Below are 53,768 nucleotides of genomic sequence, written 5' to 3'. Positions count from 1 at the left end.
GCTCACCGAAGACAACATCAAAGAAGCCCTGCGCGAAGTGCGCCTTGCGCTGTTGGAAGCCGATGTAGCGTTGCCGATTGTGAAAGATTTTGTGAACCAAGTGAAAGAACGCGCTTTGGGACACGAGTTCTCCCACGATTTAACCCCCGACCAAGCCTTCTTTGGCATTGTGAACGAAGCCTTAACCGAGCTGATGGGCAAGGAAAACAGCGCGTTAAACCTAGCCGCCGCGCCGCCTGCCACCGTGTTGATGGCGGGCTTGCAAGGCGCGGGCAAAACAACCACCGTGGGCAAATTGTCGCGCTTGCTCAAAGAGCAGGATAAGAAAAAGAAAATCTTGCTGGTGTCGGCAGACGTGTATCGCCCCGCCGCGATTGAGCAGTTGAAGCTGTTGGCAGAGCAAGTGGGCGTGGATTTTTTCTCATCCGATGTGTCGCAAAAGCCTGTGGACATCGCCCTTGCCGCGCAGGATTACGCCAAAAAGCATTTTTATGACGTGCTGATGGTGGACACCGCAGGGCGTTTGGCGATTGACGAAGAAATGATGAACGAAATCAAAGCGATTCACGCGGCGGTGAACCCTGTGGAAACGCTGTTTGTGGTGGACGCGATGCTGGGGCAGGATGCGGTGAACACCGCGCAGGCGTTTAACAAAGCCTTGCCGCTCACGGGCGTGATTTTGACCAAAATGGATGGCGATTCGCGCGGCGGCGCGGCGTTGTCGGTGCGCCAAGTAACGGGCAAGCCGATTAAATTTTTGGGGATAGGCGAGAAAATCAACGGTTTAGAGCCGTTTTACCCCGACCGCGTGGCAGGGCGCATTTTGGGCATGGGCGACGTGGTTACGCTGATTGAAGACGTGCAAAAAGGCATTGATGAAGAAGTTGCCGCCGAAATGGCGAAAAAACTGCATCGCGGCAAAGGCTTTGATTTGAACGATTTTAAAGCGCAAATCCAGCAAATGCGCAATATGGGCGGCTTGGAAAGCCTGCTGTCTAAAATGCCGGGGGAATTGGGGCAGGCTGCCAAGCAAATCCCCGAAGGCACAGCAGAAAAAGCGATGGGGCACGTGGAGGCCATCATCAATTCCATGACCCCGAAAGAACGCGCCAACCCCGCCATTATCAAAGCCAGTCGCAAAAAACGCATCGCCGCAGGCGCGGGTACAACGGTGCAAGAAGTGAACAAAATGCTCAAACAGTTTGAGCAATCGCAGCAGATGATGAAGATGTTTAGCGGCAAGGGCTTGGGCAAATTGATGAAGCTGGCGGGCGGGATGAAGGGGATGTTCCCAAAGATGTAAACTAGCATCAAGGCAGCCTGAAAATGGATGAGTTCTGTTTTCAGGCTGCCTTTTGATATGGTACAAATCTAAACTACATGCTTAGTCTAGGAGAATTTTGTTGATTCTGAGCCATTTGATTATTTCTTTGTTGAGCCAATTCCTGTTCGGTATTTTGAATATTAAGCATACTTTGTTCCGCAGAAACCTTAACGGCATCATGTGCCATCACAGAAGCATAACGCAAATCAGGTTCATGGCTAAAAACAGAAACTTTCCATTTGTCATCAATGGTTAAACTTTCTACCTTAGACATACTGGCTTTAATAGCATTATTAGCAAGTGCCATAGAGATATTTTTGAAGTCGTTAGGTTCTGTTGCCGTAATATTATGCTTATTGCAATATTCTTTAAGTTTATCCTCATATTGTTGGAATAATTTTTCAGCACGCGGGGAGAGCGCAGGAGCGATATTCTCGCTTTTCTCTTGCTGCTGTTGTTGCGAATTAACGATTTCTTCTAATTCGTTTAAATGCAATAAGCTATTTTTTTCTTGGGGTATTCTGTTTTTCTTTATACTTTGTCGTATATCTGGCTTACTGCTACGGAAATCCTGATCAACATGCTTTAACTTGCTATTTTGAACAGCAATTATGATTTCTGCATCGGTTGCTGTATTAAAGTCTAAACCACTTTCTTTTTTTGCACGATCAATAATATTTGGAGTATTTTTCCGATGTTGTACCGCAGTACTCCAAACCATATCCTGAATAGCTTTACCCCGTGTAGAAAAATCATATCCACGTTCTTTGAGCCTTTGAAACTGTGGTGTGTAATGCTTTTCAATAATAAAATCATGCTGTGATTTGGCGAAAGCCACCACTGTATCTGTGGCTGCAAGCTCTTTCCATTTTGCATCAAAGGGAGGTGTTGCGGGTGTTAGTCCATTAAAATGACCATTATAGTTATTGGAATATTGAAGATATTCCTTCATGGTTCCTTTGTTGGTCTCTATTTGATACGTTCCATACGATTTCCCACCATTATCTCCTTTTCCTGGGGAAATGGTTCCAGGTCCGCTATTTCCAGATTCATATTGCTTAGATGTTTGACCTAGCTTCCATTTATCTAATTCAGCTTTTGCTTCTTCGTAAGTGTATTTTTTGCCTGCCATGATAGCCTCCAAAATTGTTTAAAATTAAAAGTAAGAAATAAGTTAAATGAATATCAGAATACTTAGCACCCCCATTCTGGTCGTTTGTATTGATAAAATTCAAATATGGTATAGAGAGGCGACATATAGGGTTCTTCAGTTAAATTTACTTCTACTTCAATATATATATAGGAATATTGTTTTCTTTTTCTGCAAGATAAAAATAGGAATAGCCCGAGCTTTTTTCACAATTTAATTTTGAGATTTTGTATGTTTTAAGATTCTCTCTTAGAATTTTAAAAGTGTCCTTGCTGGGTCGGTTGCTATGTATATTTATATAGGTTATAATATCATTATTACCGATAATACTAATTTCTACATCTTTCAATCTGATTAAGTTTAATGTTCCTGAAAAATCAAACCGAGGAAGTTCACTTTCCTTGCTAATATACTCCCATTTAACTCCTTTTACAGAGAGATATTTGTTTTTGGATAAGTTGAAACTGTTTCCATATTCCTTATTTGAGAATATGGATATAATTTGTTCTAGTGGATAATTGGTTTTGTTTTTAGCTATCGCCATCAAGGGCATGCTCATTAAGACAAGTGCACAGCTTAGTTTATGGAATTTCATAATAGCATCTTTCTTGAATTTTATTTAGAGAATAAGTTTCGCTATCAACTTTATCACGGTGCCTTAATAAAAGCAAATGCCTGATTTCTATCACAAACAATGTAGTAAAATGCAAGTCGTGCGGTCATATCTAGACTGAACTGGAATACAGGTTGCTAGCATTCCCCTTTTCAGGCAGCCTGAAACCTATACCAAGCCCCAAACCCCCAAAGGAAATTCCATGAGCGAAAGCAGCAGAAAAAAAAGCATCATCGCCACCATCGGCGGCATCTGCACCGCCATCGCAGGCACAACGATTTACCAAATTGCCGTGGACCAACTGGTTATCCGCCCTGGCCAGCAAGTGCTGACCAAGTTTTTAGCAGGGCAATATGAGCAACGCCTGCAAAGCGGCATGAGCATGGTGGGCAGCATGATTCAAAACAACCCCAACAGCATCGCCACCGCCGCCAACGAGTTGGCACAAGCCAATTTGCCACCCGCCGCCAGCAACATCCAACTGCAATGCCGCCCGCTGGAAGGCGAAGAAGCGTGCTTGCAGCGCAACACCGCCGAGCTCAAAGCCCAGCTTGGCTGGGAAAAACAGCAAGCGCGTTTAACCGCGCTGGATAACGCCTATTCCGCCTGCCGCGACCAAACCGCGCAAAACCCTGATATAGATTTATCCGCCCGCGAAGTGGTGTACGAAGCCAATATCCGCTGCCTGATGGCGGATGGCTACGGCAAAGAACTCGCCGCACTCGCGCAAAACGATGCCAACCTTGCCGCCATCATCGCGCAAGCCAAACAAGATTTAACCACCCCACCCGCCCAAGACAAGGAATAACCATGAAAACCATTTTGCTACTGGCAACCAGCCTGCTGCTTGCCGCCTGTTCTTCCACCGACAGCACAGCCCAAATTCAACGCGCGCGGCTGGAAAAAATCCGCCAAGATTGCACCAACTATTATTCAGGGCAAGACATGGCAACCGAAGGCAAGATTGCCAACTGCATCAACGCCCGCAAAGCCAGTATTCAGTTGTGATGCTGTTAGCCAATAAACCAAAGGCAGCCTGAAAACCGTTTACCCAGTTTCAGGCTGCCTTAATCCCATCAATCAATCATCCATCCCGCGCCCCGCCCGAAACGGCTTCGTGGTTTTCACTTCGCGCTCTTTCTTTTCCCCCAGCGCATACCAATCCACATGGCGCGTGCAATACATCACCGCAAACAGCGTGGCAAACAGCAAGCAAGAGCCCACCAGCAAGTTATATTCCTGCATCCGCAGCAGTACAAACATCGTGCCATACGCCAAACACAGCAGCCCCACCATCATGTTCACCCCGCGCCGATTTGCCAGCACAAACTGCAAATACCACCACAGCAGCCCAATACACGCCGCCGCGCCCAGCATATAAGCGGGCACAAAACCAATATGCTCCGCAAACGACAACAGCAGCAAATAAAACATCGACAACGCCGAGCCCACCAGCAAATACTGCATCGGATGAATGCGCCAATCCTGCAAAATCTCGCTTAAAAAGAACGCGCTAAACACCATAATCACCAACACCATGCCATATTTCATGCTGCGGATAATCATCTGATAATCCAGCGTATCCAGCAGCGCGCTGGAATGATAATAATCCCGCTGCACCGCCAAAGCATGAATAAACATCAACACAATAGAAAACACCACGCACAAGCCCAAAATGCTCCACAATTTATTCGCCATCATCAAACTCCGATGCAGCCCCGTGATAATCGTTTCAGGCTGCCTAAATTGAACACCCCGCCATCATGCGAAACACACATCAAAATATTGTGAACAAATTGTTAAGAATTTATGAAGATTGTGTTGTGCGATAAAATCCCCGTGTCCATAAACCCGTTAGGCAGCCTGAAAATCATGAACTCCACCTTTATCCCCCAAGACACCCTAGACGACTTCACCACCTATCAAATCAGCCACCCCATCACCATCTTCAACCAACCCATCGCCGACAACGAACCCGCCACGCTCACCATCCGCGCCAGCGAACTCGCCCCAAGGCAGCCTGAAATCCAAGCCTATCTCAACTGGCTTGTCGATTGCCGCGCCCCGCTCATCGCCTACTACAACGCCCAGCTTACCCACCCCAGCCAACCCCGCGCCGATGACGATTGGTACAACAGCCTAGAAATAGACACCGCCAACCAAACCATCATCGCCATGCGCTATTGCGGCTAATCCCATATAGGCAGCCTGAAACCCTTTCCACCGCCCCAAAACCACCATGCCCCACATCCTCATCCTAGAAGACGAAGCCGAAATTGCCGAAATCATCGCCATCAGTCTCGCCCGCGACCACCACACCAGCCACATTGCCCCCACCGCCCAAGCCGCCAGCCAACACCTTGCCCGCCAAGCCTGCGACCTGCTGCTGTTAGATGTAGGACTGCCCGACATCAACGGCTTTGATTACCTAAAAACACTCCGCACCCAGCATCCCCGCCTGCCCGTGATTATGCTCACCGCGCAAGACGAAGAAACCGACCGCATCCTAGGGCTAGAACTCGGCGCAGACGACTACATCGGCAAACCATTCAGCCCCCGCGAACTCAACGCCCGCATCAAAGCCCTGCTGCGCCGCAGCCAAAGGCAGCCTGAAAACGGATGGAACGAATTTCAGCACAGCCAAAACGATCGCAACGAATTTCAGCCCAACCCAAATCAACCCGCCCCCCAATGGCAAGACGACCCCCAAGCCCACTGCATCCGCCACCAAGGGCAAGCCCTACCGCTCACGCTGGGCGAATACCGCCTACTGCGCACACTAATCGCCCGCCCCCAGCGCGTGTACACCCGCGAAGAACTGCTCACCGCCATGTTCGGCAGCAACCACCCATCCGACCCCCACACCATCAACACCCACATCCGCGCCCTGCGCCAAAAACTCCGCGCCGCGCACATAGACCCCGCCTGCATACACACCCACCACGGCATCGGATACAGCTTCCAATGATAAAATACTTCAAAAACATCAGTCTACGCCTATTCTTCATCCTACTCGGCATCAGCACCCTGCTCACCGCCCAAGCATGGCTCAACCAAAGCCCCCGCATCCAATACCACATCGCCGCCACCCTAGTTTTACTCGTCAGCCTAGCCTACTGGCTCGCCCGCAGCATCAACCGCATCCGCCACTACGCCGAAGCCATGGCAGCCAACCGCCCCGCCCCCCAACCCCAATTTGGCGACAGCTATCTCCACCGCCTAGTTCACGCCATCGCCCACCTACGCAGCGAACTCAACCACCGCCAACACATAGAAAACTACATACTCGGGCTCACCCACGAACTCAAAACCCCACTCACCGCCCAAGCCGCCGCCCTAGAACTGCTGCAAGATGGCCCACTCACCCCCGAGCAACACCAACTCATCGCCCGTATCATCCGCAACACCCAAAACCAACACCAACTCATCGCCAAGCTATTAGAACTCGCCCGCCTAGAAAACAGCGACCACCTAACCATCCGCCAAGCCATCCCCCTAGCCACCCTGTGCCAACAAGCCATCCAAGACCACCAACCCACCGCCCAAGCCAAACAACTCACCCTACAACTCAATACCCCCGCCCAACCCATCCTACAAGGCGACCCCATACTCCTGCGCCAAGCCATCCACAACCTACTCGCCAACGCACTAGACTTCGCCACCCCACACACCACCATCCAACTCAACCTAACCCCCGCCGCCCTACACATCACCAACCAAGGCGACCCCATCCCCGACTACGCCCTAACCAAAATCCCACAACGCTTCTACTCCCTACCCCGCGCCAACGGCAGACGCAGCAGCGGGCTCGGGCTCAACTTCGTCGCCGAAATCATGCGCCTGCACGGCGGCCAATTCACACTACAAAACCAAGCCAACGGCGTATGCGCCAGTCTCATCTTCGCCAACGAAAACGCATAAGCCCACACAATAAGGCAGCCTGAAAACGGTTTTACCCCTTTTCAGGCTGCCTATTATCACAGCATTAATGCACGTCTTTCCAATACTCTTTCTTCAAGAAATACGACAACGGCAACAACACCGCCAGCAAGAATATCAACACAATATAGCCAATCTGCTTGCGCTGCACTTGGGCAGGTTCCGCCATATACGCCATAAAGTTGGTTAAATCACGGGCGTAGTTATCGTAGTCCGTGCTGATGAACTTGCCATCTTTGGTCATGCGCGTCAGCTTGCCTGCGCTTTCCCAATGCAAATCAGGCACCAGATTGCCATGCGCGTCTTTTTTCATCACGGGCTTGCCTTCGGCATCCAGTTTCACCGCCTGAATGCCTTGCTCGGCAGCCAAAACGTGCGGCATCGCGGCGTTGGGCAACACCGTGTTGTTCCAGCCTGTTGGGCGCGTTGGGTCTTTGTAGAAGCCGCGCAAATAGGCGTAGATGTAGTCATTGCCGCGCGAACGCGCAATCAGCGTTAAATCAGGCGGCACGGTGCCAAACCATTTTTTCGCATCATTAGGTTTCATGTGCGCCTGCATCACATCGCCCACTTTATCGGTAGTAAACATCAGATTGTTTTTGATTTGCTCTTCGGTTAAGCCGATGTCTTTCAAGCGGTTAAAGCGCATGGCGGCAGCGGAGTGGCAAGACAGGCAGTTGTTCACAAAAATTTGCGCGCCGCGCTGCAAGCTCACTTGGTCGCGTGGGTCAAGCTCAACGTGCGGGTAATGCCCGCCGCCCGATGCGCCAGCCATCATGGGGGCTGCCAACAAAAGGGCAGCAAATGTTTTTTTGAATGTTGATTTCATTTTCTCTACCCTTTAAACGTTGGTTGCAAACAGATACGCGCACAGCAAAGTGATGCCCGCGTAAACGAAGAACATGATTTTTTGCTTCGTTGTGCTCATGGTTACACGTTCTGGCACAGGTTTGTTTTTGTCCAGCTTGGTGTAGAACGGCATACCAATGAAGAATGCAAAGTAAATGATAGAGAAAATACGCGCCAACAGCGTGCGGCTTTCGGTTGCCACTTGTGCGCCCAAAATGCCCAAGCCGATGAATGCGATGATAAACAGCACCAGCGCGGTTTTGAAAATCGGCCCGCGATAGCGCACTGATTTCACTTCGCCACGGTCAAGCCAAGGCAGCAGCGCAATCAAAACCACCGCGCCGCCCATGCCGATTACGCCCCAAACTTGCGTGCCTGCAAACGATGGAATGGCGCGCAAAATCGCATAAAATGGCGTGAAATACCACACAGGCGCAATGTGTGCAGGCGTTACCAAGGGGTTGGCAGGGTCAAAGTTTGGTGCTTCCAAGAAATAGCCACCGCCTTCGGGCGCAAAGAACAACACGGAGCAGAACACGATTAAAAACACGGCAACGCCTAGGATGTCTTTAACGGTGTAGTAAGGATGGAATGGGATGCCATCCAGCGGGATGCCGTTTTCGTCTTTTAGTTTTTTGATTTCCACGCCATCGGGGTTGTTGGAGCCGACTTCGTGCAGCGCGATTAAGTGCGCCACCACCAAGCCAAGCAACACCAAAGGCACGGCAATCACGTGCAGCGCAAAGAAGCGGTTGAGCGTGGCATCGGATACGTTAAAGTCGCCGCGAATCCATGTGGACAAATCAGGACCAATCACAGGAATTGCGCTGAACAAGTTAATAATCACTTGCGCGCCCCAAAACGACATTTGCCCCCAAGGCAGCAAGTAGCCCATAAAGGCTTCTGCCATCAAGGCAAGGAAAATCAGCGAGCCAAATATCCACACCAGCTCGCGCGGTTTTTTGTATGAGCCGTAAATCAAGCCACGGAACATATGCAAATACACCACGATGAAAAAGAATGATGCGCCTGTGGAGTGCATATAGCGGATAATCCAGCCGCCTGACACATCGCGCATGATGTATTCCACCGCCGTGAAAGCTACGGGGAGATTGTAGGCGTTGGTGGTGCCGTCTGGCTTGAAGTTCATGGTTAGGAAGATGCCGCTGACGATTTGAATCACCAAAACGAGCAGGGCGAGTGAGCCGAAGTAGTACCAAAAGTTGAAGTTTTTGGGTGCGTAGTATTGCCCAACGTGGTCGTTCCAAAGTTTGGTTAATGGAAAACGCGCGTCCACCCAGTTGAGTAAGGCTTTGGTTTTGCTTGTTTGTTGGTTTGACATGATGTGCCCCTTTTAACTTTCGCCAATCAAAACGACGGTGTCGCTCATGTATTTATATGGCGGGATAACCAAATTGGTGGGTGCGGGCACGCCTGCATACACGCGCCCTGCAAGGTCAAATTTGGAACCGTGGCAAGGGCAGAAAAAGCCGCCTTTCCAGCTTCCGCCGCCCAAATCGGCTGCGCCCACATCGGGGCGGAATGTGGGCGAGCAGCCTAAATGCGTGCAAATGCCCACGGCAATCCAAAGATTGGGCTTGATGGAGCGCGTGGCGTTTTTGCAGTTTTCAGGCTGCTGTTCCGCATTGGATTTGGGGTCGGCTAATTGGCCATCCAACGATGGCAAATCTTTTACCTGCTGCTCGGTGCGGTTTAACACGAAAATCGGTTTGCCGCGCCATTCGGCGGTAATCATTTGCCCAGATTCAATTTTGCTGATGTCAAGTTCAACAGCAGCGCCTGCGGCTTTTGCCTTTTCAGACGGAAACCAGCTTGCCACAAGTGGTGTTGCCACCCCTGCGGCGGCAACTGCGCCTGCCCCAGCAGTGGCAAGCGATAGAAAGCGGCGGCGTCCTTGATTTATTTCTTTATTATCCATTTTTATTTCCAAGATTTAGGCGCATTGGGCAACGTGTAATGCGATGTTGCTTTTTGCGCTTGGAGTGTTAAAAAAGTGCTTTTAAACGTGGGGATTTTAACCGATTTTATGGCGGAGATTGAAGCGGTTTTTTAAGATAGGTTAAGATTTTGTGTTGATGCGGGTTTCAGGCTGCTTTTTGGGGTTGGCGATGATGAAATGGAATGGAATGTAGTTCAAAAGGAGTAGAGCAGGGCGGTTTAGCGGCGGGAGATGGCGTTTCAGGCTGCCTTGGCTTGTTTTCAAAGGCAGCCTGAAAACCGTTGCCCAATCTAGCTTGCTGCAAACACCATCCATCTCATCCCAAATCAGCGCAAGAACACGGCTTGCAAGCAAGCCGTAGCAGCGCGGGAGCGTTTTCAGGCTGCCTAATATCGCGCCCGCGTTTAGGCAGCCTGAAAATCCATTCAAGGTGATGTCCTAAAAATGATTAGGGTTGATAGCAAGCAGTATGGGTTAAAAATCCTGCAATCTGTTCCTTCTCCCGCTGGCGGGGGAAGGCTAGGATGGGGGTGGTTGATGGATTAGGCAGCCACCCCCACTCTAACAGCAGCGCAGTATGCTTTATTTAAGACACACGCCCATCCAACAAAAAAAACGCTTGGCACAACACCAAACGGTTTTTAACTTCGCCAACGCCATTTCGCTTTGTCAGGCTGCCTAAACCGCTTCGCTGACTTGCGGCTCGCGGCGCAGCAGGGTAATCAAATCGGCAAGGCGTTTTTTCATTTCGCGGCGGTCGATGATTTGGTCAATCGCGCCTTTTTCTAGCAAAAATTCGGCGCGTTGGAAGCCTTCGGGCAGTTTTTCGCGCACGGTTTGTTCAATCACGCGCGGGCCGGCAAAGCCAATCAGGGCTTTGGGTTCGGCAACCACAACGTCGCCCAAAAAGGCGAAGCTGGCGGATACGCCGCCCATGGTGGGATCGGTGAGCACGGAGATAAAGGGCAGCCCTTTTTCGTTGAGCAGGTGCAGCGATGCGCTGGTTTTGGTCATTTGCATCAGCGAGTTTAAGCCTTCTTGCATCCGCGCGCCGCCCGATGCGGCAACGCAAATAAAGGTGCAGTTATCGGCAACGGCGCGGCGCACGCCTTGCACAAACCGCTCGCCGACCACCGACCCCATTGAGCCGCCGATAAAGCGAAATTCAAACGCGGCAATCACCACGGGCAAGCCGTGTATTTGCCCGCGCATCACCACGATGGCATCGTCTTCGCCTGTGGTTTTTTTGGCGGCGGTTAGGCGGTCGGGATATTTTTTGCTGTCTTTGAATTTGAGAATGTCGGTGGGGCGGATGTTTGCGCCGATTTCTTCGCGGTTGGCTTCGTCTAGCAGCAGGTCTAGGCGTTCGCGGGCGGTTAGGGCTTCGTGGTGTCCGCATTTGGGGCAAACTTGGTGGTTTTGGCTCAGCTCGGTGGCGTATTGGGTTGCGCCGCAGGATGAGCATTTGCGCCATAAGCCTTCGGGCACGCCTGCTTTTTTGTCGTCATTTTTTTTGATTTTGGGCGGGAGAATTTTGTCTAGCCAGCTCATAATGTTGTCCTTGTGTTGGGGGTTTCAGGCTGCCTTGGGGGCTTGGGATAAGCGTGTACCTGTTTCAGGCTGCCTAATTCAATGTTGGGGATTTTAGATTGCTTGTACTAATTTGCGGGGCGCAATATAGCGGGTATTTTTGCGCTTGGCAAAGGGCAGCCTGAAAATAGGTTGAAACCGTTGCAAAACATAGAACACAACAAGAAACAGTAACATCCGTCATTTCCGCATAGGTGGGAATCTTGGTTGAACTCACGCAATGGATTATTTTTGCACACATTTTATGAATGTTTGGCAAGATTCCCGCCTGCGCGGGAATGACGGCATTTCTTAATTTTTAGCTTCGCAACTCCGCTTCGCTACGCAGGCTGCCGCTGGGGTTTGCAAGGGTTTCAGGTTGGAACATTTGGACTGCGCGATAAGGTTTCAGGCTGCCTAATTAGGCGGGTAAACAATGATGGCAGCCTGAAACGCTGTTTTGGCGTGTTGCAAAGCGTGCTGGCAAGCGCGGCGCAAGTCGCATCACCCATCACAAATTCTGCGCCAGCCAATTCCATGTGCGGCGCAGCACGCCCGCGTGTCTTTCAGGCTGCATGGTTTGTGCCACAGGCTCGCGCGCCATCGCTTCAAAATATTGCCAATCGCTCTCGTCAATCGTTGGTTTGAGCAGGAAATACACTTCGCCATGAATCGGAAAGCCCGATTCGTGCACCATGCGTGTGAGCATTTGCAATTCGCTTTGCGTCATGTCGCTGGCAAAATGGCTTTGCGGGTGCAACACAATGATGCACGGCTTGTCGTGCTTTGCCATGCCGCTTTTGGCAAGCGCGTTTTGGAAAATATCGGCGGCGACTTGCTCATCATCAATGGCAACGCGCGGATGCGAAAACGGGCAAGGCTTCATCACATCGTCCACCAAGCCGATGCGCAGCGTGGTGGGCATTTTGAAGCTGGCGCGGTTGTTAGACATATTGTGAATTTCAATAATGCCCGCCGACAGCGACACCAGCAGCACAGGAATATGCGTTTGAATAACAGTCATGCGTTGCTCCTAAAACGTGTAGCCCGTTTGCAATTCGTCATCGCCCACCAGTTGCAACAGCAGCGCATACAGCGGGGCAAGCTCTTCATAACGGCGCGATGTGCGGCGCAAATAGTTCAAAAAGCGTGGGATTTCGGGGCGATATTTATCCTTGCCATCGCGGTGATACAGCCGCGCAAAAATGCCCGCCACCTTCAAATGCCGCTGCACGCCCATCCATTCATACCATTTATAAAAGACATCAAACTGCGCGGGCACAGGCAAGCTCGCCGCGCGCGCCTTTTCCCAATAGCGAATGGTTAAATCCAGCGTAAACTCTTCATCCCATTCAATAAACGCATCGCGCAGCAGCGACACCAAGTCGTAAGTGATTGCGCCGTATAAAGCATCCTGAAAATCCAAAACCGCAGGGCGGTTGGGCGTGAGCATCAAATTGCGCACGATAAAATCCCGATGCACATACACCTTGGGCTGCGCTTCAATCGCGGGCAGCAGCGTGTCTATCGTTTGTTGCCATAAATGGCGTTGCGCAAAATTCAGGCTGCTGTTTAATTCTTTTGCCACAAACCATTCGGGAAACAAATTCATCTCGCGCAGCAAAATCTCGCGGCTGTATTCGGGCAACTGATTGGGCTGGCTGGATTTTTGCAGAATAATCAGCTCGTCAATCGCTTCCAGCAGCAAGGCTTTGTGCGCTGCGGGCGTGTTTTCTTGCTGCATCGCTTTCAAATATTGCACATCGCCCAAATCGTTTAACACGATAAAACCCAGCTCCAAATTTTTCGCCAACACAGTCGGTACATTCAGGCTGCTAAATAGCTCGCACACTTTCAGATAATTCGCCACGCTCTCGCGCATTTTTTCGGGCGGCGCGTCCATGCAAATCACCGTGCTGCCATCGGCAAAGGTGGCGCGAAAATAACGGCGAAAATCCGCATCGGCGGCAGCAAAGCTCAATTGAAAGGGCTGATGGGGATACACGCTGGCAAGCCAGTCTTTGAGCAGGGTTTCTCGTTGCATACTGTGAATTATTGGGTTTTCGGTTAAAATAGCCCATCATTTTAACTTTAAAACCGTTGCAAGGTGTGATTTTGTCTCGTTCATTTGTAAGCAAACCATTAGTCGCCATGCTGGGCATTGCCTTTTCGGGCAGCGCGTGGGCGGTGTCGGATACATGGCAGCCTGAAAAGCTAGGCTGGGTGTGCCGTGCGCCCAATACGCAAGCCAAAGGCGTTGCGCCCGCCCGTAAAACAGGGCTGCCCAAGCTGCCGCAAGATGTAACCCGCATTGAAGCAGATAAAGCCGCAGGGCAAACCAATGTGCGCCACCGCGCGCAAGGCGATGTGATTATTGAGCGCAACGATGAAACGCTGAATGCCGGTTGGGTGGACTACGACCAGCCCAACGAACACGTTTACGCGGGCGACCAATTCACGCTCACCCGCGCCGATGGGCAAACCGTGCAAGGCGATAAGCTGGACTACGACCTTGCCAAGCATTCGGGCAACGCCAACAACACCGAATTTGTTGCCGAGCAAAACAACAAACGGCTGCAAGGCGTGGCACGCAGCCTGAAAATGTATGACGACAACCACCACGCCGCGCAAGAAGTCAAATTCAACACCTGCGAAACAGGCGATACATCGTGGTACATCCAAGCCCAAGAGCTGACCACTAACCGCGAAACAGGCATCGGCGTGGCAAAAAAAGCCAAGCTGGTGTTTGCAGGCGTGCCAATTTTGTACACGCCGTGGGTGGATTTTCCGATTAACGGCAACCGCAAAAGCGGCTTGCTTGTGCCCACCATGTCGGCAGGTTCGGATGGCGTATCCATTGATTTGCCGTATTACTTCAACCTTGCGCCCAATTATGATGCCACGCTCACCCCTGGGTACATCGGCTCGCGTGGCGCACGCATCGGCGGCGAGTTTCGCTATTTGCAGCCCAAATACACAGGCAGCGTAAACGTTAAATATATGCCGCGCGACCACAAACGCGGCTTAAACAATCGCACCGCGTTTAGCCTGAAACACAACCACGTGTTCACATCCAAGCTATCGGGCGGCGTGGATTTTAACCAAGTGTCCGATGATGATTACTACCGCGATTTTGCAGGGCGCAACGAGTTAGCCGAAAGCACCAATCTAAACCGAAAAGCGTGGCTCAACTACCATCAAGACTTATTTGGTGCGCCGTTAAACGTGGAATTGATGGCACAGAAATACCAAATTCTCAATGATTCCAACGGCAACAAAAACCCCGTGTATTCCATCTTGCCGCGTCTATCCGCAAGCTGGGCAAAAAATCTCAACCAACACGCTGAGCTGGATGTGAAAACGCAGTTCACACGCTTTTATCACAAAGATATGCAAAGCGGCAGCCGCGCGGTGGCGTATCCCAGCATCAACTGGGATTTCCACAACGCATGGGGCTATGTGCGCCCCAAAGTGGGCGTGCACGCTACGCGCTATTGGCTGGAAAAATTTGGCAGCCTGAAATCGCGCAACACATCGCGCATCTTGCCGATTGTGAACGTGGACAGCGGCATCACGCTGGAACGCCAAGCCAATTTGTTTGGCAACAGCTTTGTGCAAACCGTTGAACCGCGCTTGTTCTACAACTACACCCCATCCAAATCGCAAAATGATTTGCCCAATTTTGACTCATCGCTCAACGATTTTAGCTACGACCAACTGTTCCGCGAAAACATCTATTCGGGCAACGACCGCATCAATGCCAACAACAGCCTAGCCGCAGGCTTGCAAACCCGTTTTCTTAACCCCAACACAGGCTACGAATACTTCCGCGCAGGCATCGGCGAAAAATACCATTTCACCCGCGATGAAGTGGCCCTTTCAGGCAGCCTGAATCAAAACGAGCGCAAAAACGGCGACATCGTTGCCTTTGCCAGCGGGCAAGTTGCCCCCAGCTGGTTTGCCGACAGCAACTGGCATTGGAGTGCCGACAACAAAGCCACCCAACGCTATGACCTAGGCATTCGCTACAACCCCGAAGCAGGCAAAGTGTTGAGCGCACGCTTTAAATACGGGCGCAACGAAGAAATCTATTCAGGCTTTTACGACAAACTGCGCCACATAGACCTTGCCGCGCAATGGCCCATCAACAACAACCTATACGCCGTGGGGCGGCTCAATTACAGCACATCGCCCCGCGCCATTTTGGAACAAACCGCAGGGCTGGAATACAAAAACCCCTGCGGCTGTTGGAGCGCGAGCTTCGTTGCCCAACGCTATGTAACCGAATGGCAGCCCGCGCAAGATAAATACAAATACAAAACCGCTTTCTTTTTCACGCTGCAACTCAAAGACATAAGCAACGCAGGCACCAACGCCCAAGAGCAACTGCGCCTAGGCATCCCTGGCTACACCAAAACCAACGAGGTAAACAAATGATGAACCGCAAAATCGTCCCCCTAATCCTAGCAACCACACTCGGCATCGCTTTTCAGGCTGCCCATGCCGACACCATCAAGCCGCTGAACCGCATTGCGATGGAAGTCAATTCCAGCGTGGTTACTTATGGCGACATTGAACGCACCATCCGCGAGCTTAAATCGCGCAACGCAGGGCAAAACATCCCCGAAGAGCAGTTTGTTCAGGCTGCCAAGCAACGCCTATTGGAACGCGCCTTGATTGCCGATGCCGCCCGCCAACAGCAGCTTAAAGCCACCGACAGCGGCATAGACGAAGAGCTCAAACGCCGCGCTGCTTTGGAGCACACCACGGTAGAAAACCTATACAAAAAAGCCCAAACCAACGGCTACACGCGCGAAGCCTACCGCCTAGAAGTCGCCAAAGACGTGCTGGCGGATTATCTGCTCAGCGATTTGAACAACAATGTGAACATCAACGATGCGCAAATCAACGAAGCACTAAAAAGCGGCGCAGCCCTGCCCCAAGGCGCACCTTACACCGTGTACACCATCCGCCGCATCATCTTGCAAGCGGGTAGCCAAGCCAACATGAGCGCGGTAGAAAATCGGATGCAGCAAATCGCCCAAGCCATCCAGCAAGGCAGCGATTTTGCCGCCATCGCCAAACGCTATTCGCAAGAAGCCGAAGCGGTGAACGGCGGTTTGCACGAAGTAAGCGACGATATGCTGCCTGAAAACGTAGAAAAACTGATTCACCAAATGCAGCCCAACCAAATCACCGCGCCGCAGCGCGTGGGCACAAGCTGGCAGATTATCCAACTGGTATCCAGCCGCACCGAAAACGACCCCGCCAAAATGCAACGCGAAGCCGTGCGCCGCCAATTGGTGCAGCGAGCCCGCCAAGCCAACCAAGCGCAATTTGTGCAACAGCTACAACAAAACGCCGTGGTGCGCGAGTATTAAGCCCATGCAAAGGCAGCCTGAAAGTGGATTTTTAGGCTGCCTAAAATATGTGGTTTGCGGGCAGAGTAGAGTAGGGCAGGGCAGGGCGAAGCAGCGTAAGGCAGCCTGAAAACGTTGGTAAATCCAATTGCCCCGCATGGAGCGTCGGCGGCTCGCCGATGTTGCTAATCAACCCAACCATGTTGAATACAGGTTCTAACTATTTGGCGACGAGCCGTCGCCGCTCCATTTTAGATTTCAGGCTGCCTAAAATGATGATTGCGCCATCCAAAAGGCAGCCTGAAAACCATCCGCAGCCTAATCCTATTTTCAGGCTGCCCCCTTTCCCACCATCCCATCCCAAAGGACAAAACATGAAACTGCTCATCATCGGCAACGGCGGGCGCGAACACGCGCTGGCGTGGAAGCTAGCCCAATCGCCCAAAGTCTCCGCCGTTTACGTTGCCACAGGCAATGCAGGCACAGCCGCCGAGCCGAAAGTGCACAATCTCGCGCTCACCGCCCATGCCGATTTGATTGCCTTTTGCCAACGCGAAAACATCGCTTTCACCGTAGTCGGGCCCGAAGCCCCGCTTGCCGCAGGCATGGTGGACGATTTCCGCGCCGCAGGGCTGCCTATTTTCGGCCCCACCCGCGCCGCCGCCCAGCTAGAAAGCTCCAAAGATTTCGCCAAAGCCTTTATGCGGCGGCACGGCATCCCCACCGCGCAATACCAAACCTTTGCCAACGCCCAAGCCGCGCACGATTATGTGAACCAAAAAGGCGCGCCCATCGTCATCAAAGCCGATGGGCTGGCAGCGGGCAAAGGTGTCATCGTTGCCATGACGCTAAACGAAGCCCACGCCGCCATTGACGATATGCTGCTGGGCAACAAAATGGGCGACGCGGGCGCGCGCGTGGTGATTGAAGACTTTTTGCAGGGCGAAGAAGCCAGCTTTATCGTGATGTCCGATGGCGATAATGTGCTGCCGATGGCAGCCAGCCAAGACCACAAACGCCTGCTGGACGGCGACCAAGGCTTGAACACAGGCGGCATGGGCGCATACAGCCCCGCACCCGTGGTGAGCGAAGCCGTGTATCAGCGCGTGATGGACGAAATCATCCTGCCCACCATCCGCGGCATGAAAGCAGATGGCATTGAATTTACAGGATTTTTATACGCAGGCTTGATGATAGATGCGGCAGGCGCACCACGCACGATAGAGTTTAACTGCCGCTTCGGCGACCCCGAAACGCAACCGATTATGAGCCGCTTGGACAGCGATTTGGTGGATTTGATTGAAGCTGCGTTGCAGCGCAAACTGGACAGCGCAAGCGCGCAATGGAAGCCGCAAACCGCCGTGGGCGTGGTGCTGGCGGCGCAAAATTATCCCGACACGCCGAAAAAAGGCGACATCATCCACGGCATAGACGCGGCGAACGCAATCGGCAAAGTGTTCCATGCAGGCACGGCGGTAAACGAGCGCGGCGAAATCATCACCAACGGCGGGCGCGTGCTGTGCGTGGTGGGCTTGGGCGACGATGTTGCCACCGCCAAACAGCAGGCGTATCGCGCGTTGGCGGAGATAGAATTTGATGGGATGCAGTATCGGACGGATATTGCGGATAAGGCGATGGGGCGGTGATGGGGCGGTGATGGGGTTTCAGGCTGCCTTTGGCGCGGGAATGCAAAGGCAGCCTGAAAAGCTAAAATGGAGCGGCGGCGGCTCGTCGCCAACACTTAGAACCTGTATTCACTATTTCCATAGACATCTTTTATGCCCTAAAAACGTGGCTACTGCGTTAAAAATGCTCGCAAGGTGTCCAACCTTGCTGCGCTTTTTGCCTTGTATCCGCGCTTTTATTTCATAAAATCTGCCTATGGAAATAGTGAATACAGGTTCTTACTAAACATAGCATTACTGGTTTACTAAGATGTCGGCGAGCTGCCGATGTTCCATCGGTTACAGGTTTGGCAAAGGTTTCAGCTTGAAAAGCCAAATTCATCTGCACATTAAAGGCAGCCTGAAAACGTATTTTGAAATGTGGTTTTAGCTTCACTAAAAATCGCTTTGCTCGTTTTCAGGCTGCCTATGCGGATGTATGGGGGTGCGTGAAAATGGATGAGGGTAGGCAGTCTGAAACCTTTGCCAAACCTAAAACCGCTACAAGAAATAGTAAATTCTCCGCCATGACCGCGTAGGCGGGAATCTTGGTATAGTTTGTGCAATGAATTGTTTTTACGAAAATTTATGAATATCAAACAAGATTCTCACCTACGCGGGAATGACGGAATTTCTTATTTTTCGGCATAAGGGACAAATTTACTGCTAAATCCAAGAACATAGCCGCTTGATACCGAAACGGCGGCCAAAGTAGGTGGTGTCCATGATGACGTTGGCGCGGGCGGGAGCGGCAAACTGCGCCTGCGTCTGGGTTTTTTTGAGATGGCGCAGGATGGTTTGGCGGCTGCAGCCGTAGGTGGCGGCAAGTTGGGCGGCGGTTTGTTTGCCTGTGGTGTAGGTCTGCCATAGGGATTGGGGATTGAGCCGTTTGCCGCTGTCAGATCGCCTGCCGCACTCTCGGCATTTGTAGCGTTGTTTGCCGTTTTGCCAGCCGTTCTTTTTGACCCGTTTTAAGCCGCAGAAAAAGCATTTTTTGTGTTCAAAGCCTTTGAACCTCTTTAAAGCCTTATAGGATAAGGCTTAACAAAGAATTCCAGCACCTTTTTTGTTACTTACGCCGATTTAGCAGTAAATTTGTCCCTTATGCCTATCAGCAAATAATTGTGTGTAACCTAGGGCGTGTTACTAATCAACACACCCTAGTATTTTTGCCACGCAGCCCTGCTCTTTCACGCATACCGATAAAACTCCCCAGCCCCCAGCGGCTCACGCCCCAGCAGCCGCGCAAAATCCCCCGTATCCGCCACCGAGCCTTGCGCCAGCAATTTCAGGCTGCCTTGTGACAGAAAACCGTTGCTCAAAATATTCGTCAGCGGCAGTGCGGGGCGCAGCAGCCCCATGGGCAACGCCCAAACCGCAGGTGCGGCGCGGTGGTGCAGCGTTTGTCGCAAAATTGCCAAATATTCCGCCAGCGTGGTTTTCAGGCTGCCTGCCATGTTTACCACCGCGCCATGCGGCAACGGTTGTTCCGCCATAGCGGCCAAACCTTGCGCCACATCATTGGCGTGCACAGGCTGCACATCAAAACGCCCGCCCGCAGGCAGCACCAACACAGGCAATCGTGCCAGCTTAATAAACAGCTCGCAACTCGCGCCGCCGCGCCCAAACACCACACTCGGGCGGGCAATGTTCACCCGCAAGCTGCTCGCGCACACCGCCGCATCGCCGTGCCCTTTGCTGCCGACAAACGCCACATCGTGCGCCGCGTCCGCGCCCAATGCTGAAAGCTGCACCCACGTTTGCACGCCCACCGCCCGCGCCAGATGCGCGAGCTGTTGCGGCGCGTGATGATGCACCTGCTCCAACACGGCGGCATGGCGGCTCATCACGCCGATGCAGTTCACCACGCAATCTTGCCCGTGCAACAGGCGTTGCGCTGCGTCCAAATCCAGCCGCATCAAGTCCAGCTCGGCGTGCGATGGCGTGGTTACGCTGTGCTGCCGTTCGCGCAGGATTTTGGCTACGCGGCTGCCGATAAAGCCGCTGCCGCCGAGAATTAGAATGTTCATGTGTTGCTCCTTGTTTTGTTGATTGATTGGGCGGTTGGGTTAGGGCGGCTTTTTGCGAACTCCAAAGGCAGCCTGAAACCTTTGTCCAATCTGTACCCAATGGCGCATCGGCGGCTTGCCGACATCTTGGTAAATCAGTAATGCGATGTGTAATTATTAAGTGTTGGCGGCGAGCCGCCGCTCCATTTTAGATTTCAGGCTGCCTTGGCAGTGCAAACGCGCCCACAATCAATGCGCTGCCGATGCAGGTCAGCATCGCCACCGCTGTGGTTGCTTGCAGCGCAAACGGCTCTCTTGTGCCGTTGTGATACATAAAAATATCTTGCAGCAGCCCGCATACTGCGCCCACCCACCACAGCACATGGGCGAAGCCGCGCAGGTTGCGGTAGGGCTTAGAACCTGTATTCACTATTTCCATAAGCATCTTTAATGCCCTAAAAACGCGGATACTGCGTTAAAAATGCGCGCAAGGTGTCCAACCTTACTGCGCTTTTTGCCTTGTATCCGCGCTTTTATTTCATAAAATCTGCCTATGGAAATAGTGAATACAGGTTCTAAAATGTAGCCCTAGAAAAGGCGTTGTTGGGTGCGGGTGAGTGTGAAGCCGTGTTTATCGGTGTTTTGGCAGGTGATGCCGTGAGACAGGCTGGTGCATTGCCAGTTTTTTCTGCGCTGGGTTGCGCCGTTTGCCAGCAGGGTTGAGCTGAGCGTGGTGAGTTTGTCGTTGACGCAAAAGGCGCGGGCTTCGCCACGGTCGTCTAAGGCAAAGCGGTAGCCCCAATCGTCGCCGTTGCCGCAGGCTTCGGGGCGGGCTATGGGTGGCTGAATGTTGTCTTGGCGTTGGTAGATTTCGCAGACGATGCCGCTGCTGTATTGCGAATAGCCGCCGCATTGGATATTGCCGTTGTCGCTGCTGAACCAGATGTCGGGGTGGATAACTAGGGCGTGCGCGGGGGCGAGTGGATGATGAGTAGGAGTGCGGTGATTTTGGGGACGGGTTTCATGGGAATACTTTTTTGATTGATTGGGGGAATGAACTTTAGCTTCGCAACTCCGCTTCGCTACGCAGGCTGCCTTTGATGATTCAAGGCAGCCTGAAACGTTTATTTTTGCGCTGGGGCGCATTCGGTATCTTGGCAATAGTGGGTGGTGGCTTGCAGCGTGCCATCGGCGGCGTAGCTTTGGGCGATGCCGTGTTTTTTGCCGTTTTGGTAGGCGGTGGTGGTTTTCAGGCTGCCGTTGGAGTAGTAGGTTTTGCTGATGCCTTGTTCGCGCCCTTGGGCATCGCGTTGGCTTTCGCTGGCTAGGTTGCCTGAATTGAGCCAGTAGCTGCGGCAGGTTTGCCCGCCGTCTGGGCGGGGGCCGCATTGGGCGGTGGACGCTTTGTCTATCGGTGGGTTGTCTATGGTGGTGTCCACGCAGGAGATGGGGCGGGGGTCGGCAAGGGCGGAGCTGGCGATTAGGGCGAGCGTGGCGATTAGGACTAGGGGTTTCATGGAGTTCTCGGTGGAATAAATGGAGATGTAGAGCAAGGTTGCCCCTGCTCTACTGGGTTACGCGCTATTTGCTAGCGGGTGCGCTGGCTTCTGGCGCTGGGGTGGCTGCGCTGGGGCGCGTCCATTGTTGGGCGGCGGACGGCGCGGCGGTGGATTGCTCGGGCTGCGGATAGTAGCGTTTGGGCGGCTGGTGGCAGGCGAGCGCGGCGGTGCTGGCTAGGGCGAGCGCGGTGAGTAGGATTGATTTTTTCATGTTAGGTCTCCTTGTGGATTGGGTTGATTAAGGCAGCCTGAAAATGCGGGCGGGGTGGGTTGGGCTACGGATAACGTTCCCCGCGCCCTTTGGCTTGCTTGCAAGCCGTACGCTGGTGAAACCAAACGCTGCGCTTTGCTAAACTTCATTTCAGGCTGCCTAAATTGCAATCCAAGCGGGGTTAGCCTTGTTAAATCGGTTTGATTACCATTAAAAAATAGATGACTACGGTGGCGCAAAAGGCGGGGTAGCCGAGCAGTTCCCAATAGAATTGATACCGCCGATAGCCATCGGGCAGTTGCGTTTCGCCTGCTGCCCATGCGGCTTGCGCTTGCTGCGCCATTTTGATTTGCAGCCACACCACGGGGAGCCAGCACGCGCCCGCCAGCGCGTACAACGCCAGTGTCCATTTCACCCACAGCCACGCGCCGTTCCATGTGAGCGGCATACCCATTTGGTACAGCAGCCACAAGCCCGATAGCGGCTGGAAAATCACGGCGGGCGTGGTGAACCACCAATCCGCTTTCATCACCCATTTTGCCACCACCGCTTGCGCCGCCACCGAGCCTGAGCGGTTTGCCCAAAATAGGTAAAACGCGGTGCCAAAGCCTGTGCCGACCATCAGCGTTGCCGACAAAATATGCAGGGTTTTCACGATTAAATAGGCGTTCATTTTTGTTCACTCCTGTTCGCATCACACAAATAAATCAACATCGCCACAATCGGCACATTTTTCACCAACGGCGCAAACGGATGCGCCCACATTTGCGGCAGCCTGAAAGCGATAATCGCGCTATACGCCAGCACCACCGCCGCTTGCGTCGCCCAAAACCACGCGCGATAACGCAAGCGCGTGCAGCAGCCGAGACCGAATGCGATGTCCAACGTGCATGAGAGTGCGAACACGGGCAGACGATAGGCAGCCTGAAAGCCAACTTGCGCCAGCAAATCCAGCGATTGCGGCAAGGCAAACAGCGTGGGCTGAATGCCGCTCCATAGCCACAAAAACGCCATGCTGTACACCAAATAATCAAGCCGGTGCATCGCGTCAAGCCGTTTCATCGCGCAACTCCTTTTCTGCGGGCGACACCAATGGCGCGGGCAAAAAACACCATGCTGCCAGCGCCGCCGCCAACACGCCCGCCAACGCCGTCCACACCAGCCAATCCGACTGCGCCACCGAGTTATCCAGCCACATCGTCTCCCCCACCGCCACCGCTGCGCACAGTCCCACCGCGTGCAGTCGCCCCCACGCTGTGCTGCGTGTGCGCCAAACCGCCAGCCAAACCCCGCACACCAGCGCAGGCAAAAAGCCATACAGTAGGCTTGCCAACACCACGGGTAGCATAAACGCGCCCAGTGGTAGCCCCATGCCGATGCCAAACATCAGCGGCATAATCAAAGCGTAAAGCGTTATCACGCGGGCGGTGGGGTAGTTTGGGTTCATTTGTTTTGTTCCTAAATTTCTGTTGAGACAGAAATGGGTGGTTAAAAATTTTTGGCGGGGTGGGTTTCAGGCTGCCTTTGGAGTTAGGAGATTAGGCAGCCTGAAAACGCTTATTGCAACAGCTCCCCATCTATGCGCCCAAAAAACTCGCTAATCTCAAAATACACTTCGCGCGTGTCGCCGCTGGGCGATTGCAGCGTGATTTTGTCGTAAATCCCCGCCTTGTCTTGCAGCAACGCCTGCCCCGTTTTGCGATACTGCGGCAAGTGTTCCACCAGCCACGCATTTTCCGCCGCGATGCCGCGCATGGTGTCGTTTTCATGGATTTTTACCGCCCGCGCCATGCTGCTGCCGTCCGCTTTTTGGCGAGCAGATTGGGCTTGGGCGGGCACGGTGTTGCCCTTGTTCTGATGCAATTTTGCCTGCGCCATAGGGCTAGCCAGCAGCGCGGCGAATAAGATGGTAGAAAGCAGTGTTTTGCTGTTCATGGTTTGACCTTTCATACATAGATAATAGATAAAGATATTTTTCAGGCTGCCTTGGCGGCGATGGTTCAGGCAGCCTGAAACAGCGTTATTCCGCCTTGGGCAACACCACCGCCGCCAAAATCCCCGCCGACGCGCTCGCCGCCAATATAGCCAAAATCGCCACTTCACGCGGTGTCCACATCGCCATCAGCAGCATACTCACGCCGCCCACCATCGCCGCCCAACCCACGTTTTTCCACGAGCGCGTGCTCCGCCGCCACGCCCGCCAGCGCAAACACAAAAATCACCCGCCCATTGGGATATTCAGGCTGCTTGGGTTGCAAATAGTTGTAGCCCAAAATAGCCAGCGCAATCGCCAACAGCACAACCATAAAGCCCAATCCGTCCATATTCCGCTTCTAACGCAAAAATTTCTGAATGCTCGCGCCCAGCTTCAACACCCGCGCCAGCGTGGCGGTGGACAGGCGCAGCATTTCGTTTGTCCACGCCGTGAGCGTGCCAATAAAATCATGCGTTTGCGTGATGCGCTGCTTCACCGCTTCGTTTTCCTGCGCAAACTCGGGCGACTGCATCAGCTGATGCAAAAACGCCAGCGTCGGCTCAATTTCCCTGCGCTGCCGCTGCTCCACAATGGTGCGAAACAGCGTCCACACATCGTCAGACGTGGCAAAATAATCGCGCCTATCGCCCATTTGATGCACCACTTGCACCAGCTGCAACGACTGCAACTCCTTGATGCTATTGGAAACATTAGACCGCGCCACGTTCAGCGTGTCGCAAATTTCATCGGCGTTCAGCGGCTTGCCCAAAATATAAAGCAGCGCGTGAATCTGCGCCACGGTGCGGTTTACGCCCCATTTGGTGCCCATTTCGCCCCAATGCAAAATGAATTTTTCGGTTACGGGGTTGAGTTGCATGGTTGGTTTTTTGTTTGGATGTTTACAGGATTTTGCGTAGGTTAATTATTTTTTAAATTTCTGTCAATACAGAAATTAAAGATTAAAAGGCAGCCTGAAAAGCTCAACCCATCTGCCACATAAAAAAGCAGCCTGAAAACACATTCAGGCTGCTTGGTCATAGATGCTCACCGCTGCGGCGCAACGGGTGCAGATGCTTGTTTCTGCTGCGCTTTTTGTTTTGCCGCCACTTTTTCCTTGCGCTGCTGCTCGCTGATGAGCGCACGGCTTTCGCGCGTGCGTTTGGCTTTGGCGAGTGCGCCGTCTATGCGTTCAATCAGCGGCTTTTTCAGATTGTTTTTGGCTTGGGCAAGCGGTGCGCTGGCGAGCAGGCTCAATGCAGCAACAAGGGCAATCAACGATTGGGTTTGCATGGTGTTTCCTTTCGTTTAAGGCAGCCTGAAAGTGGGCTGATTATTATTTGGTAGTGTCCTAAAAAGTATGCTGCACTGCTGTTCCTTCCCCCGCCAACGGGAGAGGGAACAGATTGCGGAGTTTTTACCCAATACTGCTTGCTATCAACCATAATCAAGTCAGCATACTTTTTAGGACACCACCTATTATTTTACTGCGGTTTGCGGCTTGGTTTAATGGTTTTCAGGCTGCCTAACGACATTCCGCCAACACAGCGTCCGCCGCCAATTCATCCGTATTCAATTTCAGCATTTCGTGCAAGTGGGCAAAATCGGCTTCCAGCGCGGCGATTTTTTCAGGCTGCCGATACCAATCCAGCAGCGCGGCGGCGAGTTTCTCGGGCGTGGCATCGGCTTGCAGCAGCTCGGGCACGGCATCTTTGTTTAACAAGATATTGGGCAGCCCCACGCGCGCCACTTGGATTTTGCGTTTCACCAGCCAATAAGTGAGCGCGGTGAGCTTGTAGCTAATCACCATCGGGCGTTTGCACAACGCCACTTCCAGCGTTGCCGTGCCGCTGGTAACCAGCACCACATCTGCCGCCGTGCACGCCAATTCGGTGCGTGCCGATTGTAGGCGGATGGGCAGTTTTTCAAATTCAGGCTGCGCTAAAAAATGCTGCAAACGCGCGCGGGCGGCGGCGGTAGGATAAGGCGAGACAAACTGCGCGTTGGGCAATTCGCGCAAAACCAGCTGCGCAGCGCGAAAGTAAATCGGAGCCATTTGGTTGATTTCGTTTACTTGGCTGCCCGCCAGTATCGCAAACACGGGCGTGTCGGCATCCAGTTTCAGGCGCGCGCGGGCGACGGCTTTATCTGCCTGCATCGGCAGCGTTTGCGCCAGCGGATGTCCCACAAACAACGCCTTGCCGCCCGCCGCTTCGTATAACGGAGCTTCCATTGGGAACAGGCACAACACTTGGTTCGCCTGCTGCACAATCTTGTTCACGCGCTCGCGCTTCCACGCCCACACCGATGGCGAAACATAATGCACGGTGGGAATGCCCGCCGCTTTAAGCTGCGCCGCCACGCCCAAATTAAAATCGGGCGCATCAATGCCCACAAACACATTGGGGCGGACTTTTTTCAACTGCGCCACCAGCTCGCGGCGGATTTTCAAGATTTCAGGCAGCCGCTTGATGACTTCGGCATAACCGCGCACGGCAAGGCGTTCTTGGTCAAACAGGCTTTGGCAACCAGCGGCTATCATGCGCGCGCCGCCGATGCCGATAAATTGGGCATCAGGGCGTTGTTTTTTGATGGCTTCAATCAGATGCGCGCCGAGCAAATCGCCCGATGCTTCGCCCGCAGATAGGGCAATAATCAGGGGTTGGGACATGATGATTTTTTGTAAACAAGAATGGGGGTATTGTAAAGGATATTGTGCCAAGGCAGCCTGAAAATGTGGGCGGGGTGGGTTTCAGGCTGCCTTTGATGCGAACAACAAGGCAGCCTGAAAATATATAACGGGTAGAATGTGTGGCTTTGCCACGCACGCAGTAGGTTTCAATCGCCATCCAACCGCGTGCGTGCCTACTATGGCTCACACCCTACGAGATTGATTTCACATTTTCAGACTGCCTTTGAATGGGCGCAAAAGGCAGCCTGAAAACAGATAGCGGCTTGCGTGGCGCATATAGCCAACCAGTCAATCCATACACACCAAAGGCAGCCTGAAACGGGAAATCCCACTTTCAGGCTGCCTATTACAATCCCAGCACTCACACCGCCACGTTCACATACTTCAACGCGATAAACTGCTTCTCGCTGTCCACTTCGCTAATCGCCAGCTTCACCAGCGTTTTGGGCGCGATTTCCAGCGGGATGCCTGTGGCGCGGGCAACCAGCGGCAAGCCTTCAATGCGTACCAAATCTTCTTTTAACACGGTGGCGTTGATTTCGCGCACGCCTTCTTGTTCCAGCCACACCAGCGACCAATAGCCTTCCATGCTGTCTTGAAACTCGCGGTAGGCGGCGTAGGTGCTTTCAAACGCGGCAAGCTCGGCGAACAACGCGCTGTCGTTTTTGCCAAAGCGCGGCGGCGTGTGTTGCAGCAGCGTTTGCAGTTGCTTTTGGTTCACATAATCGCAGGCGCGGCGCAGCGGCGATGTGAACCAGCCATAATGTTGCACGTTCATGCCGATGTGCGGCTCGGATTGGGTGCTCATGCGCACGCGCCCGCTGGGCTGCACGCGAAAAATGCCGCTGATGTCGTTATCGTGGAGCATTTGCGCCCATGTGGTGTTGGCTAAAATCATCATTTCGCTCACCAGCGTGTCTATCGGCGAACCGCGCTCGCGGCGGACGATTTGCACTTTGCCGTGTGCGTCAAATTCAATGCTGTAATCGTATTTTTTCGGCGTGGCGGGGTCTTCGTAGCGGTCGCGGCGTTTTTGCAACGCGTATGCCAGATTGAGCAGATAAATCAAATCGGCATGATGGGGGAACTGCGGCTCGGCTGCGCTGACCGTGCCTGTTTCGCTGTTGAAATGCGGCTCAATGTCTTGAATGCGCAGGTTGGTTTCAATAAACACGCGCTCTATTTTGGTTTCGGGCGCGGAAAGCTCGCCATCGGCGGATACGTTGAAATACACGCTGAATGCGGGTCGCGCTGCGCCTGCGTCTAGGCTGAACGTGCTAATCCAGCTTTCAGGCAGCATGGTGATTTTGTGCGCGGGGTAGTACACGGTGGATTGGCGTTGGAACACGATGCGCTCCATTTCGCTATCGGCGGCGATGGCAAGCGCGGGCGCGGCGATGTGGATGCCGATGCGTTTTGCGCCGCCGCCCAAGTCTTGCAACGAGAGCGCGTCGTCCACTTCGCTGGTGTCGCGGTCGTCAATGGAAAAAGCGGCGATGTTTTCGGCAATGGGTAATTCGTTTTCAGGCTGCCTTGGCGCGGCAACGTTTGCAAAGCCTGTGCCCTGCGGAAAGTTTTTGTATTCAAAGCGTTGCACCAAATAATCAGGCAAGGCTTGGATGGCACCGATGTGTTTGGCAAGCTCGTAGGCGGAAAGTTTGAGCGTGTCGGCGGCTTTCACAAAGGCTTTGTAGGACAAGGCTTGCTTATCGGGCGCGTGCAAAATTTGCGGCAAATCGGCGGCGATTTCGGCGGGCAGGCAGCCTGAAACCATGCTTTGCGCCCACGCTTGGATTTGCGCTTCCTGCTCGGCTTTGCGCGCCATGCTGGCAAGGGCTTGCTGCAAAATGTCGGCGGGCGCGGCGCGAAAGTGGTTTTTGCCTTTTTTGTGAAAATACATCGGCGCGGCATACAGCGCGATAAACGTGGCGGCGAGTTGGATTTTGCTGGGCTGGTTGCCAAAATATTCGGCGGCGGCGTGTTCGGCGGAAAATTCGTCTTCGCCCACGGCTTCCCACAGCAGCTCGGTGTCTATTTCGGCGGCTTCGGCTTGCGCGGCGGCGAGAAAATCGGTCATATCGCCGTCAAATTCTATGAACGCGCTGGCGGTTTTGATTTTCACGCGTTTGCCGTGTTGGCTGTCGGCTTGGTAGGTGGTTTCGTTTTTTTGGACGATGCTGGCAACTTTCAGGCTGCCGCCGTCTTCGTAAAATAGATTCATGGGCGTGGGCTTGGAGTGGGTAAAAGGGGGCGATTATAGCCCAAAGGCGGGCTAAGAACCTGTATTCACTATTTGCATAGGCATCTTTAATGCCCTAAAAACGCGGCTACTGCGTTAAAAATGCGCGCAAGGTGTTCAACCTTGCTGCGCTTTTTGCCTTGTATCCGCGCTTTTATGTCATCAAATCTGTCTATGCAAATAGTGAATACAGGTTCCGAAAACCGCAGGCGCGGGCGAAATGGGGCGCATGAAAAAACCCTGTTCGCTTGGAACAGGGTTTTGAGATTTGGTGCCCAGGGTCGGACTCGAACCGACACGCCTTGCGGCGGGGGATTTTGAGTCCCCTGCGTCTACCAATTTCGCCACCTGGGCAGGTATTGAAGTGCGCCATTTTACGGATTTTTACGTTGCTGTCAAATGGTATTTGGGCGAGGATGGTTAGGGGGTTGTTTGGTATGGGGATTTTGTTTTCAGGCTGCCTTATCCGCCAGTTGTTTTAATTCGTACACCAAATCCAGCGCGGCGCGGGCGGTTAGGTCGTCTGGGTTGATGGCGTGTAATTTTTCGGCGATGGGATGGGGGATGGTGGCGTGGTGGGCGGGGTTGTCATCGCTATCGTCATCGTTGGCATCGTTATCGGCGGTGGCAAATAGGTTGAGCTGTCGGTCGGCGGCTTGTTCTTCTAGTGCGGCTAGGTGGCGGCGTGCGGATTTGAGTGCGGCGGTGGGCAGCCCTGCTAATTTGGCGACGGCGATGCCGTAGCTTTTTTCTGCTGCGCCGTCTTGGATGTGGTGCAAAAACACGATGTTCTGCCCTTCTTCTAGCGCGGATAGGTGCATATTGAATGCGCTGGGGTGCTTTTCGGGCAGGTGGGTGAGTTCAAAATAGTGGGTGGCAAATAGGGTGAGCGATTGGTTTTTGCTGATGAGATGTTCGGCGATGGCTTGGGCTAGGGCGAGCCCGTCAAAGGTGGATGTGCCGCGCCCGACTTCGTCCATCAATACCAATGATTGCGGCGTGGCGTGGTGGAGAATGTAGGCGGTTTCGGACATTTCTACCATAAAGGTGGAGCGGTTGCTGGCTAGGTCGTCTGACGCGCCGATGCGGGTGTGGATTTGGTCTATGGTGCCGATGGTGGCAGCTTCGGCGGGGACGTAGCTGCCTGTGTGGGCGAGCAGGGCGATGAGCGCGACTTGGCGCATATAGGTGGATTTGCCGCCCATGTTGGGACCGGTGAGCAGGGTTAGGCGGCGGCTGGGGGTGAGCTGGGTGTGGTTGGGGGTGAAGTGGGGGACTTGTTGTTCTACTACGGGGTGGCGGCCGTTTTGGATGTGGATGCTGCTTTGCTCGGTAAATTGGGGGGCGGTGTAGTTTTGCGTGCGGGCGGTGTGGGCGAAGCTGTTGAGTACGTCTAGCGTGGCGGCGGCGCGTGCGCTGCGTTGGATTTGCGGGAGCTGGGCTTGCAGTTGGCGCAGTAGGGCTTCGTAAAGCTGTTTTTCTAGGGTGAGACTGCGCTCTTGGGCGGCTAGGTATTTGTCTTCAAAGGCTTTGAGTTCGGGAGTGATGAAGCGTTCGGCGTTTTTTAGGGTTTGGCGGCGTTGGTAGTGGGCGGGGGCGTGTTCGGCTTGGGCTTTGGTGAGTTCTATATAAAATCCGTGCACGCGGTTGTATTCTAGTTTCAGGCTGCCTATGCCTGTGTTTTGGCGTTCTTGTTCTTCCATTTGGCGCAGGGTGTCGCTGCCGTGGTGGTGCAGGTGGCGCAGTTCGTCTAACTCGGCGTGGTAGCCGTGGTTGATGATGTTGCCGTCTTTAAGCCAGATGGATGGCTCGGGCAGCAGGGCGCGTTGTAGCTCTTGGGCGATAGCGGCTGTGGCGGGGAAGCTGTCGCCTAGGGTTTGCAGCAGGGGGCTGGGTGGCAGCCTGAAAGTGGATAGGGTGAGCAGGCTGTCGCGCAGGGCGGATAAATCGCGCGGGCGTGCGCTGCCTAGGGCGATGCGGGCGGCGATGCGTTCTAGGTCGGCGATGGTTTTCAGGCTGCCTGATAGGTTGGCATCGCTGGCAATCAGCGCGGCAACGGCATCTAGCCTTGCTTGGATGTGGGCGCGGTTGCGCAGGGGGTGGTGCAGCCATTGGGCGAGCAGGCGGCTGCCCATGTGGGTGGCGCAGTTATCCAGCGTGGAAAACAGGGTGGGGGCTTTTTTGCCTGATAGGGTGGCGGTGATTTCTAGGTTGCGGCGGGTGGCGGCATCTAGGGCGATGTATTGATGTTCGTGTTCCAGCGTGAGCGCGTCTAGGTGCGGCGGCAGTTGGCTTTGGGTGATTTTTAGATAGTTGAGCAATGCGCCTGCGGCGGCGATGGCGGCGGGGTGGTTTTCAGGCTGCATCCCGTTGGCGTGCAAATCTTGGCTGCCAAAGTATTGCGTAAGCAGGGTGAACGCGGTGTCGGGGGCGAATTGCCAGCTATTGAGCCGCGTGATGCTGGTTTGCGCGGCGATGTGTTCAGGCAGCCTGAAATTATCGGGGGCGAGCAGTTCGGCTACTTGCAGGCGGGCGAGTTCATCGGCAAGCTGGTCGGCATGGATGATTTTGGCTTTAAATTCGCCGCTTTCCAGCGCAGCCCATGCCAGCGCGGTTTGCTTTTTCAGCACGGCAAGCGCGGCGATGCGGTTGGGCTGTTTGTCTTCCAGCAACGCGCTGTCGGTGAGCGTGCCCGGCGTGATGATGCGCACGACTTTGCGCTCCACCACTTTGCCCGCCACGGCTTCGCCAATTTGCTCGCAAATCGCCACGCTTTTGCCCAGCTTCACCAGCTTGGCAAGATATTGCTCCACCGCGTGATGCGGCACGCCTGCCATTTTGATGGGTTCGCCGCTGATTTGCCCGCGCGTGGTGAGCGTGATGTCCAATAGCTTGGCGGCTTCCACCGCGTCGTCAAAAAAGAGTTCGTAAAAATCGCCCATGCGGTAGAACACGAGCTTATCGGCGTGCTCGGCTTTGATGTTGAGATATTGCTGCATCATGGGGGAAAGGGGTTTGGACATGGCGGGTAGCTCGGCGAGAAAAAGACAGAATTATAGTTTAGGCAGCCTGAAAAACAAAAATCGGCTCAAAAGCCGATTGCCTTACCATTTTTGCCACACCCTAAGCTGCTCGGTTACCAGCCGCGTTTGCCGCTCAGGCTGCCGAATAAAAAAATCCACATTTTTGGCGGTATCCGCATCCTTGGGCAGCACCGCCAAAATTTTGCCTTCCATTTTGCCATCGCGCGTTTTCCAAGCGGCTAAAAACTGCTCACGGCTTAACGACATATTGCCCAGCGATGGGTCGGCAAGCAACACCGTATTGCCGTTGATGCCGCGCAACACCGAAAAATGGTCGTTTTTGCGGTATTTCAAATACACAATCACAGGGATTTTCAACTGCGCCAACTGCTCAAACGGCAGCGCATAGCCTTTCGCTTCAAAGCCAAGCTGCGGCATCACTTGCTGCATATCGTCAAACGAAGCGCGCAGCTCCGTTTTATTCATGCGCACCAAAATTTCCTGCTCGGTTAGCTGCTGCCCATAAAAATTGTTTAACAGCGTGGCAATGGAAGCCGCACCGCAAGAAAAATCCAAATTCTGCTTCACAATGCCTAAATCGCGCCGCGCTTTCCAGCTTTGCACCCGCGCTTTGCCAAAAGCAAGCGGATTATCCACGGCAAACGGCTGCGCGAATGCCGCCGCAGAAGCAAACAACAAAATCAATAGAGAACAACGCATAGGGTATCTTTCTGAAATTTTTAGGCAGCCTGAAAAGCATTCTGTTAGAATACAAAAAAATACATTAAGGATATTTAACATGGAAGTGAATGAAAAGGTTAAGAAATTGCGCCAGCTTAATCATCTAACCCAAGAGCAGATGGCAGAAAAACTCAATCTTTCATTTGATGGCTATCAAAAGCTGGAACGCGGCGAGCGGCAATTTGATATTAACAAGCTGGAACGCATTGCAGCCGTGTTTGGCATAACCTTACCAGAGCTTTTTGCGATAGATGAAAACAGCACCATCTGCATCATTAACGAGAAAAATCAAACCAGTAATATTTTGTTTATCAGTCAAAAAACAGACCAAATCAGCCAAGTTTATAACAGCAACCCAAACGATTTAATCGCAGAAAACGAAAAATTAAAGCTCACGGTGGAGCATCAAAATAGAGAAATTGAATTATTAACCGAATTGCTTGCCACATACAAAAACCAATCTTAGAAAATCAAATATTTGATAATTATCGAATATTTGATTTTTTTGTTTTTAGGCAGCCTGAAAACGATTAACTATTGCGAGCATGGATAGGCAGCAAGCCATAGGTGCATATTGGTACTAATAGCTCCATAAATTTCGTTTCTTTTATGAATTTGCATACAAGGGAGAATACTTTATTTTTTTGCTAAAAATATAGGAAGCGTTGTAAATAAACCAGCACAAAAATCAAATGCAATTTGGATAAAAATATTGTCATTGTGTTTTATATTTAAATTTATTGCTGGAATGGATATTAAAATAAAAAACAATATGCAAGATGATAACACGAAATAAGAGTAATATTTATCGTTGATAAATTTCAAAGCCAGTAAGAAAGCAAGTAACGCACCTACCATGCTAGCAAAAGCACCAATTATTAGCATAACAATCAACCTCAATCTGGAATAGTGTGGTTTTAAACAGTTTTATTATTTAAAACCACACTGTTTAGTTCATAAAATTTTGGTGGTGTCCTAAAAAGTATGCTGCTTGTTTTTTTTTAGTAATTTAAATTAGCCAAATTCCGCTGTTTTAACAGGAAATTTTGTACGATAGAAATGTCGTTATTGGCTTGACGTTTTATGTCAGCATACTTTTTAGGACACCACCAATTCATTTTAGGCAGCCTGAAAAATATGGAGCTATTGCCGCGCATGGAAATAAATATCAAATTTTCTTTGACTTTAACTCCATCTCTATTTTAGAAAAAGCGTATTTCATTACTCTGCTATATATTATGGCAGCAACAGCAGAGCTTACAAACAGGGAATAATATTTATCAATTTCACAAAAGCGATACAACAAACCATACAATATGAATTGTATTAAAGCTGTTGCTGCCATTAAGAAAAGAAATACAATAAGTATTTTGATGATTTTCATTGCGTAATCTATTGTTTTGTTTAAAACAACATGATGCACCACTAAAATATTCACATGATGCATCATGTTTAATGGGGTGTTTATGGATTAGGACTACCCCATTCCTGATTCACTTTTTCCCCAACATAACCAGCTGCTGCTCCACTACCAAATGCAATGGCGGCAGTTTGGGCTAAATATGCAGGGGCTACGACTAATGCTCCATTTACAGCAGTAACAGGAGCGAATGCTCCACCAGCTGCGCCACTTGCAACAGAAACCACAAACCCTTTTGCATCACGCCCACCCGTTAACAGATAGCCTGTTCCACCACCAACAGCCCCTAATCCAGCACCAACAGCGTGGGAAGTCATAATAGCACCAGCTGCATTCAATGAATTCAGCTATTTGCTTGCGGGTATCAATTTAACGACAAAGACAGCAATGATTGTTAGACATAGAAAGTATATGCCAAGAAAAGATAAGGTGTTGGCTTGTGGATAATGTCTAAAAACATAAAAAATGGCAAATAAGGTAAGAAAGTGAAAAATATATCCACTAGTCATTAAGGAGTATTTAGTTGTTTTTTTTATTTGCACATGACTTTTTCTCATGCTAATCAAACCAGATAAAAAAAATGCTAGCGATAAAAAAAGGATAGCAAACATAATTAGTTTCCTTTCATTTGTCTATAAACACATCCTAGATGTCAGCATTATTAGTTGAAATGCTAGGATGTGTCATGTTTCAGAGTAAATTTTTAATTAAGCACAAAATGGTCTATCCACAGACCGCCATTGGGATTGGGATTTGAATTAGTGGTAGGCGGGTTTGTACTAGGTGGTATTTGTGGTTGTGTATTTTGTGTATTTGTTGACGGGTTTGAATTGGGTGTTCCAATGGGAATTGTAGTACCTGTTCTCCCAGCAAAAGTTACAATTCCTGTTCCAACGGCAGTTCCACCCAATGTCGTTAGTGCAGAGCCAACTCCTTCAACAGGATTGGCTGCGCCTAATAAAGCTCCAACTCCAATAGATGCCATGTGTTCATTGAAATTATATGACCCTCCCATAACAGCACCTGCCATATAACCCAAATGTCCGCCAATCCCACCTGCAATAGCACCGATGGCGTTAGCAACCCACTCTCCTTCCGTCTCCTTCATCTCTTTCTGCGACAACTCTTCCACTTGAACTTGCTGTTCGGGGGTGTGGTTAAACACCTGTGTTTCAAAGTTATCAGCAAAGGCCGGGGCAGCAAAGGCTGCCATTAAAATTGCTGCAATCGCTTGATTTTTCATGATAAAGCTCCTTGCGAATTGAATCGCATTATGTGATAAAAAATGGGATTCGTCAAAAAGTGCGTTGCAGGCTTAGCCGTAGGGTGCTGTTGCTTTGTCCTGATACGTTAAACCGTGCGCTGGCGCTGATTGATGTTTCCCTGCTGATACCGTAGCCCACGCCAAAATGGGCGTAGGTGGCGGTATTTTTTGCCGCGAGCTTTTCGCCGTTTAGTCGGCTGGGCTGTTGCGCTATCCATTGCACGCCGCCTGTGATGCTGATGCGGTCGTTGGCGGCAAAGCTGATGCTGGGGTTGAGTGTGAAGTAGTTGCCTGCTTTGTATTTGCCTGCGGCGATGTTTTTGCTGCTGTTGATGTGGTATGTGCCTGTGAGCGATAGGACGATGGGGTCTATGGCTTTGTAGGTGGTTGCGCCGATTTGCCATGATTTTGCGCTGCTGGCTTTGCCATAGGATTTTTCGTAGGCGGTGGTTTCGGCAAAGCCGATTAGGGCGGGGTTTTTGCCGTCTTGTTTGAAGGTGTGGCTGATGCCGAGCGAGACGTTGGATAGGTTGTCGCTGCTGTGGCTGTTGGCTGCGCCGTTGTATGTGCGGTCGTTGCGCCATAGGTAGCTGGCGTTGCCGTAGAGTTCGGTTTTGGCGGTGATGCCGTAGCGTAAGCCGAGTGTGCCGATGATGATGTCGCTGTTGCGGCTGCCTTGTTGCAGGGCGGTGGGAACGGCGATGTAGCTGTTTGCGCCTGTTTGGATGTAGATGGGGTTGGCTAGGCGGGTTTGCTCGCGCTCAACGTTGGTGTAGCTGATGCTGCTTTCTAGGCGGAGTTTGCCTTTGTCGGTGAGCAGTTCTTCTAGCGATAGGGGCAGCTCTGCGGCAGCCTGAAAAGATAGGGGAAGCAGGAATAGGGTGGATAGGTGTTTGATATTCATGGCGTTGCGAGTGGTTGATTTTTCGCAAGCGTAGGGGATAGTGGTGGCGGGTTGTAGGGACGATTTGTCTGCGCTATGCGCCCAATGTGTCTGTTTTTTGCATACGGGAGCTGGGATATTTTCAGGCTGCCTTTTGCAAAGCGGGGCGCGGTTTTACAATGCGGGGCGTTGGGTTAATTTCTATAAACAGCGTTTTCAGGCTGCCTATCGTGCGGCATAAGGCAGCCTGAAAACCCGTTCAATCTCTATCGTAAACAAAATGAGGATGTTATGTTTTGGATGAATTTGATGCGGCGTTGCCGTGTGTGGCTGCGCAAACGCTGGCGGCAGATGCGGCGGCTGTCGCGCAAGTCGGTGCCGTTGCTGTATTTGATGATTGGTTCGCTGCTGGTGGCGGGGGTGTCGATGATTTTTGCGCAGATGGCGGAATTTGCTTTGGAGCACAATCGGCATTGGGTGAAAACTTATCCGTGGTTTGCTTGGGTGGCGTTGCCGCTGGGTCTGATGCTGATTGCTTGGCTGATGCGGCGGTTTGCGCCTTACACGGTGGGCAGCGGGATTCCGCAGGTGATTGCGTCGATTGCGCTGCCGTATGGGCGCACGAAAAAGCGGGCGGTGGGCTTTCGGGAGACGTTGTTGAAAGTGCCGCTGACGTTTTTGGGAATGCTGTGCGGGGCTTCTATTGGGCGGGAGGGGCCTTCGGTGCAGGTGGGGGCGGCGGTGATGGCAAGCTGGGGGCGATGGTGCAAGAAGCACAATTTGGCGTTTACGGGCTTGCAGGATAACGATTTGCTGGCGGCAGGCGCGGCGGGAGGCTTGGCGGCGGCGTTTAACGCGCCTTTGGCGGGGGTGATTTTTGCGATTGAGGAGCTGGGGCGCGATGTGATGCTGCGCTGGGAACGGCAGATTTTTATCGGCATTTTGGCGGCGGGTTTTGCGCAGGTGGCGATTATGGGCAACCACCCGTATTTCAGCAATTTTTATGCGTATGGCACGGAGGTGAAGCATTTGTGGCTTTGGGTGCTGGCGGTGGCGTTGGTGTGCGGCGTGATGGGGGGCTTGTTTAGCCGTTTGCTGTTTAAAGGCGTGGGCTGGGTGATTCCTGCGGCGGGCTGGAAGGCTTGGGTGCAGCGTCGCCCGATTTTGCTGGCGGGGCTGATGGGACTTTTGCTGGCGGCGGTGGGCACAATCAGCGGCGGGGATTCTTATGGCACGGGCGCGGCGCAGGTGTTGGAGGCGTTGCACAATCAGTATCACGCGCCGCTGGGGATGTCGCTGTGGAAATGGCTGGCGACGATTTTTTCTTATTGGGCGGGCATTCCGGGGGGGATTTTTACGCCGTGTTTAACCATTGGCGCGATGGTTGGGCATGATTTGGCGCAATTGGCGGGGCTGGGGCTGGGCGGCAATGTGTTGGTGCTGCTGGGGATGGTGGCGTTTTTATCGGGGGCAACGCAGTCGCCGCTCACGGCGAGCGTGGTGGTGATGGAGATGACGGGCAGCCAGCAGCTGCTGGTGTGGATGCTGCTGGGCGGTTTGGTGGCAACGGCGGTGTCGCGGCAATTTTCGCCCAAGCCGTTTTATCACGCAGCGGCGGCGCGGTTTCGGCAGCGCGTGGCGGAAGAATGTAGGGCGGAGAAGTAGCGGGGTGAGGCAGCCTGAAAATGGGGGGGTGGATTTCAGACTGCCTATTTATTCTTATCTCAATAGGCAGCCTGAAAAAGCAAAACCGTTTGGTGTTGCGCCAAACGGTTTTTTGTTGGGCGGACTGGATTTCAGGCTGCCGACTATCCCACCACAATAGGCAGCCTGAAAACCCGCCCCCCATTTTCAGGCTGCCTATTTCGCTTTACCATCATGCCCTTATCACTTGCAAAGGAAACCATCATGTACTTCATCAACGCCAACCATAACATCCGCGATGCCAGTCTCAACATCGCCCTAGAAACCTATCTGGTAGAAACCCGCCTAGTGGACGAACCCATCCTGCTGTTTTACATCAACTCCCCATCCATCATCATCGGGCGGCATCAAAACACCATCGCCGAAGTCAATCAGCCCTATCTGGACGAACACGGCATCCAAGTCGTGCGCCGAATGTCGGGCGGCGGTGCGGTGTATCACGACTTGGGCAATCTAAGCTATTGTTTTATCAAAGACGACGACGGCACCATCGGCAATTTTGATGGTTTCACCCGCCCCGTGATTGCCGCCCTGCACGACCTAGGCGCAACAGGCGCAGCCCTGCAAGGGCGCAACGACTTGCTGATAGACGGCAAAAAATTTTCAGGCAACGCCATGTATGTGCGCGGCGGGCGCATGACCGCACACGGCACCATCCTATTTGACTCCAACCTAGACGAAGTAACCCGCGCCCTGATGCCACGCAAAGAAAAAATCCAATCGCACGGCATCCAATCCATCCGCAAGCGCGTTACCAACATCAAACCCTATCTGCTGCCGCCATACCAAAATCTCACCACCCCCGAGTTTCGCGACATATTGCTGCTGCACATCTTTGGCGTGGCGCAACGCAGCGACATTAAAGAATACACGCTCAACGAGCAAGACTGGCAAAAAATACACGCCCTACGCGCCGAACGCTTTGCCAACTGGGATTGGAACTACGGCAAATCCCCCGAGTTCACGCTGGAATATTGCCAGAAATTCCCCGCAGGCTTGGTGGAGTACAAGCTAGACGTGGAACACGGACGCATCAAAGCCATCCGCATTTTTGGCGACTTTTTTGGCACAGGCGACATCAGCGACCTAGAACGCGCCCTTATCGGCACGCTGTACGAAAAACACGCCGTGCTAAACGTGTTCCAACGCATGAACGCGCAGCAATATTTTGGCGGTATTGGAGCTGATGCGTTGGCGGCGTTGCTGGTGGATGGGGTTTATGATGAGTAGGGCAGCCTGAAACGAGATTGAGCGTTTTAGCTTCGCTGAAACTCGCTTCGCTCGTTTTCAGACTGCCCTTATTCAATCCAGTCAAGCACCCTACGCCAATTGCTTTACGCTTCCACAATAAACCCACCAAAGGCAGCCTGAAACGAAGTTCAGCATAGCTAAAACCCCAATCCCCAAAACCATCCCCCGCCCAAACTCATTTTGCCAACACCGCAAATTTTCGCTAAACTCGCCCCGTTTTTATTTTTGCAACCACCCAATGAACGAACCCGAGCAGAGTTGCGGCAATCGCCGCCACTGCACACCCTAGCCCCAAAGGCAGCCTGAAAACCATATTGAGACGCTGATTAGCCTTGCTCACACGTCTCGCCCGTTTTCAGGCTGCCTTTTGCGTTTAGGGATAGGGCAACGCAGGTTAAGCAAATGCCACGCTGTGCGCCCGCAAAGGCAGCCTGAAAAACCAAACCCGCGCTGCTCGCCCATTCGTTCCCACCCAAAGGACTGCCACCACAATGGACATCAGTTGGCTCGCCGAGCCGCAAACATGGATAGGTTTCGCCACGCTGCTTATATTAGAAGTGGTGCTGGGCATTGATAATCTGGTTTTCGTTGCCATCCTAGCGGGCAAAGTAAAACCCGCGCTGCGCGACAAAGCCCGCATCGTTGGGCTGGCGCTTGCCGTGCTCATCCGCATCATCATGCTCGGCTTTATGGCGCACATCATCACGCTCACCCAGCCGCTGTTTCACCTAGGCGCGCACAGCGTGTCGGGCAAAGATTTAATCATGCTTTTCGGCGGCATATTCCTGCTCTACAAAGCCACCACCGAGCTACACGAGCGGCTAGAAGGCGAAAACCATTTCCAAGTTGCCGACACACATAAAAAACACGCCGCCTTTTGGAGCGTGGTGGCGCAGATTGTGGTGCTGGATGCCGTGTTTTCCATAGATAGCGTGATTACCGCCGTGGCGATGGTGGAACACATCATCGTAGCGATGGCGGCGGTTGCCGTCGCCATGACCGTGATGATAACCGCCAGCAAAGTGCTGACCAATTTTGTGGACAAGCATCCCACCGTGGTGATGCTGTGCCTAGGCTTTTTGCTGATGATAGGGTTTAGCCTGATTGCCGAAGCCTTCCATTTCCACATCCCCAAAGGCTATCTCTACGCCGCCATCGGCTTCTCCATCCTGATAGAAGTGTTTAACCAAGTGTCGCAAAAAAATACCAAGAAAAACGACTACGCAGGCAGCTCATGGCGACAACGCACCGCCGAAAACGTGCTGGGCATGATGGGCATCCGCGAAACGCTGCTAGACAAAAACGGCAGCGATAACGGCGATGGCGAACATTTTGAAGACAACGAAAAATCCATGATACGCAGCGTGCTCACCCTTGCCGAACGCCCCATTTTTGGCGTGATGATACCGCGCAGCGACATAGAACGGCTGGACATCTCGCAAAGCAAAGACGAGCAAAAAGCCAAGCTGATTGAATGCCCCTATTCGCGGCTGTTGGTGGTGGGCAAAGCAGGCGTGGACGAACCCTTGGGCTACATCAACAAAAAAGACCTGCTCGCGCAAATCCTAGAAACCGGCGAAACCCACATTCAGGCTGCCTTAAAGCAACCGCTGATGCTGCCCGAAAGCGCGACCGCGCTGCAAGCCATAGAGCTGTTTCGCAAACACAGCGCCGACTACGCCCTAGTGGTGGACGAATTTGGCGCAGTGCTCGGCATGGTAACCATGAAAGACTTGCTGGAAACCATCGCAGGCGAGTTCCCCGAAGAATTTGAGCGTGAAGAAGAACCCAGCGTGCAAGAAAACACCGACGACAGCCTAACCGTAGACGGCGCGCTGGAATACGTAGAACTCGCCCCGCAGCTCAACCTACCCCCGCCCGCCGAAGATACCGATTTCCACACCGTAGCAGGCTTGATTATGGAGCAAATGCAAGACCTGCCCGAAGTGGGCGATAGCATCCAATTCCACGGTTGGCAGTTTGAAGTATTGGAAAAAGACGGGCATCGCATCGAGCGCGTGAAGATTAGCCGCGTGCCCGAAGAAGAATAGGCAGCCTGAAAACGCAAAATGGAACGGCAACGGCTCGTTGCCAAACAGCGTGCAACCCAAACAGCGTTTACCAGCACACCACTGCCCCACCATTTTCAGGCTGCCTTTGCCCAACCGCATAGGCAGCCTGAAAAGCCATTTTGCCCATCAAAGGCAGCCTGAAACGAAGTTCAGCGTAGCTAAAACCCTACCCAAGCCCAACCACACCAGCCATTTTTAACGCCAGAACACGGCTTGCAAGCAAGCCGTAGGGGACGCGGGGATAGTTTTCAGGCTGCCCCATATCGCCCCGCGTTCAGGCAGCCTGAAAACAATAAACCCCACCCCGCCACCCATCCCCTAAAACCAAAAGCAGCCTGAAAACCAGTTCCCCAGTTTCCAGGCTGCCTTTACTATATGGCGCAACGCCCATCAAATCACATCTTGTTTAACCTGCGCCGCATCCGCCGCATTATGGTTCAGCAACACGCTCAAACTGCGCCAATAATCATTCTCCACACCCAGCATCATCACACCTTGCTCCGCGCCCAGAGATGGTTTGCCACGCATCGCCACTTGGCGCATAAACGATTCCGCCGTAAACGCATCTTGTAGCGATTGCAGGCTCACATAAACATGGCTGGCGTTGCTGGCAAGCAAGTTGGGTTGTGGCAGCGACCATTCTGTTTGCGCCATGTTGGCATCAGGGTTCACATCAGACTGGGCGGTTTGCGGCGCGGCTGTTTCGTTGGAAGCCACCGTCATGCTGTCGCCCGCTTTCAACGCTTCAATGCGCACATTGGTTGAGCCTTGCTGGATAAAGCCCAACGCCTTTGCCGCACCTTTGGACAAATCCAGCACGCGCTTGCCGTGGAAAGGCCCACGGTCGTTGATGCGCACCACAATGGTTTTGCCGTTGGCCAGATTGGTTACCCGCGCATAGCTGGGAATCGGCAAAGTGCGGTGGGCGGCGGTTAAGGCATTCATATCAAAACGCTCGCCGCTGGAAGTTTTTTTGCCATGAAAGCCCGGCCCGTACCAAGAAGCACGCCCTGTTTGGCTAAAATTTTTCTCTACGCTTTTTCTTGGGTAGTAGCGTTTGCCCGCCACTTTGTAGCTTAAATTGGCGGTGGAATGCAAAGCTTCTGCTTTAACGATTTTGGCTTGCCCCTGCGCTTGGGCGGATTGCTCCGTGCGCGTGGTTGAGCAGCCTGTTGCCAGTAATACAAAAACGCCCGATAAAAGAGTATGTTGAATTTTAGTCAAAATGTGTTCCAGTTCTTGAGTTGAAGATATTTGCAAGCCTAAACAACTATATATTGTGATGCGTATAGTTGTTTTTGGGGTTTACGAGCCGCCTGCGTAGCCCAGTTGTCGCCATGCTTCAAACACCGTAATCGCCACCGTATTGGATAAATTCATGCTGCGATTATTAGGCATCATGGGGAAACGAATTTTTTGATTTTCAGGCAGCGTATCCAAAACCGCAGCGGGCAAGCCGCGCGTTTCGGGGCCAAACAAAAATACATCGCCAGCCTGAAAAGCTACGCTATCGGGGCGGGTTTTGCCCTTGGTGGTGAGCGCGAAAATGCGTTTGCCGGCCAGAGCGTTCGCGCATTCGGCAAAGTTTTCGTGCACAATCAGCGTGGAAAATTCGTGGTAATCCAAACCCGCCCGCTTCATTTTCGCGCTGTCTAACGGAAAACCCAGCGGTTTAATCAGCCGTAACTCGCAACCTGTGTTGGCGCAAAGGCGGATGATGTTGCCCGTGTTGGGCGGAATTTCGGGTTCAAATAAAGCAACGGTAAACATGGTTTATTCCTAATTTGTTGATTATAAACAATAATTTGCAAAACCAATTCCGTTGCAAGCCGTGCAATATGCGCCTTTTTGCAACAGTAAGTCAAATCTTTTTTCACTTATTACACGCGACTACACAGGCATAAACTTCGGCAGCCCCCGCCATAAGCAAGACGCGGGATAATTCGGCGATGCTGGAATGCGTGGTGCTAACATCATCAATTATCATAACTTTACAATCCTTAACGTTTGCATCAAGGCGAAATGCGCCGCGTATATTGTGGGCACGGTCTGCGGCGGAAAGGGTGGATTGCGGCGGTTTGGGTGCGCGATACACCGAATGGGGCGGCAAAAGGGGGATTGTGTAGCGTTGTGTAATGGTTTGGGCAAGGCGGTCGCATTGGTTAAACCCGCGTTGCAGGCGGCGTTCGCGGCTGATGGGCATGGCAAGCACGGCATCAAAGGTTTGGCTGGCGAGCCACGGCGGGGGATTTTCGTGCAACAGCCATGTGAACACGGGGGCAAGATGGCGGCTGCCGTGGTGTTTCCATGCGTGCAGCAGGGCGGGGATGGGGGCGATGTATTCGGCACACGCCCAAAATGCGGAATAAGGCGGCGGATGGCGTTGACAGTTGCCGCACAGGGCTTGGTTTAGGCTGAACTCGCCGCAGCGCGGGCAAAGGTGTTGCGGATTGGGGAACAGTTGGCGCAGTTCGCTTTGGCAGGCGGTGCAGAGCGCGTGGGGCTGGGCGGTGTGGCAGATAAGGCAGCTTTGGATGTTGGGGAACATGGTGGGGGCGGGTGGTAAGTGATGCGGTGGGATAGCGTGCGCCAAAGGCAGCCTGAAAGTGGGATTGCATGGCAATGGCAAATGGTTTTGGCTTTGCTGAACTTTGTTTCAGGCTGCCTTTGTTTAGATGATTTCTCAATGGTTAAAACTATGTTCGCTAAACTGCGCTATTTTAAATTTTTGATAACACATACAATGCGCCATCTCAATTCACACAGGAAAGAAAACTATGTTTACTCGTTTACAAAATTTGCAAGACGCGGCGTTGTGCTTGGTGCGCGTGGTTACGGGCTATATGTTTTTGCAACACGGTTTGGCGAAATTTTTTGAATTTCCCGTTTCTATGACAGGTGGGCATGGGGCTGTGCCGTTGTTTTCGCTGTTTGGCGCGGGCGGCGTGCTGGAACTGGCGGGCGGGGCATTGTTGATGCTGGGCTTGTTTACGCGCCCTGTGGCGTTTTTGCTGGCGGGGCAAATGGCGGTGGCGTATTTCTTTATCCACGGCGGCAATGTGCTGCTGCCTATGACCAACGGCGGCGAGTTGGCGGCGTTGTATTCGCTGATGTTTTTGCTGCTGGTGTTTACGGGCGGCGGCAAATATGCGCTGGATGCGGTGTTATGCAAAAAGCAGGGCTAGGCGGGTAAACCTGCTTTCAGGCTGCCTTAACGCATAAACCCATTTTCAGGCTGCCTTAACGCGCGCAGTGAGAGATGAAGCAAACACGTTTTGTGGATGGCAAAACGTGTTTTTGTTTGGGCTTTATTCAAGCGGGCAAACCGTTTCAGGCTGCCTTAACTCAATCATCCATATAATCATCAGGCTCTGCGCCAAAGCGGTTATCGCCTGCCGTGCCTTTCAAGCAAAGCAGCGCAAACAACACCGCTTCGCCCGCATACGGCACAAACGCTACCAGCAGCCACCAGCCCGAATAATCGGCATCGTGCAAACGGCGCAAGTGGGCACAATGGTTGCCAGCGCGTAGAACATCATCACATAAAACGGCAGCCCAGCCGCGCTTAAATCGCGCAGGCGAATGCTGTCGCCCAACTCGCGGGGAAACGCCGCCACCAGCCACATCGCCAGCGCAAAGGCAATGCCTATTTGCACCAGCGAAAACCGCCAGTATTCCTTGCGCCCCGCGCGTCCGCTGAAATGGGCGTATTGTTTGGGCACGGCGAAAGATTCGTCCATTTCTCTCTCCTTGTGTTTCAGGCTGCCTTGTAAAGGGGCTGTTTACAATGGGTGTTGCGGCGGCTTTCGCGCCATAAAACGGCATCTGCCGCGTTGAAAATACTCGCCTATGGATGGCATAGGCTTGCATTTTCGCCTTGCATCTGCCATTTTTTGACGCAAAATCCGCTTCGCAAACCCATTGTAAACAGCCCCTAGTAGGCAGCCTGAAAACCCTTTACCCAATAATCCGATGCGCCATCAGCTCTTTTTTCAAATAGGCATAGCACACGGGCGCAAGCACAATCCCGCCGATGCCAAACAAATGCTCAAACACAATCATCACCAGCAGCAACTCAAACGCTTTGGCGTTCACCTGTTCGCCGATGATTTTCGCGTTCAAAAAATACTCGGCTTTGTGAATCACCACCAAAAACACCAACGACACAATCCCCGCCGTCAGCGAATTGCCCAAGCTGATAATCACCACGGCGGTGTTGGAAATCAAATTGCCGATAACGGGGATTAAGCCCGCAAAAAACACCAAGCAAGTGAGCGTGGTTTTAAACGGCAGCGAAATGCCCGCCGCAGGCAGCGCCACAAACAAATACAGCGCGGTGAGCAAAGTGTTCACCGTAGAGATTTTCACCTGCGCCACAAACACATCTTTAAACGATGTTTTAAAGCCCGATAGCCGCTTAATCAGCGATTCCGACAAAAAACCCGTGTATTGCGCCTGCTTGCTGTGCACCACATGGGTTTTGAGCATGATGCCCACGATGATGCCGATTAAAATATACACAAACGAAGTAACGCTTTTTTTGCCCGCCTGCATAATGTTTGCGCTGTGCGTTTTGAAAAAGGCGGAAATTTCTTCGCCGATGTTGATGCCTTCGGGCAGGTATTTGTCCGCGCCGTAGGACGCGAGAATTTGTGGCAAGCGGTGATACATGGCTTCAAATTCGGCAAGGTTGATTTTGGTGTAGCCCGCATACACCGCAATGCCCAGCATGGCGCACACCGCCAACGCGACAGACAACGCCGAAATCAGATGCACATGCTTGTGTTGCAGCCGCCCGCCCAACGCCTTGCCCAGCATCGCGTTCGCGCCTTCAATCAGGCAATACGTCATCAAAATGCTCACAAACAGCACCACAAAATGAAAATGCAGCACACCAAACAACACCAACACAGCAATCGCCAGCGAGATTAAAAAAGGCGCGCCTGTGTCGTTGCTTGCTGGGGCTGGGCTGGGATGAATGGGTTGATGGGCGGGTTGATTGTTAGATTGCGGGGATGCGGTATCGGGGGGATTGGGGTTCATCGTATTACTCCAAAAAGAAAGGCGCAATCTTAACAGAAAGGGGTGGGGCGAAACATCAACCAAAGGCAGCCTGAAAACGAGCGAAGCGAGTTTCAGCGAAGCTAAAACAGCATTTCAAAACACGTTTTCAGGCTGCCTAACTGCATTTTCAGGCTGCCTTTGCCCTTGCAATCCATTTAATCCGCCCCATTTGATAAAACCTATTCTCAACAACCAAACGAAAGCACCGTTATGTCCCACAACATTCTACTCGATCTCAACAGCGAGCCCGCCTTTGACCAAATCCGCGTGGGCGACATCAAGCCCGCCATGCAAACGGCGATGGCAGAAGCCCGCGAGCAAATCGCCGCGATTAAGCAGCAGCCTGAAAGCACATGGCTCAACACCGTAGAAGCCCTAACCGACATTACCGAGCGCGTGGGGCGCATTTGGGGCGTGGTCGCGCATTTAAATTCCGTGGTGGACGCGCCTGAGCTACGCGCCGTGTACAACGAGCTGATGCCCGAAATCACCGTATTCTTCACCGAAATTGGGCAAGACATCGCGCTCTACGAACGCTTCAAAGCGATTAAAAACGCGCCCGAATACGCCCAGCTATCGCCCGCCCAGCAAACCAAATTGGCGCACGATTTGCGCGGCTTCGTGTTAAGCGGCGCAGAATTGCCGCCCGAGCAGCAAGCGCGGTTTGCTCAATTGCAAACCGAATCCGCCCAGCTTTCCGCCCAATTCTCGCAGAACGTGCTGGACGCAACCGATGCCTTCGCGCTGTATTTTGACGATGCAGGCAGCCTGAAAGGCGTGCCCGAAGACGCGCTGGCGATGTTTCAGGCTGCCGCAGCCGCCGAGCAAAAATCAGGCTACAAAGTCGGGCTGCAAATGCCGCACTATCTCGCCATCATGCAATACGCCGACAACCGCGAATTGCGCGAACAGCTTTACCGCGCCTATTCCACCCGCGCCAGCGAGTTCGGCAAGCCAGAGTGGGACAACACCGACCACATCACCCGCATGCTCACCATCGCCCTAGAAGAAGCCAAACTCTTGGGCTACGCCGATTACGCCGAGCTATCGCTGGTAACCAAAATGGCAGAAACGCCCGCGCAAGTGCTCGCTTTTCTGCGCGATTTAGCCCGCCGCGCCAAACCCTTTGCCGAGCAAGATTTAGCCGAAGTGCGCCAATACGCCGCCGAGCATCTAGGGCAGCCTGAAATCCAATCGTGGGATTTAGCCTACGCCAGCGAAAAATTGCGCGAAACCAAATACGCCTTTTCCGAAACCGAAGTGAAAAAATACTTCCCCGTTAGTAAAGTGTTGGCAGGCTTGTTCGCGCAAATTCAACGGCTGTATGGCGTAACGCTGCGCGAGAAAACCGTACCCGTGTGGCACCAAGACGTGCGCTATTTTGAATTGGAAAAAGACGGCGCAGCGATTGGCGGCGTGTACATGGATTTATACGCCCGCGAAGGCAAACGCGGCGGCGCGTGGATGAACGACTATCGCGGGCGCAGACGCTTTTTGGCGGGCGAACGCGCGGGGCAAGTGCAGCTACCGATTGCCTATCTGGTGTGCAATTTCACCCCGCCCGTGGGCGACAAAGAAGCGCGGCTCACGCACGATGAAATCATCACCCTGTTCCACGAAACAGGACACGGCTTGCACCATTTGCTCACCCGCGTGGACGAATTGGGCGTAAGCGGCATCAACGGCGTGGAATGGGACGCGGTGGAATTGCCCAGTCAATTTATGGAAAATTTCGTGTGGGAATACGCTGTCTTGCGCGAAATGTCATCGCACGAAGACACAGGCGATGCGCTACCCGAAAGCCTGTTTGCCAAAATGCTGGCAGCCAAAAACTTCCAGCGCGGCTTATTCTTGGTGCGCCAAATGGAGTTCGCGCTGTTTGATATGCTGATTTACAGTGAACGCGATTCAGGCAGCCTGAAAAACTGGGCGCAAGTGTTGCAAGACGTGCGCCGCGAAGTCGCCGTGGTGCAGCCGCCCGAATACAACCGCTTTGCCAACAGCTTCGGACACATCTTCGCAGGCGGCTACTCCGCAGGCTATTACAGCTACGCATGGGCAGAAGTGTTGAGTGCCGATGCCTACGCCGCGTTTGAAGAAAGCGACAACATCGCCGCCACAGGCGCGCATTTCTGGAACGAAATTTTGGCCGTCGGCGGAAGCCGCAGCGCAGCGGAAAGTTTCAAAGCGTTTCGTGGGCGCGAGCCGAGCATTGATGCGTTGTTGCGACATAGTGGGTTTGCGGATTAAGCCTGCGAGCGTGTGAATATAAATAGGCAGCCTGAAAACGATGTTTGGCGTTTTAGCTTCGCTAAAACTCGCTTCGCTCGTTTTCAGGCTGCCTATCACGTTTACGCGCGTCAACAATATTCCATTTAAATTAAACAAGATAGTCCCAGCTTGCACCAAGCCCATCGCACCAACTCTTGACGAAGCAAACGTTTGCCTATAAGATGCGCATCTTTCGGGTCGTTAGCTCAGTCGGTAGAGCAGCGGACTTTTAATCCGTTGGTCGAGCGTTCGAATCGCTCACGACCCATACTCCTTTTTCTAGCCTAAACAATTGTTTAGGCTTTTTTTTCTGGTTTCGTGATTGGGCTCGTGTGTCCAATTTGTGTCTTTTCCAAAAGAAAAACCGTCCAAAATGGCAGCGTGTTGTTGCAAATGTTCAGGCGACAGATGGGCATATTTCTGCACCATTTTGATGCTCTCCCAACCACCCATTTCTTGCAAGGCTGCTAGGGAAACACCACTTTGCACCAACCAGCTTGCCCAAGTATGCCGCAGGTCATGCCAACGAAAATCGCTGATGCCTGCGACTGCTAGGGCATTACGCCAAATGCGAGAACTGATGCTGTGCAGCCGCCGTCCTTTGCTGTGGGTAAACACATATTCTTTGTGTTTGCCCATTTGTCTGTTTAAAACAGCCAATGCGGTTTGATTAAGCGCGATACCCAGCGAGTGTCCTGATTTGCTTTGTTCGGGATGTATCCATGCAGTTTTGCGCATCATGTCCACTTGCGACCATTTCAAATCCAACACATTGCGTTGTCTCAATCCTGTTGCCAAACTAAAAATGACCATTTCTGCCATGTAATCAGGCAGCACGGCAATCAGTTTTTGCGCTTCGGCGGGATGTAGCCAACGGATGCGGCGTTTGGGTTCACGATAAAGCGATAGCTTGGGGGCTTTGTCCAACCAGTACCACTCAAACTCTGCTTTGCGCAAAATAGCGCGAATAAGCGCGATATAGCGGTTTTTGGTGCTGTTGCTACACGGAAAGGCAGCAATGGCGGTGGTGATGCAATCGCGGTTTAGCTCGGTAAGCATTTTGCCTTTAAAGGCAACAGTTAAACCACGCAAGCGGCTTAAATCATCTTGGATACTTTTCTTTTCATCTCCTTTCTCATGTATCCAACGTACGGCAGCTTCTTCCCATGTGTGTTGCGGGGTTTCTCCTACTTTATGGGTAAGCCATTGCTCGTATTTCAATTTATCGTGCAGCCTTTGGGCTTCTTGTTTGTTTTGCGTGCCAGTAGATTGTCTAATTCTGCTGCCGCTCGGTGTCCGAATGTCAATGTACCAGACACCGTTTTTTCGTTGATAGATGGGCATTGTTGTTTACTCCTGCTGCGAGCCAATGCCTGCACGGATTGATTTTCAGCTTCGGCAAGCAATGCGTCAAGATGGGCTTGGTGGATGCAATAGCTGCGTCCGATTTTTGCGGCGAGTAATTTGCCGCTGCGTATCATTTCGCGCACCGTTTCAGGGTGGCATTTAAGATAGGCAGCGGCTTGGGCGACGTTGTAGGTTTGGCTGTTCATGAGTTATACCCATACCAATCACTATTTTGCGCAACGTATTCGCAGATGATTTCAGCGTTCTCACGGTCTGACTTGGCTAAAAAATCCACCCACGCGAGTGTGTTGTTGCCATCGTTTCTCTTCAATGCGCCCGCAGCGTTATCTATCGCCCATTGCAGCATTTCATCATCTACTTTGCCTTGAAAGATACGGGGGACTTCTCGCCGAATATCGCGGTTTAGAATGATGCGCACTAGGGTGTAAAGCTCAATATAGGGCATGGGGGCGCGCATTTGGTCAAGGACGGCTTGTTTGTAGGCAGATAATGGTGTTTGCGTTTGCATGGTGGTTTCCTTTGCTATCGGTTCGCAATCATCACAATCGCCAGCAAAATACTTTGCACAACAAAACCCAGTAGCAAAAGCGTTTTCAGGCTGCCTGAAAATCGTGTCCAGTGTTGCTGGATTTGCTGCTGGGTCTGTTGTTGCATACGTTGGCTGATATTGGTGTGCAGCGTGGCTTCATTTGCTTGCTGTGTCTTGGTATTGCTGGCAAGAATTTCTTTGATGATTTCCGTTTTAAGCTCTTGCAACTCTTGGCTGGCTTCAATAATGGGCGTGGCGGTTTCGGTTAAGGCAGCCTGAAAGTTAGCTATATCGTATTGAAACTGCGCGATTTGCTGCTTTTGGATGTTTTCCATCACCGCAGCAAACATGGCTTGCATGATTAACATATCGCGAATGGATACATCATGCGCTTCAACTTTTAACCCCGCGCGCTCGTAAACTGCTGTGCTGATTTCATTGGCATTCAAGAGTTTTAGCTTTGTGTTGGGTCTTGCATCTGATTTCATGCTGACTTATCCGCTTTGGGCAACGTGCGTTTCTTGTGCCACACTTCGCTGGTAACGAAAGGAACTCGGTCTAATTCTGCCCAAATCATGTCGCGAAATTCAGCCAAGCGGGTGCGCGTCCAACGTCCGAAATCAGCACTTTTAGCCACTTCATGAAACGTAGCGTGCTGCTCGGTCATTTGCTTAATGTCATCACCATAAGTGTCTATATTGACAACAGGAATGCGAACAATGCCTGCGATTTTGTCGCAATAAGCATTACAAATTTCAAACTGCTCAAATGGCTTACCTTGTTCTTGGATTTCACCATGCAAATGCTCATTAAGCCAAACGATAACTTGCGCATCAATGCTGCTCAACACCCGCGCCAATCCTTTGATGCACTCGTTTTTGGCTTGCCCACCGTTAAGCGGAACGTGCATCACCATGCGCACATTTTCACGCATCAACATGGCATCTACATTCGCTTCGGCGATGTAAGTCATCAAAGGGTCAAAGGTAGATGTACCTGCATCAATCACGGCAATGCCTTTTGTATCAATCACCGTGTCCATCAATCCATCAAATTTTTTGATGTTAATCACAGGACGGTCATCCGCTTTAATCTTGATGTATTCAGGCTTTAATGCTTGGTATGCCGCAAAAGTTTGGTTGTCGGGGTCGGTGTCAAAGCAATAAAGTTTGTCATCCGAACGGTCTTGCAAATATTGTGCTAAAAGCATCGCCACAAAGGATTTGCCCACGCCACCTTTAGATTGCACCACAAAATGCACTTCTTTCATTTCAAAAACCTTTCTTTGTTCAAATTCAAAATCAAAATCAAATGATTATTCACAAGAAAAAAACCACTTTGAGCTCGGAAATGGTTTTTGCATTGTGAACAGCCAAACCGCTTTCAGGCAGCCTGAAAGCAAAAAAGCAAAGCAAAAAAACCGCCAACGATGCCCACCGTTGGCGGCAAAAGCTACGGAAAAAGAAGAAACTAAACCGCAGCAGGAGTTAAATGGTTTAGCGGTTTACAAGCAGATTGAATTAAACGAATTTAGGGTAAACGAATTTATTGCCGTACATCCGCCCACTTGCCCCCTTGTTTCGGGTCGCCCACATACTTCACGCTATCGCTTACCCGCGTCCATTCGTGGTCATGGTAAGCCGAGCAGTAAGAGGGTTTGGCATTGAGCACCACCACTTTTTGCACATCTTGGCACTCTTGCACGGGTTTATTTTTTGCGCTCAAACTGCGCATCGCGCTTTTGTTGGCAACCACTTTGCACTCGCGCACGGTAATCGTGCGACGCATCACACGGTTCAATTCTTTGGCATCGCATCGTCCCGCGCCATTTGCCAAAGCACGATTTAACTCTTGAATGTCTTTATCGCCCGAAGTTGGACAAAGGTTTAAGAAGTCTTGCCGTGCTTGAATGGTTTTGTGCATTTTTTTGTGATGAATGCGGAAATAGCGGTCAAGTGATGGATTGCATTCGCTGGGTCGCGTACCGCTGGATAAACACAAAATGGCTTCGCAGGCGAGCTTGGTATCGCCTGTTAGTAAATCAGGCTGGACTGCCGGGTTGGCGGGCGCAGCGGATGCAATGCTGGGGGCGAGCAGCGCAGTGGTTAATAGAATGGCGAGTTTGGATGGTATGGATTTCATGGTATCTCCTAGGTTTTAAGAAAAGGGAAGGCAGCCTGAAAGATAGGTTTTCAGGCTGCCTGAAAGTGGGTATCGCTGCCGCACAATGTTTTTTGGTTTTCCACGACCACCACAATGTTTTTGGCTTTCCACTGCCGTTGTGGGGGCTTTGATACCCGTTGAGAAAAAAGGGGAAAGTTGAAATTTTCAAATTAAGGCTTTCGCTGTATCCACCCTACCCGCCATTCAAACGCATACAACACGCTATCAGGCAAGGCGTAATCATTCATGCAATCGCGCAAAATGGCGGAATAGGCGTAAACACCGTTGGCATAAGCAAGCATTCTTTGGGGATGCGCTCGCAAATCATTTCGCACCATAAAACGCAGCACGCAAAACAGCAGTGGCACAACCAAAACGGTAAGCAGCAAGCAAATCAGTATTACCCCGATACCGCTCTGCATCCATTGCGGGTAAGCAGGCAAAAGGGATAGCAGAAACAGCAAAGCAAAGGTAAGGACTGCATCAATCAACAGCAGCAACCCAAAGATGAATGCGACATAGTGTTCAAACAATAGCTTAACGAACAAACGCATCACAGTGCAGCCAATCTATACCGTCTGCGCGTATAAGCATTTTCAGGCTGCCTTGCCAGTCGCACTACAAAATAGCCTGTGTAGTGGTCAAATGTAACCAGCCCCTTACGCTTGGCTGCAACGGCACATTTGCGTTTGCCATCATCGGCAGCGTCAAAATGCGAAACGGTGATAAATGGGCGATAGGCGAGTGTGGCGAGTAGTTTCTCTTCTGTCCATTTGCGGCTCATGGTGCATCCTTTCAAAAAATAGGATTTTGAAAACAAGAAGGCAGCCTGAAAAACCAAACTTTCAGACTGACTCAAAAAGGCGAGCATCTAACCGCCCGTGTTAAGATTAAGTTTCCGACTA

Annotated in this window: 62 protein-coding genes, 2 tRNA genes and 3 pseudogenes (1 of these 67 running past the window's edge); 21 read left to right on the top strand and 46 right to left on the bottom strand. The window is 52.1% G+C overall.

Translation table 11 applies throughout. From position 1 onward, the window contains the following. Positions 1-1,303, top strand: the 3' portion of a protein-coding gene (ffh, locus tag Q4A85_RS05180) for a signal recognition particle protein (RefSeq protein ID WP_303108242.1). The gene continues 62 nt to the left of window position 1, outside the view; the window shows 1,303 of its 1,365 coding nt (coding positions 63-1,365); the start codon falls outside the window, past its left edge; the stop codon is at positions 1,301-1,303. A 73-nt stretch (positions 1,304-1,376) separates the two neighbouring features. Here ffh and Q4A85_RS05175 read toward each other — a convergent pair whose 3' ends face one another. Then, the gene (locus tag Q4A85_RS05175) at positions 1,377-2,456 is read right to left on the bottom strand and encodes a hypothetical protein (protein WP_303108240.1); all 1,080 of its coding nucleotides are present in this window, start codon (positions 2,454-2,456) and stop codon (positions 1,377-1,379) included. Between the two features lie 151 nt (positions 2,457-2,607). Beyond that, a complete protein-coding gene (locus tag Q4A85_RS05170) occupies positions 2,608-3,069 on the bottom strand; it encodes a hypothetical protein (RefSeq protein ID WP_303108238.1) in 462 nt (153 codons plus the stop codon). 220 nt (positions 3,070-3,289) lie between these two features. Here Q4A85_RS05170 and Q4A85_RS05165 point away from each other — a divergent pair, with 220 nt between their 5' ends. Together Q4A85_RS05165 and Q4A85_RS05160 are read left to right on the top strand one after the other, a co-directional pair. Then, a complete protein-coding gene (locus tag Q4A85_RS05165; protein ID WP_303108236.1) occupies positions 3,290-3,895 on the top strand; it encodes a hypothetical protein in 606 nt (201 codons plus the stop codon). Positions 3,896-3,897: 2 nt separating this feature from the next. After that, positions 3,898-4,095: a hypothetical protein gene (locus Q4A85_RS05160; RefSeq protein ID WP_303108234.1), complete on the top strand. Its 198-nt coding sequence runs from the start codon at positions 3,898-3,900 to the stop codon at positions 4,093-4,095. 72 nt (positions 4,096-4,167) lie between these two features. Here Q4A85_RS05160 and Q4A85_RS05155 read toward each other — a convergent pair whose 3' ends face one another. After that, complete coding sequence (locus tag Q4A85_RS05155) at positions 4,168-4,788, bottom strand: inner membrane CreD family protein (RefSeq protein WP_303108232.1); 621 nt, start codon at positions 4,786-4,788, stop codon at positions 4,168-4,170. Positions 4,789-4,926: 138 nt separating this feature from the next. On the opposite strand from Q4A85_RS05155, the gene Q4A85_RS05150 reads away from it, so the two are divergent. The 3 genes from Q4A85_RS05150 to Q4A85_RS05140 are packed head-to-tail and all read left to right on the top strand — an operon-like array spanning position 4,927 to position 7,008. Then, positions 4,927-5,280, top strand: coding sequence for a hypothetical protein (locus Q4A85_RS05150; RefSeq protein WP_303108230.1), 354 nt, complete (start codon positions 4,927-4,929; stop codon positions 5,278-5,280). Between the two features lie 46 nt (positions 5,281-5,326). Next, positions 5,327-6,055 carry a response regulator gene (locus tag Q4A85_RS05145; RefSeq protein ID WP_303108228.1) on the top strand — a complete coding sequence of 243 codons (729 nt, stop codon included), beginning with the start codon at positions 5,327-5,329 and terminating at the stop codon, positions 6,053-6,055. Then, positions 6,052-7,008, top strand: coding sequence for a histidine kinase dimerization/phospho-acceptor domain-containing protein (locus Q4A85_RS05140; protein ID WP_303108226.1), 957 nt, complete (start codon positions 6,052-6,054; stop codon positions 7,006-7,008). The genes Q4A85_RS05145 and Q4A85_RS05140 overlap by 4 nt, the downstream gene beginning before the upstream one ends. 64 nt (positions 7,009-7,072) lie before the next feature. Here Q4A85_RS05140 and Q4A85_RS05135 read toward each other — a convergent pair whose 3' ends face one another. The 8 genes from Q4A85_RS05135 to amgK form a co-directional block, all read right to left on the bottom strand. Further along, positions 7,073-7,855: a cytochrome c1 gene (locus Q4A85_RS05135; protein ID WP_303108224.1), complete on the bottom strand. Its 783-nt coding sequence runs from the start codon at positions 7,853-7,855 to the stop codon at positions 7,073-7,075. 12 nt (positions 7,856-7,867) lie between these two features. Then, positions 7,868-9,217 (bottom strand): cytochrome bc complex cytochrome b subunit, encoded by a 1,350-nt coding sequence (locus Q4A85_RS05130; protein WP_303108222.1) that lies wholly within the window; start codon positions 9,215-9,217, stop codon positions 7,868-7,870. Positions 9,218-9,229: 12 nt separating this feature from the next. Beyond that, complete coding sequence (gene petA, locus Q4A85_RS05125; RefSeq protein WP_303108220.1) at positions 9,230-9,814, bottom strand: ubiquinol-cytochrome c reductase iron-sulfur subunit; 585 nt, start codon at positions 9,812-9,814, stop codon at positions 9,230-9,232. 141 nt (positions 9,815-9,955) lie between these two features. Then, positions 9,956-10,264 carry a hypothetical protein gene (locus Q4A85_RS05120; protein ID WP_303108218.1) on the bottom strand — a complete coding sequence of 103 codons (309 nt, stop codon included), beginning with the start codon at positions 10,262-10,264 and terminating at the stop codon, positions 9,956-9,958. 249 nt (positions 10,265-10,513) lie between these two features. Continuing rightward, a complete protein-coding gene (accD, locus tag Q4A85_RS05115) occupies positions 10,514-11,386 on the bottom strand; it encodes an acetyl-CoA carboxylase, carboxyltransferase subunit beta (protein WP_303108216.1) in 873 nt (290 codons plus the stop codon). Between the two features lie 392 nt (positions 11,387-11,778). Then, positions 11,779-11,943: a hypothetical protein gene (locus Q4A85_RS05110; protein ID WP_303108215.1), complete on the bottom strand. Its 165-nt coding sequence runs from the start codon at positions 11,941-11,943 to the stop codon at positions 11,779-11,781. Continuing rightward, on the bottom strand, positions 11,916-12,428 hold the full coding sequence (locus tag Q4A85_RS05105; RefSeq protein ID WP_303108213.1) for a hypothetical protein: 513 nt from the start codon (positions 12,426-12,428) through the stop codon (positions 11,916-11,918). Before Q4A85_RS05105 ends, Q4A85_RS05110 begins: the two co-directional genes overlap by 28 nt. Before the next feature lie 9 nt (positions 12,429-12,437). Next, positions 12,438-13,448, bottom strand: coding sequence for an N-acetylmuramate/N-acetylglucosamine kinase AmgK (amgK, locus tag Q4A85_RS05100; RefSeq protein WP_303108211.1), 1,011 nt, complete (start codon positions 13,446-13,448; stop codon positions 12,438-12,440). Between the two features lie 71 nt (positions 13,449-13,519). Here amgK and Q4A85_RS05095 point away from each other — a divergent pair, with 71 nt between their 5' ends. Continuing rightward, positions 13,520-15,841: an LPS-assembly protein LptD gene (locus tag Q4A85_RS05095; RefSeq protein ID WP_368500183.1), complete on the top strand. Its 2,322-nt coding sequence runs from the start codon at positions 13,520-13,522 to the stop codon at positions 15,839-15,841. Then, complete coding sequence (locus Q4A85_RS05090) at positions 15,838-16,785, top strand: peptidylprolyl isomerase (RefSeq protein ID WP_303108209.1); 948 nt, start codon at positions 15,838-15,840, stop codon at positions 16,783-16,785. Before Q4A85_RS05095 ends, Q4A85_RS05090 begins: the two co-directional genes overlap by 4 nt. Here Q4A85_RS05090 and Q4A85_RS05085 read toward each other — a convergent pair. Then, positions 16,753-16,923 carry a hypothetical protein gene (locus Q4A85_RS05085; RefSeq protein WP_303108207.1) on the bottom strand — a complete coding sequence of 57 codons (171 nt, stop codon included), beginning with the start codon at positions 16,921-16,923 and terminating at the stop codon, positions 16,753-16,755. The two genes, Q4A85_RS05090 and Q4A85_RS05085, sit on opposite strands and share 33 nt — an antisense overlap. Before the next feature lie 215 nt (positions 16,924-17,138). On the opposite strand from Q4A85_RS05085, the gene purD reads away from it, so the two are divergent. Both purD and Q4A85_RS05075 read left to right on the top strand, forming a co-directional pair. Then, positions 17,139-18,410, top strand: a complete 1,272-nt coding sequence (gene purD, locus Q4A85_RS05080) for a phosphoribosylamine--glycine ligase (RefSeq protein ID WP_303108270.1) — start codon at positions 17,139-17,141, stop codon at positions 18,408-18,410. 392 nt (positions 18,411-18,802) lie between these two features. Next, entirely contained in the window at positions 18,803-18,967 is a 165-nt protein-coding gene (locus tag Q4A85_RS05075) for a hypothetical protein (RefSeq protein ID WP_303108206.1), read from the top strand. Positions 18,968-19,618: 651 nt separating this feature from the next. On the opposite strand, the gene Q4A85_RS05070 is transcribed toward Q4A85_RS05075, so the two are convergent. From Q4A85_RS05070 to Q4A85_RS04985, 18 genes are all read right to left on the bottom strand, one after another. Further along, positions 19,619-20,458: an NAD-dependent epimerase/dehydratase family protein gene (locus Q4A85_RS05070; RefSeq protein ID WP_303108204.1), complete on the bottom strand. Its 840-nt coding sequence runs from the start codon at positions 20,456-20,458 to the stop codon at positions 19,619-19,621. Positions 20,459-20,645: 187 nt separating this feature from the next. Further along, positions 20,646-20,876: a hypothetical protein gene (locus Q4A85_RS05065; RefSeq protein ID WP_303108202.1), complete on the bottom strand. Its 231-nt coding sequence runs from the start codon at positions 20,874-20,876 to the stop codon at positions 20,646-20,648. A 149-nt stretch (positions 20,877-21,025) separates the two neighbouring features. After that, on the bottom strand, positions 21,026-21,583 hold the full coding sequence (locus Q4A85_RS05060) for a DUF6636 domain-containing protein (RefSeq protein ID WP_303108200.1): 558 nt from the start codon (positions 21,581-21,583) through the stop codon (positions 21,026-21,028). Then, positions 21,562-21,990: a toxin-antitoxin system YwqK family antitoxin gene (locus tag Q4A85_RS05055; RefSeq protein WP_303108198.1), complete on the bottom strand. Its 429-nt coding sequence runs from the start codon at positions 21,988-21,990 to the stop codon at positions 21,562-21,564. The genes Q4A85_RS05060 and Q4A85_RS05055 overlap by 22 nt, the downstream gene beginning before the upstream one ends. Positions 21,991-22,018: 28 nt before the next feature. Next, the gene (locus Q4A85_RS05050) at positions 22,019-22,207 is read right to left on the bottom strand and encodes a hypothetical protein (RefSeq protein WP_303108197.1); all 189 of its coding nucleotides are present in this window, start codon (positions 22,205-22,207) and stop codon (positions 22,019-22,021) included. Positions 22,208-22,397: 190 nt separating this feature from the next. Continuing rightward, on the bottom strand, positions 22,398-22,880 hold the full coding sequence (locus tag Q4A85_RS05045) for a DUF2269 domain-containing protein (RefSeq protein WP_303108196.1): 483 nt from the start codon (positions 22,878-22,880) through the stop codon (positions 22,398-22,400). Beyond that, on the bottom strand, positions 22,877-23,269 hold the full coding sequence (locus tag Q4A85_RS05040; protein ID WP_303108194.1) for a DoxX-like family protein: 393 nt from the start codon (positions 23,267-23,269) through the stop codon (positions 22,877-22,879). The genes Q4A85_RS05045 and Q4A85_RS05040 overlap by 4 nt, the downstream gene beginning before the upstream one ends. Further along, positions 23,256-23,654: a hypothetical protein gene (locus Q4A85_RS05035; RefSeq protein WP_303108192.1), complete on the bottom strand. Its 399-nt coding sequence runs from the start codon at positions 23,652-23,654 to the stop codon at positions 23,256-23,258. The genes Q4A85_RS05040 and Q4A85_RS05035 overlap by 14 nt, the downstream gene beginning before the upstream one ends. Before the next feature lie 110 nt (positions 23,655-23,764). Further along, on the bottom strand, positions 23,765-24,142 hold the full coding sequence (locus tag Q4A85_RS05030; protein WP_303108191.1) for a hypothetical protein: 378 nt from the start codon (positions 24,140-24,142) through the stop codon (positions 23,765-23,767). 164 nt (positions 24,143-24,306) lie between these two features. Then, the gene (locus tag Q4A85_RS05025) at positions 24,307-24,531 is read right to left on the bottom strand and encodes a hypothetical protein (protein WP_303108190.1); all 225 of its coding nucleotides are present in this window, start codon (positions 24,529-24,531) and stop codon (positions 24,307-24,309) included. A gap of 9 nt (positions 24,532-24,540) precedes the next feature. Beyond that, complete coding sequence (locus tag Q4A85_RS05020) at positions 24,541-25,059, bottom strand: GbsR/MarR family transcriptional regulator (RefSeq protein ID WP_303108188.1); 519 nt, start codon at positions 25,057-25,059, stop codon at positions 24,541-24,543. Positions 25,060-25,226: 167 nt separating this feature from the next. Next, positions 25,227-25,472 carry a hypothetical protein gene (locus tag Q4A85_RS05015; RefSeq protein WP_303108186.1) on the bottom strand — a complete coding sequence of 82 codons (246 nt, stop codon included), beginning with the start codon at positions 25,470-25,472 and terminating at the stop codon, positions 25,227-25,229. 232 nt (positions 25,473-25,704) lie between these two features. After that, positions 25,705-26,850 carry a lipid-A-disaccharide synthase gene (gene lpxB, locus Q4A85_RS05010; RefSeq protein WP_303108184.1) on the bottom strand — a complete coding sequence of 382 codons (1,146 nt, stop codon included), beginning with the start codon at positions 26,848-26,850 and terminating at the stop codon, positions 25,705-25,707. A gap of 233 nt (positions 26,851-27,083) precedes the next feature. Beyond that, positions 27,084-27,236 (bottom strand): hypothetical protein, encoded by a 153-nt coding sequence (locus Q4A85_RS05005; protein WP_303108182.1) that lies wholly within the window; start codon positions 27,234-27,236, stop codon positions 27,084-27,086. After that, a complete protein-coding gene (locus Q4A85_RS05000; protein ID WP_303108180.1) occupies positions 27,233-29,092 on the bottom strand; it encodes a ribonuclease catalytic domain-containing protein in 1,860 nt (619 codons plus the stop codon). The genes Q4A85_RS05005 and Q4A85_RS05000 overlap by 4 nt, the downstream gene beginning before the upstream one ends. A 287-nt stretch (positions 29,093-29,379) precedes the next feature. Beyond that, positions 29,380-29,464, bottom strand: a tRNA-Leu gene (locus Q4A85_RS04995). 98 nt (positions 29,465-29,562) lie between these two features. Next, entirely contained in the window at positions 29,563-32,133 is a 2,571-nt protein-coding gene (gene mutS, locus Q4A85_RS04990) for a DNA mismatch repair protein MutS (protein WP_303108178.1), read from the bottom strand. Between the two features lie 81 nt (positions 32,134-32,214). Further along, a complete protein-coding gene (locus Q4A85_RS04985) occupies positions 32,215-32,853 on the bottom strand; it encodes a C39 family peptidase (RefSeq protein WP_303108176.1) in 639 nt (212 codons plus the stop codon). 79 nt (positions 32,854-32,932) lie between these two features. Here Q4A85_RS04985 and Q4A85_RS04980 point away from each other — a divergent pair, with 79 nt between their 5' ends. Further along, positions 32,933-33,340, top strand: coding sequence for a helix-turn-helix domain-containing protein (locus Q4A85_RS04980; RefSeq protein ID WP_303108174.1), 408 nt, complete (start codon positions 32,933-32,935; stop codon positions 33,338-33,340). A 580-nt stretch (positions 33,341-33,920) separates the two neighbouring features. Then, positions 33,921-34,148, top strand: coding sequence for a hypothetical protein (locus Q4A85_RS04975; protein WP_303108172.1), 228 nt, complete (start codon positions 33,921-33,923; stop codon positions 34,146-34,148). A 190-nt stretch (positions 34,149-34,338) separates the two neighbouring features. On the opposite strand, the gene Q4A85_RS04970 is transcribed toward Q4A85_RS04975, so the two are convergent. From Q4A85_RS04970 to Q4A85_RS04960, 3 genes are all read right to left on the bottom strand, one after another. Beyond that, the gene (locus Q4A85_RS04970; RefSeq protein WP_303108170.1) at positions 34,339-34,632 is read right to left on the bottom strand and encodes a hypothetical protein; all 294 of its coding nucleotides are present in this window, start codon (positions 34,630-34,632) and stop codon (positions 34,339-34,341) included. Between the two features lie 365 nt (positions 34,633-34,997). Further along, positions 34,998-35,537 (bottom strand): hypothetical protein, encoded by a 540-nt coding sequence (locus Q4A85_RS04965; protein WP_303108168.1) that lies wholly within the window; start codon positions 35,535-35,537, stop codon positions 34,998-35,000. Between the two features lie 52 nt (positions 35,538-35,589). Continuing rightward, the gene (locus tag Q4A85_RS04960) at positions 35,590-36,462 is read right to left on the bottom strand and encodes a meta-pathway of phenol degradation family protein (protein ID WP_303108167.1); all 873 of its coding nucleotides are present in this window, start codon (positions 36,460-36,462) and stop codon (positions 35,590-35,592) included. Between the two features lie 288 nt (positions 36,463-36,750). Between Q4A85_RS04960 and Q4A85_RS04955 the strand changes: the two genes are divergently transcribed. Genes Q4A85_RS04955 through Q4A85_RS04945 form a run of 3 tightly spaced genes read left to right on the top strand, consistent with a single transcriptional unit; the run spans position 36,751 to position 39,375 of the window. Continuing rightward, positions 36,751-38,106 carry a chloride channel protein gene (locus Q4A85_RS04955; protein ID WP_303108165.1) on the top strand — a complete coding sequence of 452 codons (1,356 nt, stop codon included), beginning with the start codon at positions 36,751-36,753 and terminating at the stop codon, positions 38,104-38,106. 20 nt (positions 38,107-38,126) lie between these two features. Next, positions 38,127-38,375, top strand: a complete 249-nt coding sequence (locus Q4A85_RS04950; protein WP_303108163.1) for a hypothetical protein — start codon at positions 38,127-38,129, stop codon at positions 38,373-38,375. Beyond that, the gene (locus Q4A85_RS04945; RefSeq protein WP_303108161.1) at positions 38,350-39,375 is read left to right on the top strand and encodes a lipoate--protein ligase; all 1,026 of its coding nucleotides are present in this window, start codon (positions 38,350-38,352) and stop codon (positions 39,373-39,375) included. The genes Q4A85_RS04950 and Q4A85_RS04945 overlap by 26 nt, the downstream gene beginning before the upstream one ends. A 347-nt stretch (positions 39,376-39,722) precedes the next feature. On the opposite strand, the gene Q4A85_RS04940 is transcribed toward Q4A85_RS04945, so the two are convergent. Further along, a complete protein-coding gene (locus Q4A85_RS04940) occupies positions 39,723-39,872 on the bottom strand; it encodes a hypothetical protein (protein WP_303108159.1) in 150 nt (49 codons plus the stop codon). Between the two features lie 15 nt (positions 39,873-39,887). Between Q4A85_RS04940 and Q4A85_RS04935 the strand changes: the two genes are divergently transcribed. The 3 genes from Q4A85_RS04935 to Q4A85_RS04925 are packed head-to-tail and all read left to right on the top strand — an operon-like array spanning position 39,888 to position 41,807. Continuing rightward, entirely contained in the window at positions 39,888-41,447 is a 1,560-nt protein-coding gene (locus Q4A85_RS04935; RefSeq protein ID WP_303108158.1) for a TerC family protein, read from the top strand. A 49-nt stretch (positions 41,448-41,496) separates the two neighbouring features. Beyond that, entirely contained in the window at positions 41,497-41,667 is a 171-nt protein-coding gene (locus tag Q4A85_RS04930) for a hypothetical protein (RefSeq protein ID WP_303108156.1), read from the top strand. Between the two features lie 14 nt (positions 41,668-41,681). Next, positions 41,682-41,807 (top strand): hypothetical protein, encoded by a 126-nt coding sequence (locus Q4A85_RS04925; RefSeq protein WP_303108154.1) that lies wholly within the window; start codon positions 41,682-41,684, stop codon positions 41,805-41,807. Between the two features lie 309 nt (positions 41,808-42,116). Here Q4A85_RS04925 and Q4A85_RS13230 read toward each other — a convergent pair. From Q4A85_RS13230 to Q4A85_RS04910, 3 genes and pseudogenes are all read right to left on the bottom strand, one after another. Continuing rightward, positions 42,117-42,692, bottom strand: a pseudogene (locus Q4A85_RS13230) (septal ring lytic transglycosylase RlpA family protein); the annotation flags it as partial. A gap of 81 nt (positions 42,693-42,773) precedes the next feature. Beyond that, complete coding sequence (locus tag Q4A85_RS04915) at positions 42,774-43,238, bottom strand: tRNA (cytidine(34)-2'-O)-methyltransferase (RefSeq protein WP_303108152.1); 465 nt, start codon at positions 43,236-43,238, stop codon at positions 42,774-42,776. 103 nt (positions 43,239-43,341) lie between these two features. Then, positions 43,342-44,097, bottom strand: a complete 756-nt coding sequence (locus tag Q4A85_RS04910) for a ComF family protein (RefSeq protein ID WP_303108150.1) — start codon at positions 44,095-44,097, stop codon at positions 43,342-43,344. A 148-nt stretch (positions 44,098-44,245) separates the two neighbouring features. On the opposite strand from Q4A85_RS04910, the gene Q4A85_RS04905 reads away from it, so the two are divergent. Beyond that, positions 44,246-44,653, top strand: coding sequence for a DoxX family protein (locus tag Q4A85_RS04905; protein ID WP_303108149.1), 408 nt, complete (start codon positions 44,246-44,248; stop codon positions 44,651-44,653). 160 nt (positions 44,654-44,813) lie between these two features. Here Q4A85_RS04905 and Q4A85_RS04900 read toward each other — a convergent pair. Next, positions 44,814-45,208 (bottom strand): annotated as a pseudogene (locus Q4A85_RS04900) (DUF805 domain-containing protein). Between the two features lie 217 nt (positions 45,209-45,425). Continuing rightward, positions 45,426-46,511, bottom strand: coding sequence for an AI-2E family transporter (locus tag Q4A85_RS04895; protein ID WP_303108147.1), 1,086 nt, complete (start codon positions 46,509-46,511; stop codon positions 45,426-45,428). Positions 46,512-46,742: 231 nt separating this feature from the next. Here Q4A85_RS04895 and Q4A85_RS04890 point away from each other — a divergent pair, with 231 nt between their 5' ends. Together Q4A85_RS04890 and Q4A85_RS04885 are read left to right on the top strand one after the other, a co-directional pair. Beyond that, positions 46,743-48,782 (top strand): M3 family metallopeptidase, encoded by a 2,040-nt coding sequence (locus tag Q4A85_RS04890; protein ID WP_303108145.1) that lies wholly within the window; start codon positions 46,743-46,745, stop codon positions 48,780-48,782. 216 nt (positions 48,783-48,998) lie between these two features. Further along, positions 48,999-49,071, top strand: a tRNA-Lys gene (locus tag Q4A85_RS04885). Here the strand turns inward: Q4A85_RS04885 and Q4A85_RS04880 are convergent. From Q4A85_RS04880 to Q4A85_RS04850, 7 genes and pseudogenes are all read right to left on the bottom strand, one after another. Continuing rightward, positions 49,062-50,105: pseudogene (locus Q4A85_RS04880) on the bottom strand (tyrosine-type recombinase/integrase). The gene Q4A85_RS04885 and the pseudogene Q4A85_RS04880 sit on opposite strands and share 10 nt — an antisense overlap. Next, a complete protein-coding gene (locus tag Q4A85_RS04875; protein ID WP_303108141.1) occupies positions 50,021-50,356 on the bottom strand; it encodes a helix-turn-helix domain-containing protein in 336 nt (111 codons plus the stop codon). The pseudogene Q4A85_RS04880 and the gene Q4A85_RS04875 overlap by 85 nt, the downstream one beginning before the upstream one ends. Then, on the bottom strand, positions 50,353-50,679 hold the full coding sequence (locus Q4A85_RS04870) for a hypothetical protein (protein ID WP_303108140.1): 327 nt from the start codon (positions 50,677-50,679) through the stop codon (positions 50,353-50,355). Before Q4A85_RS04870 ends, Q4A85_RS04875 begins: the two co-directional genes overlap by 4 nt. A gap of 14 nt (positions 50,680-50,693) precedes the next feature. Further along, a complete protein-coding gene (locus Q4A85_RS04865; protein WP_303108139.1) occupies positions 50,694-51,149 on the bottom strand; it encodes a hypothetical protein in 456 nt (151 codons plus the stop codon). A gap of 35 nt (positions 51,150-51,184) precedes the next feature. Further along, complete coding sequence (locus Q4A85_RS04860) at positions 51,185-51,970, bottom strand: conjugal transfer protein TraL (protein WP_303108137.1); 786 nt, start codon at positions 51,968-51,970, stop codon at positions 51,185-51,187. Between the two features lie 275 nt (positions 51,971-52,245). Then, the gene (locus Q4A85_RS04855) at positions 52,246-52,842 is read right to left on the bottom strand and encodes a TrbM/KikA/MpfK family conjugal transfer protein (protein ID WP_303108135.1); all 597 of its coding nucleotides are present in this window, start codon (positions 52,840-52,842) and stop codon (positions 52,246-52,248) included. 574 nt (positions 52,843-53,416) lie between these two features. Beyond that, the gene (locus tag Q4A85_RS04850) at positions 53,417-53,647 is read right to left on the bottom strand and encodes a hypothetical protein (protein ID WP_303108133.1); all 231 of its coding nucleotides are present in this window, start codon (positions 53,645-53,647) and stop codon (positions 53,417-53,419) included. Positions 53,648-53,768: the final 121 nt, after the last annotated feature.

It is taken from the genome of Kingella sp. (in: b-proteobacteria) (assembly GCF_030527935.1).
GTDB lineage: Bacteria > Pseudomonadota > Gammaproteobacteria > Burkholderiales > Neisseriaceae > Kingella_B.
The sequence above is the reverse complement of the archived record's forward strand: the minus strand, read 5'-3'. Positions and strand labels throughout refer to the sequence as shown.

What these genes read in the sequence shown, in the direction of transcription:
- Q4A85_RS05175 (WP_303108240.1), bottom strand. Translation starts at nt 2,456, where the DNA reads ATGGCAGGCAAAAAATACACTTACGAAGAAGCAAAAGCTGAATTAGAT.
- Q4A85_RS05170 (WP_303108238.1), bottom strand. Translation starts at nt 3,069, where the DNA reads ATGAAATTCCATAAACTAAGCTGTGCACTTGTCTTAATGAGCATGCCC.
- Q4A85_RS05165 (WP_303108236.1), top strand. Translation starts at nt 3,290, where the DNA reads ATGAGCGAAAGCAGCAGAAAAAAAAGCATCATCGCCACCATCGGCGGC.
- Q4A85_RS05160 (WP_303108234.1), top strand. Translation starts at nt 3,898, where the DNA reads ATGAAAACCATTTTGCTACTGGCAACCAGCCTGCTGCTTGCCGCCTGT.
- Q4A85_RS05155 (WP_303108232.1), bottom strand. Translation starts at nt 4,788, where the DNA reads ATGATGGCGAATAAATTGTGGAGCATTTTGGGCTTGTGCGTGGTGTTT.
- Q4A85_RS05145 (WP_303108228.1), top strand. Translation starts at nt 5,327, where the DNA reads ATGCCCCACATCCTCATCCTAGAAGACGAAGCCGAAATTGCCGAAATC.
- Q4A85_RS05140 (WP_303108226.1), top strand. Translation starts at nt 6,052, where the DNA reads ATGATAAAATACTTCAAAAACATCAGTCTACGCCTATTCTTCATCCTA.
- Q4A85_RS05135 (WP_303108224.1), bottom strand. Translation starts at nt 7,855, where the DNA reads ATGAAATCAACATTCAAAAAAACATTTGCTGCCCTTTTGTTGGCAGCC.
- Q4A85_RS05130 (WP_303108222.1), bottom strand. Translation starts at nt 9,217, where the DNA reads ATGTCAAACCAACAAACAAGCAAAACCAAAGCCTTACTCAACTGGGTG.
- petA (WP_303108220.1), bottom strand. Translation starts at nt 9,814, where the DNA reads ATGGATAATAAAGAAATAAATCAAGGACGCCGCCGCTTTCTATCGCTT.
- accD (WP_303108216.1), bottom strand. Translation starts at nt 11,386, where the DNA reads ATGAGCTGGCTAGACAAAATTCTCCCGCCCAAAATCAAAAAAAATGAC.
- Q4A85_RS05110 (WP_303108215.1), bottom strand. Translation starts at nt 11,943, where the DNA reads ATGGAATTGGCTGGCGCAGAATTTGTGATGGGTGATGCGACTTGCGCC.
- Q4A85_RS05105 (WP_303108213.1), bottom strand. Translation starts at nt 12,428, where the DNA reads ATGACTGTTATTCAAACGCATATTCCTGTGCTGCTGGTGTCGCTGTCG.
- amgK (WP_303108211.1), bottom strand. Translation starts at nt 13,448, where the DNA reads ATGCAACGAGAAACCCTGCTCAAAGACTGGCTTGCCAGCGTGTATCCC.
- Q4A85_RS05090 (WP_303108209.1), top strand. Translation starts at nt 15,838, where the DNA reads ATGATGAACCGCAAAATCGTCCCCCTAATCCTAGCAACCACACTCGGC.
- Q4A85_RS05085 (WP_303108207.1), bottom strand. Translation starts at nt 16,923, where the DNA reads ATGCGGGGCAATTGGATTTACCAACGTTTTCAGGCTGCCTTACGCTGC.
- purD (WP_303108270.1), top strand. Translation starts at nt 17,139, where the DNA reads ATGAAACTGCTCATCATCGGCAACGGCGGGCGCGAACACGCGCTGGCG.
- Q4A85_RS05070 (WP_303108204.1), bottom strand. Translation starts at nt 20,458, where the DNA reads ATGAACATTCTAATTCTCGGCGGCAGCGGCTTTATCGGCAGCCGCGTA.
- Q4A85_RS05065 (WP_303108202.1), bottom strand. Translation starts at nt 20,876, where the DNA reads ATGGAAATAGTGAATACAGGTTCTAAGCCCTACCGCAACCTGCGCGGC.
- Q4A85_RS05060 (WP_303108200.1), bottom strand. Translation starts at nt 21,583, where the DNA reads ATGCGCCCCAGCGCAAAAATAAACGTTTCAGGCTGCCTTGAATCATCA.
- Q4A85_RS05050 (WP_303108197.1), bottom strand. Translation starts at nt 22,207, where the DNA reads ATGAAAAAATCAATCCTACTCACCGCGCTCGCCCTAGCCAGCACCGCC.
- Q4A85_RS05045 (WP_303108196.1), bottom strand. Translation starts at nt 22,880, where the DNA reads ATGAACGCCTATTTAATCGTGAAAACCCTGCATATTTTGTCGGCAACG.
- Q4A85_RS05040 (WP_303108194.1), bottom strand. Translation starts at nt 23,269, where the DNA reads ATGAAACGGCTTGACGCGATGCACCGGCTTGATTATTTGGTGTACAGC.
- Q4A85_RS05035 (WP_303108192.1), bottom strand. Translation starts at nt 23,654, where the DNA reads ATGAACCCAAACTACCCCACCGCCCGCGTGATAACGCTTTACGCTTTG.
- Q4A85_RS05030 (WP_303108191.1), bottom strand. Translation starts at nt 24,142, where the DNA reads ATGAACAGCAAAACACTGCTTTCTACCATCTTATTCGCCGCGCTGCTG.
- Q4A85_RS05025 (WP_303108190.1), bottom strand. Translation starts at nt 24,531, where the DNA reads ATGGACGGATTGGGCTTTATGGTTGTGCTGTTGGCGATTGCGCTGGCT.
- Q4A85_RS05020 (WP_303108188.1), bottom strand. Translation starts at nt 25,059, where the DNA reads ATGCAACTCAACCCCGTAACCGAAAAATTCATTTTGCATTGGGGCGAA.
- Q4A85_RS05015 (WP_303108186.1), bottom strand. Translation starts at nt 25,472, where the DNA reads ATGCAAACCCAATCGTTGATTGCCCTTGTTGCTGCATTGAGCCTGCTC.
- lpxB (WP_303108184.1), bottom strand. Translation starts at nt 26,850, where the DNA reads ATGTCCCAACCCCTGATTATTGCCCTATCTGCGGGCGAAGCATCGGGC.
- Q4A85_RS05000 (WP_303108180.1), bottom strand. Translation starts at nt 29,092, where the DNA reads ATGAATCTATTTTACGAAGACGGCGGCAGCCTGAAAGTTGCCAGCATC.
- mutS (WP_303108178.1), bottom strand. Translation starts at nt 32,133, where the DNA reads ATGTCCAAACCCCTTTCCCCCATGATGCAGCAATATCTCAACATCAAA.
- Q4A85_RS04985 (WP_303108176.1), bottom strand. Translation starts at nt 32,853, where the DNA reads ATGCGTTGTTCTCTATTGATTTTGTTGTTTGCTTCTGCGGCGGCATTC.
- Q4A85_RS04980 (WP_303108174.1), top strand. Translation starts at nt 32,933, where the DNA reads ATGGAAGTGAATGAAAAGGTTAAGAAATTGCGCCAGCTTAATCATCTA.
- Q4A85_RS04965 (WP_303108168.1), bottom strand. Translation starts at nt 35,537, where the DNA reads ATGAAAAATCAAGCGATTGCAGCAATTTTAATGGCAGCCTTTGCTGCC.
- Q4A85_RS04960 (WP_303108167.1), bottom strand. Translation starts at nt 36,462, where the DNA reads ATGAATATCAAACACCTATCCACCCTATTCCTGCTTCCCCTATCTTTT.
- Q4A85_RS04955 (WP_303108165.1), top strand. Translation starts at nt 36,751, where the DNA reads ATGCGGCGTTGCCGTGTGTGGCTGCGCAAACGCTGGCGGCAGATGCGG.
- Q4A85_RS04950 (WP_303108163.1), top strand. Translation starts at nt 38,127, where the DNA reads ATGGGGGGGTGGATTTCAGACTGCCTATTTATTCTTATCTCAATAGGC.
- Q4A85_RS04945 (WP_303108161.1), top strand. Translation starts at nt 38,350, where the DNA reads ATGTACTTCATCAACGCCAACCATAACATCCGCGATGCCAGTCTCAAC.
- Q4A85_RS04935 (WP_303108158.1), top strand. Translation starts at nt 39,888, where the DNA reads ATGGACATCAGTTGGCTCGCCGAGCCGCAAACATGGATAGGTTTCGCC.
- Q4A85_RS04915 (WP_303108152.1), bottom strand. Translation starts at nt 43,238, where the DNA reads ATGTTTACCGTTGCTTTATTTGAACCCGAAATTCCGCCCAACACGGGC.
- Q4A85_RS04905 (WP_303108149.1), top strand. Translation starts at nt 44,246, where the DNA reads ATGTTTACTCGTTTACAAAATTTGCAAGACGCGGCGTTGTGCTTGGTG.
- Q4A85_RS04895 (WP_303108147.1), bottom strand. Translation starts at nt 46,511, where the DNA reads ATGAACCCCAATCCCCCCGATACCGCATCCCCGCAATCTAACAATCAA.
- Q4A85_RS04890 (WP_303108145.1), top strand. Translation starts at nt 46,743, where the DNA reads ATGTCCCACAACATTCTACTCGATCTCAACAGCGAGCCCGCCTTTGAC.
- Q4A85_RS04875 (WP_303108141.1), bottom strand. Translation starts at nt 50,356, where the DNA reads ATGAACAGCCAAACCTACAACGTCGCCCAAGCCGCTGCCTATCTTAAA.
- Q4A85_RS04870 (WP_303108140.1), bottom strand. Translation starts at nt 50,679, where the DNA reads ATGCAAACGCAAACACCATTATCTGCCTACAAACAAGCCGTCCTTGAC.
- Q4A85_RS04860 (WP_303108137.1), bottom strand. Translation starts at nt 51,970, where the DNA reads ATGAAAGAAGTGCATTTTGTGGTGCAATCTAAAGGTGGCGTGGGCAAA.
- Q4A85_RS04855 (WP_303108135.1), bottom strand. Translation starts at nt 52,842, where the DNA reads ATGAAATCCATACCATCCAAACTCGCCATTCTATTAACCACTGCGCTG.
- Q4A85_RS04850 (WP_303108133.1), bottom strand. Translation starts at nt 53,647, where the DNA reads ATGAGCCGCAAATGGACAGAAGAGAAACTACTCGCCACACTCGCCTAT.